This window comes from Nonomuraea longispora, assembly GCF_004348345.1.
Lineage (GTDB): Bacteria > Actinomycetota > Actinomycetes > Streptosporangiales > Streptosporangiaceae > Nonomuraea > Nonomuraea longispora.
In genome coordinates this window covers 1-53,642 of the sequence record NZ_SMJZ01000029.1, presented here as the reverse complement: position 1 = coordinate 53,642, position 53,642 = coordinate 1, and the positions used below count along the sequence as shown (strand labels likewise).

51 protein-coding genes and 1 pseudogene are annotated in these 53,642 nt (G+C 71.3%); 35 read left to right on the top strand and 17 right to left on the bottom strand.

Annotated features, from left to right (window positions below; genetic code table 11):
• Both E1267_RS46250 and E1267_RS44210 read left to right on the top strand, forming a co-directional pair.
• Positions 1 to 807 (top strand): FHA domain-containing protein (locus E1267_RS46250; protein WP_246063714.1); only part of this gene is annotated, 807 nt, incomplete at its 5' end.
• A gap of 381 nt (positions 808 to 1,188) precedes the next feature.
• Entirely contained in the window at positions 1,189 to 1,356 is a 168-nt protein-coding gene (locus tag E1267_RS44210) for a hypothetical protein (protein ID WP_165959551.1), read from the top strand.
• 123 nt (positions 1,357 to 1,479) lie between these two features.
• Here the strand turns inward: E1267_RS44210 and E1267_RS10745 are convergent, their stop codons facing one another.
• A complete protein-coding gene (locus E1267_RS10745; protein WP_132332272.1) occupies positions 1,480 to 2,589 on the bottom strand; it encodes a GNAT family N-acetyltransferase in 1,110 nt (369 codons plus the stop codon).
• A gap of 55 nt (positions 2,590 to 2,644) precedes the next feature.
• Here E1267_RS10745 and E1267_RS10740 point away from each other — a divergent pair, with 55 nt between their 5' ends.
• The 6 genes from E1267_RS10740 (at position 2,645) to E1267_RS10715 (ending at position 10,053) form a co-directional block, all read left to right on the top strand.
• Positions 2,645 to 3,496, top strand: coding sequence for a tRNA (adenine-N1)-methyltransferase (locus E1267_RS10740; protein WP_132332271.1), 852 nt, complete (start codon positions 2,645 to 2,647; stop codon positions 3,494 to 3,496).
• Positions 3,497 to 3,700: 204 nt separating this feature from the next.
• A complete protein-coding gene (gene arc / locus E1267_RS10735; protein WP_132332270.1) occupies positions 3,701 to 5,464 on the top strand; it encodes a proteasome ATPase in 1,764 nt (587 codons plus the stop codon).
• A gap of 140 nt (positions 5,465 to 5,604) precedes the next feature.
• Positions 5,605 to 6,720 (top strand): pyridoxal-phosphate dependent enzyme, encoded by a 1,116-nt coding sequence (locus E1267_RS10730; protein ID WP_220449413.1) that lies wholly within the window; start codon positions 5,605 to 5,607, stop codon positions 6,718 to 6,720.
• A 67-nt stretch (positions 6,721 to 6,787) separates the two neighbouring features.
• The gene (locus E1267_RS10725; RefSeq protein WP_246063712.1) at positions 6,788 to 7,867 is read left to right on the top strand and encodes an acyltransferase family protein; all 1,080 of its coding nucleotides are present in this window, start codon (positions 6,788 to 6,790) and stop codon (positions 7,865 to 7,867) included.
• 86 nt (positions 7,868 to 7,953) lie between these two features.
• On the top strand, positions 7,954 to 9,468 hold the full coding sequence (dop, locus tag E1267_RS10720) for a depupylase/deamidase Dop (RefSeq protein ID WP_132332267.1): 1,515 nt from the start codon (positions 7,954 to 7,956) through the stop codon (positions 9,466 to 9,468).
• A gap of 375 nt (positions 9,469 to 9,843) precedes the next feature.
• Positions 9,844 to 10,053 (top strand): ubiquitin-like protein Pup, encoded by a 210-nt coding sequence (locus tag E1267_RS10715; RefSeq protein ID WP_132332266.1) that lies wholly within the window; start codon positions 9,844 to 9,846, stop codon positions 10,051 to 10,053.
• Between the two features lie 257 nt (positions 10,054 to 10,310).
• Here the strand turns inward: E1267_RS10715 and E1267_RS10710 are convergent, their stop codons facing one another.
• Positions 10,311 to 11,384 carry a DNA polymerase IV gene (locus E1267_RS10710; RefSeq protein WP_132332265.1) on the bottom strand — a complete coding sequence of 358 codons (1,074 nt, stop codon included), beginning with the start codon at positions 11,382 to 11,384 and terminating at the stop codon, positions 10,311 to 10,313.
• Positions 11,385 to 11,586: 202 nt separating this feature from the next.
• Here E1267_RS10710 and prcB point away from each other — a divergent pair, with 202 nt between their 5' ends.
• The 7 genes from prcB (at position 11,587) to E1267_RS10675 (ending at position 18,835) form a co-directional block, all read left to right on the top strand.
• Entirely contained in the window at positions 11,587 to 12,435 is an 849-nt protein-coding gene (gene prcB, locus E1267_RS10705; RefSeq protein WP_132332264.1) for a proteasome subunit beta, read from the top strand.
• A 21-nt stretch (positions 12,436 to 12,456) separates the two neighbouring features.
• Positions 12,457 to 13,245 carry a proteasome subunit alpha gene (prcA, locus tag E1267_RS10700; RefSeq protein WP_132332263.1) on the top strand — a complete coding sequence of 263 codons (789 nt, stop codon included), beginning with the start codon at positions 12,457 to 12,459 and terminating at the stop codon, positions 13,243 to 13,245.
• A 365-nt stretch (positions 13,246 to 13,610) separates the two neighbouring features.
• On the top strand, positions 13,611 to 14,132 hold the full coding sequence (locus E1267_RS10695) for a hypothetical protein (RefSeq protein WP_246063710.1): 522 nt from the start codon (positions 13,611 to 13,613) through the stop codon (positions 14,130 to 14,132).
• A 148-nt stretch (positions 14,133 to 14,280) separates the two neighbouring features.
• Positions 14,281 to 15,639 carry a Pup--protein ligase gene (gene pafA / locus E1267_RS10690; protein WP_103962987.1) on the top strand — a complete coding sequence of 453 codons (1,359 nt, stop codon included), beginning with the start codon at positions 14,281 to 14,283 and terminating at the stop codon, positions 15,637 to 15,639.
• A gap of 92 nt (positions 15,640 to 15,731) precedes the next feature.
• On the top strand, positions 15,732 to 16,688 hold the full coding sequence (locus tag E1267_RS10685) for an FKBP-type peptidyl-prolyl cis-trans isomerase (RefSeq protein ID WP_132332262.1): 957 nt from the start codon (positions 15,732 to 15,734) through the stop codon (positions 16,686 to 16,688).
• 71 nt (positions 16,689 to 16,759) lie between these two features.
• The gene (locus E1267_RS10680) at positions 16,760 to 17,323 is read left to right on the top strand and encodes a hypothetical protein (protein ID WP_132332261.1); all 564 of its coding nucleotides are present in this window, start codon (positions 16,760 to 16,762) and stop codon (positions 17,321 to 17,323) included.
• A 144-nt stretch (positions 17,324 to 17,467) separates the two neighbouring features.
• Complete coding sequence (locus E1267_RS10675) at positions 17,468 to 18,835, top strand: PepSY-associated TM helix domain-containing protein (protein WP_132332260.1); 1,368 nt, start codon at positions 17,468 to 17,470, stop codon at positions 18,833 to 18,835.
• 7 nt (positions 18,836 to 18,842) lie between these two features.
• Here E1267_RS10675 and E1267_RS10670 read toward each other — a convergent pair whose 3' ends face one another.
• Positions 18,843 to 20,309, bottom strand: coding sequence for a sulfatase-like hydrolase/transferase (locus tag E1267_RS10670; protein WP_220449412.1), 1,467 nt, complete (start codon positions 20,307 to 20,309; stop codon positions 18,843 to 18,845).
• 17 nt (positions 20,310 to 20,326) lie between these two features.
• Complete coding sequence (locus E1267_RS10665) at positions 20,327 to 21,232, bottom strand: type 2 periplasmic-binding domain-containing protein (protein WP_132332258.1); 906 nt, start codon at positions 21,230 to 21,232, stop codon at positions 20,327 to 20,329.
• Positions 21,233 to 21,371: 139 nt separating this feature from the next.
• Between E1267_RS10665 and E1267_RS10660 the strand changes: the two genes are divergently transcribed.
• From E1267_RS10660 to E1267_RS10650, 3 genes are all read left to right on the top strand, one after another.
• The gene (locus E1267_RS10660) at positions 21,372 to 22,379 is read left to right on the top strand and encodes a LacI family DNA-binding transcriptional regulator (RefSeq protein WP_220449411.1); all 1,008 of its coding nucleotides are present in this window, start codon (positions 21,372 to 21,374) and stop codon (positions 22,377 to 22,379) included.
• 158 nt (positions 22,380 to 22,537) lie between these two features.
• Positions 22,538 to 22,849, top strand: a complete 312-nt coding sequence (locus E1267_RS10655) for an ABC transporter permease subunit (protein ID WP_281283615.1) — start codon at positions 22,538 to 22,540, stop codon at positions 22,847 to 22,849.
• A gap of 19 nt (positions 22,850 to 22,868) precedes the next feature.
• Complete coding sequence (locus tag E1267_RS10650) at positions 22,869 to 24,695, top strand: glycoside hydrolase family 2 protein (protein WP_246063708.1); 1,827 nt, start codon at positions 22,869 to 22,871, stop codon at positions 24,693 to 24,695.
• Between the two features lie 128 nt (positions 24,696 to 24,823).
• Here E1267_RS10650 and E1267_RS10645 read toward each other — a convergent pair whose 3' ends face one another.
• The gene (locus E1267_RS10645) at positions 24,824 to 25,231 is read right to left on the bottom strand and encodes a DUF6223 family protein (protein ID WP_132332256.1); all 408 of its coding nucleotides are present in this window, start codon (positions 25,229 to 25,231) and stop codon (positions 24,824 to 24,826) included.
• Between the two features lie 278 nt (positions 25,232 to 25,509).
• On the opposite strand from E1267_RS10645, the gene E1267_RS10640 reads away from it, so the two are divergent.
• Together E1267_RS10640 and E1267_RS10635 are read left to right on the top strand one after the other, a co-directional pair.
• On the top strand, positions 25,510 to 26,637 hold the full coding sequence (locus E1267_RS10640) for a sensor histidine kinase (RefSeq protein WP_132332255.1): 1,128 nt from the start codon (positions 25,510 to 25,512) through the stop codon (positions 26,635 to 26,637).
• Positions 26,634 to 27,296: a response regulator gene (locus E1267_RS10635; protein ID WP_132332254.1), complete on the top strand. Its 663-nt coding sequence runs from the start codon at positions 26,634 to 26,636 to the stop codon at positions 27,294 to 27,296. The genes E1267_RS10640 and E1267_RS10635 overlap by 4 nt, the downstream gene beginning before the upstream one ends.
• Before the next feature lie 264 nt (positions 27,297 to 27,560).
• Here the strand turns inward: E1267_RS10635 and E1267_RS10630 are convergent, their stop codons facing one another.
• Positions 27,561 to 28,100, bottom strand: a complete 540-nt coding sequence (locus E1267_RS10630) for a MarR family winged helix-turn-helix transcriptional regulator (protein ID WP_132332253.1) — start codon at positions 28,098 to 28,100, stop codon at positions 27,561 to 27,563.
• A gap of 5 nt (positions 28,101 to 28,105) precedes the next feature.
• On the opposite strand from E1267_RS10630, the pseudogene E1267_RS47855 reads away from it, so the two are divergent.
• The 4 genes and pseudogenes from E1267_RS47855 to E1267_RS10615 form a co-directional block, all read left to right on the top strand.
• Positions 28,106 to 28,429, top strand: a pseudogene (locus tag E1267_RS47855) (FKBP-type peptidyl-prolyl cis-trans isomerase); the annotation flags it as partial.
• A 71-nt stretch (positions 28,430 to 28,500) separates the two neighbouring features.
• The gene (locus E1267_RS10625; protein WP_165959550.1) at positions 28,501 to 28,923 is read left to right on the top strand and encodes an FKBP-type peptidyl-prolyl cis-trans isomerase; all 423 of its coding nucleotides are present in this window, start codon (positions 28,501 to 28,503) and stop codon (positions 28,921 to 28,923) included.
• Positions 28,924 to 29,002: 79 nt separating this feature from the next.
• Positions 29,003 to 29,653, top strand: coding sequence for a helix-turn-helix transcriptional regulator (locus tag E1267_RS10620; protein WP_132332251.1), 651 nt, complete (start codon positions 29,003 to 29,005; stop codon positions 29,651 to 29,653).
• A 20-nt stretch (positions 29,654 to 29,673) separates the two neighbouring features.
• Positions 29,674 to 30,165: a DUF3291 domain-containing protein gene (locus tag E1267_RS10615; protein ID WP_132332250.1), complete on the top strand. Its 492-nt coding sequence runs from the start codon at positions 29,674 to 29,676 to the stop codon at positions 30,163 to 30,165.
• On the opposite strand, the gene E1267_RS10610 is transcribed toward E1267_RS10615, so the two are convergent.
• Positions 30,111 to 31,184 (bottom strand): DUF3866 family protein, encoded by a 1,074-nt coding sequence (locus E1267_RS10610; protein WP_181957778.1) that lies wholly within the window; start codon positions 31,182 to 31,184, stop codon positions 30,111 to 30,113. The two genes, E1267_RS10615 and E1267_RS10610, sit on opposite strands and share 55 nt — an antisense overlap.
• Positions 31,185 to 31,223: 39 nt before the next feature.
• On the opposite strand from E1267_RS10610, the gene E1267_RS10605 reads away from it, so the two are divergent.
• The 7 genes from E1267_RS10605 (at position 31,224) to E1267_RS10580 (ending at position 38,348) form a co-directional block, all read left to right on the top strand.
• On the top strand, positions 31,224 to 32,186 hold the full coding sequence (locus E1267_RS10605) for a helix-turn-helix transcriptional regulator (RefSeq protein WP_132332249.1): 963 nt from the start codon (positions 31,224 to 31,226) through the stop codon (positions 32,184 to 32,186).
• Complete coding sequence (locus tag E1267_RS10600) at positions 32,183 to 33,154, top strand: helix-turn-helix transcriptional regulator (protein ID WP_132332248.1); 972 nt, start codon at positions 32,183 to 32,185, stop codon at positions 33,152 to 33,154. Before E1267_RS10605 ends, E1267_RS10600 begins: the two co-directional genes overlap by 4 nt.
• Positions 33,151 to 33,306 (top strand): hypothetical protein, encoded by a 156-nt coding sequence (locus E1267_RS44205; protein WP_165959549.1) that lies wholly within the window; start codon positions 33,151 to 33,153, stop codon positions 33,304 to 33,306. Before E1267_RS10600 ends, E1267_RS44205 begins: the two co-directional genes overlap by 4 nt.
• Positions 33,307 to 33,373: 67 nt before the next feature.
• Complete coding sequence (gene tatA, locus E1267_RS10595; RefSeq protein ID WP_132332247.1) at positions 33,374 to 33,694, top strand: Sec-independent protein translocase subunit TatA; 321 nt, start codon at positions 33,374 to 33,376, stop codon at positions 33,692 to 33,694.
• Between the two features lie 33 nt (positions 33,695 to 33,727).
• Positions 33,728 to 34,624 carry a twin-arginine translocase subunit TatC gene (gene tatC, locus E1267_RS10590; RefSeq protein ID WP_246063706.1) on the top strand — a complete coding sequence of 299 codons (897 nt, stop codon included), beginning with the start codon at positions 33,728 to 33,730 and terminating at the stop codon, positions 34,622 to 34,624.
• A gap of 16 nt (positions 34,625 to 34,640) precedes the next feature.
• The gene (locus E1267_RS10585) at positions 34,641 to 35,528 is read left to right on the top strand and encodes a diacylglycerol/lipid kinase family protein (protein WP_132332246.1); all 888 of its coding nucleotides are present in this window, start codon (positions 34,641 to 34,643) and stop codon (positions 35,526 to 35,528) included.
• 84 nt (positions 35,529 to 35,612) lie between these two features.
• On the top strand, positions 35,613 to 38,348 hold the full coding sequence (locus E1267_RS10580; protein ID WP_181957777.1) for a DEAD/DEAH box helicase: 2,736 nt from the start codon (positions 35,613 to 35,615) through the stop codon (positions 38,346 to 38,348).
• A gap of 59 nt (positions 38,349 to 38,407) precedes the next feature.
• Here E1267_RS10580 and E1267_RS10575 read toward each other — a convergent pair whose 3' ends face one another.
• Positions 38,408 to 38,593 carry a hypothetical protein gene (locus tag E1267_RS10575; protein ID WP_132332244.1) on the bottom strand — a complete coding sequence of 62 codons (186 nt, stop codon included), beginning with the start codon at positions 38,591 to 38,593 and terminating at the stop codon, positions 38,408 to 38,410.
• Positions 38,594 to 39,107: 514 nt separating this feature from the next.
• Between E1267_RS10575 and E1267_RS10570 the strand changes: the two genes are divergently transcribed.
• Positions 39,108 to 40,775, top strand: coding sequence for an ABC transporter ATP-binding protein (locus E1267_RS10570; protein WP_246063703.1), 1,668 nt, complete (start codon positions 39,108 to 39,110; stop codon positions 40,773 to 40,775).
• A gap of 330 nt (positions 40,776 to 41,105) precedes the next feature.
• Positions 41,106 to 41,684, top strand: coding sequence for a TetR/AcrR family transcriptional regulator (locus E1267_RS10565; protein ID WP_132332242.1), 579 nt, complete (start codon positions 41,106 to 41,108; stop codon positions 41,682 to 41,684).
• Positions 41,685 to 41,732: 48 nt separating this feature from the next.
• On the opposite strand, the gene E1267_RS10560 is transcribed toward E1267_RS10565, so the two are convergent.
• Positions 41,733 to 42,056, bottom strand: a complete 324-nt coding sequence (locus E1267_RS10560; RefSeq protein WP_132332241.1) for an STAS domain-containing protein — start codon at positions 42,054 to 42,056, stop codon at positions 41,733 to 41,735.
• Between the two features lie 400 nt (positions 42,057 to 42,456).
• Between E1267_RS10560 and E1267_RS10555 the strand changes: the two genes are divergently transcribed.
• Positions 42,457 to 43,332: a hypothetical protein gene (locus E1267_RS10555; RefSeq protein WP_132332240.1), complete on the top strand. Its 876-nt coding sequence runs from the start codon at positions 42,457 to 42,459 to the stop codon at positions 43,330 to 43,332.
• Between the two features lie 121 nt (positions 43,333 to 43,453).
• Here the strand turns inward: E1267_RS10555 and E1267_RS10550 are convergent, their stop codons facing one another.
• Positions 43,454 to 44,344 (bottom strand): siderophore-interacting protein, encoded by an 891-nt coding sequence (locus E1267_RS10550; RefSeq protein ID WP_165959548.1) that lies wholly within the window; start codon positions 44,342 to 44,344, stop codon positions 43,454 to 43,456.
• A 154-nt stretch (positions 44,345 to 44,498) separates the two neighbouring features.
• Here E1267_RS10550 and E1267_RS10545 point away from each other — a divergent pair, with 154 nt between their 5' ends.
• Positions 44,499 to 46,571 (top strand): alpha-galactosidase, encoded by a 2,073-nt coding sequence (locus E1267_RS10545; protein WP_132332239.1) that lies wholly within the window; start codon positions 44,499 to 44,501, stop codon positions 46,569 to 46,571.
• A 39-nt stretch (positions 46,572 to 46,610) separates the two neighbouring features.
• Here E1267_RS10545 and E1267_RS10540 read toward each other — a convergent pair whose 3' ends face one another.
• The 7 genes from E1267_RS10540 to E1267_RS10510 form a co-directional block, all read right to left on the bottom strand.
• Complete coding sequence (locus tag E1267_RS10540; protein WP_132332238.1) at positions 46,611 to 47,501, bottom strand: dihydrodipicolinate synthase family protein; 891 nt, start codon at positions 47,499 to 47,501, stop codon at positions 46,611 to 46,613.
• Entirely contained in the window at positions 47,498 to 48,853 is a 1,356-nt protein-coding gene (locus E1267_RS10535) for an aminopeptidase P family protein (protein ID WP_132332237.1), read from the bottom strand. Before E1267_RS10535 ends, E1267_RS10540 begins: the two co-directional genes overlap by 4 nt.
• A complete protein-coding gene (locus tag E1267_RS10530; protein ID WP_246063701.1) occupies positions 48,850 to 50,136 on the bottom strand; it encodes an alpha/beta fold hydrolase in 1,287 nt (428 codons plus the stop codon). Before E1267_RS10530 ends, E1267_RS10535 begins: the two co-directional genes overlap by 4 nt.
• Positions 50,133 to 50,945 carry an ATP-binding cassette domain-containing protein gene (locus tag E1267_RS47640; RefSeq protein WP_132332235.1) on the bottom strand — a complete coding sequence of 271 codons (813 nt, stop codon included), beginning with the start codon at positions 50,943 to 50,945 and terminating at the stop codon, positions 50,133 to 50,135. Before E1267_RS47640 ends, E1267_RS10530 begins: the two co-directional genes overlap by 4 nt.
• Positions 50,942 to 51,751 (bottom strand): ABC transporter ATP-binding protein, encoded by an 810-nt coding sequence (locus tag E1267_RS47635; RefSeq protein ID WP_132332234.1) that lies wholly within the window; start codon positions 51,749 to 51,751, stop codon positions 50,942 to 50,944. The genes E1267_RS47640 and E1267_RS47635 overlap by 4 nt, the downstream gene beginning before the upstream one ends.
• Complete coding sequence (locus tag E1267_RS10515) at positions 51,748 to 52,743, bottom strand: ABC transporter permease (RefSeq protein WP_132332273.1); 996 nt, start codon at positions 52,741 to 52,743, stop codon at positions 51,748 to 51,750. Before E1267_RS10515 ends, E1267_RS47635 begins: the two co-directional genes overlap by 4 nt.
• The coding region (locus E1267_RS10510) for an ABC transporter permease (RefSeq protein WP_132332233.1) at positions 52,743 to 53,642 on the bottom strand (900 nt) is incomplete at its 5' end. The genes E1267_RS10510 and E1267_RS10515, both read right to left, overlap by 1 nt.

Sequence of the window (53,642 nt, the reverse complement as noted above, 5' to 3'; positions counted from 1 at the left end):
CCGCAGGACCAGTCTCCCTACGGCCCGCCCCCGGAGCAGCAGTCGCCCTTCGGTCCGCCGCAGGACCAGCCCCCCTACGGTCATCCCCACGACCAGCAGTCGCCCTTCGGCCCGCCGCAGGACCAGCCGCCGCACCTGCAGGAGCCGCAGCAGCAGTTCCCCTCCTACGACGAGCCCGCGCATCCGGGCAACGGCGCCGAGCAGCAGGCCGGCCAGCACATGGGGCCGCCCGACCACTACGACCAGCCCGGTCCGCCCCCGCCCGGCCCGCAGGAGCACTACGACCAGCCAGGCCCGCCCCAGCAGCAGGAGCAGCAGGGCGACCACGGCGACCGGCCGCTGGTCTACGGGGTCGACTGCAAGAACGACCACTTCAACGACCCCCGCGTGCCCTACTGCGCCGTCTGCGGCATCGCCCTGGTCCAGCGCACCCTGGTTCCCTACAAAGGGCCGCGGCCCTCGCTGGGGGTCCTCGTCCTCGACGACGGCACGGCGCTGCCTCTGGAGAGCGACTACCTCCTCGGCCGCGACCCGGAACGCGCGCCGGAGGTGGCCGGCGGCAACGCCAGGCCGGCCAAGGTCACCAGTCCCGACGGCTCGGTCTCGCGCCGCCATCTGCGGGTGGCGCTGGACGGCTGGGACGTCAACCTGGTGGATCTCGGCTCGGTCAACGGCACGCAGATCCAGCCGCCCGGTGATCCCAACTTCTACGACATCCCGCCCAACGAGCCCGTCACCATCGCGCCGGGAACGACCGTCCGGGTGGGTGTGTCCCGCACGCTCCGCTTCGAGGCCCACCGGGGCTGACGGACGCCTCGATCGCCGGACGCCCGCGCCCTCGCCGAGGGCGCGGGCGTCCGGCGTGTACGGCGGATCGGCGGCCACGCCGGGCATTCCGGCCGCGAAGCACAGGTTTATAGCGCTATATACGGGAAAAGTGTCGCTCTGGCCAAAAGTCGGGAAAAGGCGAAGGATCTTCACGGGTTAGCGGGCCGGAGAAGCCGCCGTGGCACCGTTTCCCGCCCTCATTGGGTCCGGAACCGGTCGTCCGTAACCTCGGGATAGCCCCTGCGCGATAAGAGGGCCGACCGCCGCTGGACCGGCCGGAAAGACCGCACCCGCGCATCATCACGCCCGGGTCCGCGAGCCACCGCGCACGCGCAGCGGATCGCCCGGCGGGGCGTGCACGTGGATCGAGCAGGCGTGCCGGCGCAGCACGTCCACCTGGACAATCGCGCGTTCGCGGTGCCCGCGACGGCCGCGGCCGCACGTGCCAGCCGGCCGGTCAGGTTCGCCGTCTCCAGGCAGGAGAACACGGCGATGAGCTCGCGCATGGCGACGTCGGCGCGGTCGTAAGGGATCGCGGTGCCCCTCGGGGGAGAGGGTCGCGTGATCGCGTACCCCGATCACGCGACCCTCACGTGCGGGTGCCCTGACTATCGCCCTGGACGACCCCCTTGACCAGCCCTCGACAGGAAATCAGGATGTCCCGCCGACGGGCACGGCCGGCCGCAGGCGGGCCCACGCCACGTCGTCGGCCCACGTGCCGTCCGGCTGAGGGAACAGCTGACGGTGCACGCCCTCCCGGCCGAACCCGGCGCGCTCCAGCACCGCCTGCGAGGCCGTGTTGCCCGCCTCGGTGCCCGCCACGATCCGGTGCAGGGGCGTGCTGGCGAACGCCCAGTCCACCAGCAGCCGCACCGCGCGCGTCATGAGCCCCTTCCTCCGGTACTCCGGCGCCAACGAGTAGCCGATCATCGCCTGCCCCAATGCCGGGACCACCTGCGTCAGCTGCACGTGCCCCGCGAACGCCCGCGAGGCCGCGTCCCTGACCGCCAGCTCGACGCGCTGCCCCGACACCCACCAGTAGCCGGTGTAGCGGCAGCGCCGCTGGTTCTCCTCCAGCGTGGCCGGCGGCTCCACGGAGTAGGCCGCCACGCTCGGCTCGGCCATCATCCGGTGGAAGTCCGTGGCGTCCTCGGCGGCCAGCGGCTCCAGCGCCACGACCCCGTCGGTGAGCTTCCCGCCGTCGAAGAGCGGGAGGTACGGCTCCGCCACCATGACGTCGCCGGGCAGCCGGGCGAACGTGACGAAGTCGGCGTACCGGCCGTCGCGCAGCCGCTTGGCGTCGCGCCTGCGCCCCTCCTCACGAAAACCCGCTTTGTACGCCACCCGCAGGCTCGCCACGTTCTCCACCTCGGTCTGCAGCTCCACCCGGCGCACCCCGTGGTCGAACAGCCAGTCGGTGACCGCCCTGGCCGCCGTGGCCGCGACGTTCCTGCCCCGGGCCCACGGCGCCACCAGGTAGCCGATCCCGGTCACGCCCCAGCGGTCCGGCGGCGTGACGCCGATGGAGCCGGCGTAGCGGCCGTTCTCGGTGATCGCGAACTCCGCGCCGCCTTCCCGCCACGTCGCCGCGACCCTGCCGAGGTGGTCGCGCGCGTCCTCGGCTCGGTAAGGGGAGGGCAGCAGCGGCAGGAACCTGGCCGACACCGGGTCGTCGCAGGTCATGACGATCGCCTCGGTGTCCGGCTCCGCGGGCGGCCGCAGGATCAGGGAACCGGTGGAGATCACGTCGGGCGGGAGCATCCCCCATACTTATCGCGCGTCCTGACCCGCTCGAAAGCCCTATAACCTTGCCGCCATGGGTTTCCGCAGGCATGGGCCTTTCCAGGTGGGGGATCAGGTGCAGCTCACCGACCCCAAGAACAAGCGCCACACGATCACGCTCAAGGAGGACGGCGTCTTCCACACCCACAAGGGCGCCATCCCGCACAGCGATCTGATCGGGCAGCCTGAAGGTTCGGTCGTGCGCTCCTCGGGCGGCACCGCCTACCTCGCCTTCCGCCACCTGCTGCAGGACTACACGCTGGCCATGCCGCGCGGCGCGGCCGTCATCTACCCGAAAGACGCCTCCATGATCGTCGGCATGGCCGACGTCTTCCCCGGCGCCCGGGTCGTCGAGGCGGGCGCCGGCTCCGGGGCGCTGACCTGCTTCCTGCTGCGCGCGGTCGGCCCCGAGGGCCACGTGACGTCGTACGAGCGGCGCGAGGAGTTCGCCGACGTGGCGCGCAAGAACGTCGAGAAGTTCTACGGCGGCCCCATGGAGGGCAACTGGCGCCTGGTCACCGGCGACCTGGTGGCCTCCATCGACGAGGTCGACGTCGACCGCGTGATTCTCGACATGCTCGCTCCCTGGGAGTGCGTCGACGCGGCGGCCAAGGCGCTCACGCCGGGCGGCGTGATCTGCTGCTACGTCGCCACGACGACCCAGTTGTCCAAGACGGTCGAGTCCATTCGCGATCATGGGTGTTTCACCGAGCCACATGCGTGGGAGACCCTGGTTCGCGACTGGCACGTCGAAGGGCTCGCGGTGAGGCCGGATCACCGGATGATCGGCCACACCGGGTTCCTCGTCACCGCCCGCCGCATGGCCGACGGCGTGACCCCGCCGCCGCGCCGTCGACGACCGAAGGGAACGACTGAAGAACTATGACAATTTGGCCACGAGGGTGCGTTGGTGCGTGACACGGGAACAGAAGGCCGTGTTCATATGCTGGGAGTATTAAACGCACTATTGGGGATTAATCACCGAATACTGAATGTCACACGACGAACACTGCCCGGCCAGGTTACGGAGGGGCCCGAGATAGGTAAGGTCCTTAGTAGTCGCCCTCGACTGGGAAGGAGGTGACGGGGCGTGGCAGCTCGCGATGATGCTGAGGCTCGAGCCGCGCAGCGCGAACGGGAGGTCGCTGATCTTTCAACACAGGTCTCCTTCCTCCAGGAGGAGATCACCGCGCTGAGGCGGAAGCTGGCCGAGTCACCCCGTCAGGCCAGGGTCCTCGAAGAGCGTCTCCATGAGGCACAGGCCAATCTGGCGGCCGTGACCGGCCAGAACGAACGCCTGGTGGCCACACTCAAGGAGGCCAGGGACCAGATCGTCGCCCTCAAGGAGGAGGTCGACCGGCTGGCGCAGCCGCCATCCGGCTTCGGCACCTTCCTGGAGGCCCGAGAAGACGGCACGATCGAGGTGTTCACCGGAGGTCGCAAGCTCCGGGTGAACGTCAGCCCCGCCGTCGATGTCACTTCGCTGCGGCGTGGCCAGGAGGTCATGCTCAACGAGGCGCTCAACGTGGTCGAAGCCCTCGGCTACGAAGAGGTCGGCGAGATCGTGATGCTCAAAGAACTGCTCGACGAGGGACAGCGGGCCCTGGTCATCTCGCACGCCGACGAAGAGCGCGTCGTGCGACTGGCCGAGTCGCTGGTCGGCCAGCCCATCAGGGCGGGCGACTCGCTCCTGCTCGAACCTCGTTCCGGCTACGTCTACGAGCGCATACCCAAGTCCGAAGTCGAAGAGCTCGTGCTCGAAGAGGTCCCCGACATCTCCTACGAGGAGATCGGCGGCCTCATGCGGCAGATCGAGCAGATCAGGGACGCGATCGAGCTGCCCTACCTGCACGCCGACCTGTTCCGCGAGCACAAACTCCGTCCCCCGAAGGGCGTGCTGCTGTACGGCCCGCCCGGTTGCGGCAAGACGCTCATCGCCAAGGCCGTCGCCAACTCCCTGGCCAAGCAGGTCGCGGAGAAGACCGGCCAGTCCGGCAAGAGCTTCTTCCTCAACATCAAGGGCCCGGAGCTGCTCAACAAGTACGTCGGTGAGACCGAGCGGCACATCCGCCTCGTCTTCCAGCGAGCCCGCGAGAAGGCCTCAGAGGGCACCCCGGTGATCGTGTTCTTCGACGAGATGGACTCGATCTTCCGCACCCGAGGCTCGGGCGTGTCCTCCGACGTCGAGAACACCATCGTCCCTCAACTGCTGTCGGAGATCGACGGCGTCGAGGGCCTGGAGAACGTCATCGTCATCGGCGCCTCCAACCGCGAGGACATGATCGACCCGGCGATCCTGCGGCCCGGCCGCCTGGACGTCAAGATCAAGATCGAGCGGCCGGACGCCGAGGCGGCCAAGGACATCTTCTCGAAATACCTCATCTCTGACCTGCCTCTGCATCCCGATGACCTGGCGGAGCACTCCGGCTCCCGTGGGGCCACCATCCAGGGCATGATCCAGAGCGTCGTCGAGCGCATGTACACCGAGAGCGAGGAGAACCGCTTCCTTGAGGTGACCTACGCCAACGGCGACAAGGAGGTCCTCTACTTCAAGGACTTCAACTCCGGCGCGATGATCCAGAACATCGTCGACCGGGGCAAGAAGATGGCCATCAAGCAGTTCCTCGAATCCGGCCAGAAGGGCCTGCGGGTGCAGCACCTGCTCACGGCCTGCGTGGACGAGTTCTCCGAGAACGAAGACCTGCCCAACACCACCAACCCCGACGACTGGGCCCGCATCTCCGGCAAGAAGGGCGAGCGGATCGTCTACATCCGCACGCTGGTCTCCGGCAAGCAGGGCACCGAAGCCGGCCGGTCCATCGACACCGTCGCCAACACCGGCCAGTACCTGTAACACCCCTTGATCGGGAGGGCCGCGCGGAGGACCGCGCGGCCCTCCCGCATCTGCGGCCGCTCCGGCGAGGGGATCGGCCGGAGCCGTCGAGGCGGGTCTCCTGCCGGTGAAAAGCGCGGGCCCCACCTAGCATGGCGATCGTGGAGTACCTCAACCCCGCACGCGCCCCGTACACCGACCAGGATCGCGCGCTCATCGGAGCCGGGCACGCCCGCCAGGCGCGCGCCCGTTTCGCCGGGCGGAGCGATTACCGGCCGACGCCCGTCCACACCGTCCGCGGGCTCGCGGGTACGGCCGCCGTGCACATCAAGGACGAGAGCCTGCGCATGGGGCTGGGCAGCTTCAAGGCGCTCGGCGGCGCCTACGCCGTGCGCCTGATGGCCGATCGCGAGCCGGAAGGGCCTCCGTTCGTGTGCGCCAGCGCCGGCAACCACGGCATATCGGTGGCCGCCGGAGCGGCGGAGGCCGGGGTGCCGTGCGTGATCTATCTGAGCGAGGACGTACCCTCGGCGTTCGAGCGACGGCTGCGCGCGCTGGGCGCGGAGGTGCGGCGCAGCGGCCGCCACTACGACGACAGCATGGCCGCCGCGCTCCGCGCCGCCGAGGAGCACGGGTGGCGCCTGGTCTCCGACAGTTCGTGGGAGGGCTACACCGCCGTCCCGCTGGACGTCATGCGCGGCTACACGGTCCTGTTCGACGAACTCTCCGACCCCGGCGCGCTGCGGTTCTCTGCGGAACCCGCCGAACCTCAGACGATCGGGGGCTCCGATCACGGCCCCGTGAACGGCCCGGCCGGGGCCCTGGAGGCGCCGACGCACGTGTTCGTGCAGGCGGGGGTGGGCGGGCTGGCCGCCGCTGCGGCGGCGTACGTACGCGACCGCTGGGGCGAGCGGCCCAAGGTCGTGGTCGTCGAGCCAGAGGGGGCGCCCTGCCTGCTGGAGAGCGCCCGCGCGGGCAAGCCCGTCCGTGTCACGGGTGGGCACACCACGCTCGGCCGGCTCGACTGCCTCGAACCCTCCCTCCTGGCCCACCGCCTGCTGTCCCACCTCGCCGACCTCTACATGACGATCACCGACGAGCAGGCGGACGCCGCGGTACGGCTCCTGTCCGGGCACGGGGTGGCCCTGTCGCCGTGCGGCGCCGCCGGGGCCGCCGGGCTGCTCGAACTCGGCGACGCCTCCCGCGACGCGCTCGGCGTCGGCGACCGCTCACACGTGTTGCTCGTGGGAACAGAGGGACCGGTGGAACCGAAATGATCGACACCTACGTCAAAGGGGCGTGCACTCACCCAACCGGCCTAAGCATGTCCGGGGGGACGGCCGGTTGGCCGAACTCGACCTCCTGCGATTCATCGCCGCCCTGGCCGTCGTCGCCTTCCACTATCTCGTCGCGTACGCCTCCGTCTGGGGGGACAGGCCCGCCGAGCTGTTCCCGGCGCTGGCGCCCATCGCGGGGTTAGGCATCCTGGGTGTCGAGCTGTTCTTCATCATCAGCGGTTTCGTCATCCTGATGACCGTCTGGGGCCGTGGGCTCGGCGGCTTCGCGAGGTCCCGGTTCGTCCGGCTCTATCCCGCGTACTGGCTCAGCCTCGGCGCCGTCGCCGCCCTCTACGCGATCACCGGCGCCAAGGCGCTCAACCCAAAACTTTCACCAGGCGAGTACCTGGTGAACGCCACCATGCTCCAGCGGCTGTTCAAGGTCACCGACGCCGGCGGCGTCTACTGGTCGCTCTGGGCCGAACTCCGGTTCTACCTGCTGATGGCCGTCCTCGTGATCATCGGCGTGACGTACCGGCGCGTGCTGGTCTTCGCGGGCGTCTGGCTGGCCGCGGCGCTCGGCGCGGAACTGCTCGGCAACGACCTGCTCGACGAGATCGTGATGCCGCGTTACGCCCCCTACTTCGTGGCCGGCATGTCCCTGTACCTCATTCACAAGCACGGCAGCGCCTGGCTGCCCTGGTTGTACGTGGCCGGCGGGTACGGCCTGTCGATCAACGCCGCGCTCGGGCGGGTGCACAGCCGCGTCGAGGCCGCCGGCTTCAAGAACATGCCCGTCACCGACGTCAGCGTCATCATCACCATCACCCTGATCTTCGCCGTGATGGCCCTGGTCGCCCTCGGCCTGCTCAGGCTCAGGCCGTCGCGGGCGCTCACCGCGCTGGGCGGGGTCACTTACCCGCTTTACCTGTTCCATGGTGTGGTCGCGGTGGCCCTCATCCCCGTGCTCGTCGAGAGCCTGCCCCCCTGGGCCGTCGCCGTGACCGCGACGCTGGTCGCGATTCTCCTGTCCTATCTCGTCCACGCCTTTGCCGAACGTCCTGTCCAGCGACTTCTCAAGCCGCGCAAGGCACCGCATACCGCGTCAGCTCCCGCCGTACAGGTTGAAAAGGCGTCGGTGCCATAACCTTGTGGCCTCGGGGCACTGTGAAGGGCATAGGCTCGGGCATATAAACGGCGGATAGACAGACCCGGACGAACAGAGGGTGTTGCATGACGGTGCGTCGGGTGATGGGCATCGAGACCGAGTACGGCATTTCCGTACCTGGTCAGCCGGGCGCCAACGCGATGGTGACCTCCTCACAGGTCGTGAACGCCTATCTGGCCGCCTCGGCGGCCCGCGCGCGCAGGGCACGGTGGGACTTCGAGGAGGAGAACCCTCTGCGCGACGCGCGCGGGTTCGACCTTGCCCGGGAGGTGGCCGACCCCACCCAGCTCACCGACGAGGACCTCGGCCTGGCCAACGTCATCCTCACCAACGGCGCCCGGCTCTACGTCGACCACGCCCATCCGGAGTACAGCGCACCCGAATGCACCAACCCGCGGGCTGCGGTTATCTGGGATAAAGCGGGCGAGCGGGTCATGTACGACGCGGCGACCAGGGCGTCGGCCATTCCGTCCAACGCCCCGATCCAGCTCTACAAGAACAACACCGACGCCAAAGGCGCCTCCTACGGCTGCCACGAGAACTATCTGATGCGGCGGGCCACTCCCTTCGCCGACATCGTCAGGCACCTCACCCCGTTCTTCGTCTCCCGGCAGGTCGTCGTCGGCGCCGGCAAGGTCGGCATCGGCCAGGACTCCCGCGGCGAAGGCTTCCAGATCAGCCAGCGGGCCGACTTCTTCGAGGTCGAGGTCGGGCTCGAGACCACGCTCAAGCGGCCCATCATCAACACCCGGGACGAACCGCACGCCGACCCCGAGAAATACCGCCGGCTGCACGTGATCATCGGCGATGCCAACATGTCGGAGATCTCGACCTACCTCAAGCTCGGGTCCACCGCGCTCGTCCTCGCCATGATCGAGGACGGCTTCCTCACCCGCGACCTCGCGGTCGACAATCCCGTGCAGGCGCTGCGGGCGGTCTCGCACGACCCCGGCTGCCGCTACGAGATCCCCATGCGTGACGGCCGCAAGCTCACCGCGATCCAGCTCCAGATGGAATACCTGGAGCAGGCCCGCAAATACGTCGAGGAACGCGGCACCGCCCACGACGAGATGAACAAGGACATCCTCGACCGCTGGGAGTCCGTGCTCACCCGCCTGGCCGAGGACCCGATGCAGCTCGCCGGCGAGCTCGACTGGGTCGCCAAGCTCGAACTCCTCGAGGGCTACCGCAGTCGTGACGGCCTCGCCTGGTCCCACCCCAGGCTCCAGCTCGTCGACCTGCAATACTCCGACATCCGTCCCGACCGCGGCCTCTACAACCGCCTCGTGGCCCGCGGGCGCATGCAGCGCCTCGTCACCGAGGAAGAGGTGCAGCGCGCCGTCGAGCACCCGCCCACCGACACCCGGGCCTACTTCCGCGGCCGCTGTCTGAGCCAGTACAGCGAAGCCGTCGCCGCCGCCTCCTGGGACTCCGTCATCTTCGACATCCCGGGCAGGGAGTCGCTGCAGCGAGTGCCGACCCTTGAGCCGCTGCGCGGCACCAAGGCCCACGTCGGTGAGCTCTTCGACCGCTGCCGCACGGCCGCCGACCTCGTCGCCGCGCTCACCGGCGGCGACTGACCACGCATCGTGCCGGCCCGCTCATGGCAGGCCCACGCCGGGCCCCGGGGTGCGCGCGGGCCGTCCTGGTCCACGTACGCCGTCGCCACCGGGGCGAACAGCGCCGGCGCATCCGCCCGCGAACGGCCGGGTAGCCTGGAACGTTCCGTAGCAGAGACTTCCGCTGAAGGCGAGCTGGGAAACTGTGATGAGAAGCACATCGGTCATACTTGAGGACAAAGGGGACATCTCAACCTCCCATGGGAGCGGGCGTCCCGTTTTCGGGTAGCTCTACTATCTGGTCAACCCCGCAAGATCGCTGGATGATCGGCGCGAAATGTCGCCCGGTTCGGGGAAGATATGCAGGAGAGGCAGTCCCCCAGACGGAGGTAGGACATGGCAACCAAGGACACCGGCGGCCAGAAGCAGGCCGGTCGGCGCGAGGCCGAAGTTGAGGAGACCGAGGCCTCGGCGGCGCCGGACGTTCAGGAGCGGCAGGAGAAGCTCACGGACGATGTCGACTCGATCCTGGATGAGATAGACGAAGTTCTCGAAGAGAACGCTGAGGAATTCGTACGCAGCTATGTCCAAAAGGGTGGGGAGTAGGACCAAAGCACGTTAAGGGATGATTCGGGTGGAAGCGCCGGACCGAACGACGACCTGCCCGGACGGTGGTGAGGCATGGCCCTCGCCCGGTCCGGGCTCATCCAGCGCAGCCCCGTCGGGCGCGTGGCACGGTCCTCTTCGGCGGCCACCCGCTTGCCTACCGTCACGGCACCACCAGGACGACTGCGAGCGCGTGCTCGCCCGCCAGGGCGAGCACGGCGCCGCTCTCGCGGGACACGGGGGCTCGGGGCTGTTCTCTAGTCCAGGTGGTCGAGGGTGGGCTGATCGTCCGGCATGGCATAGTCGACCGCGACGCCGAGGAGGCGCACGGGGCGGTCGAGATCGAAGCGGCCGAGCACGGTGAGGGCCGTCCGGGTGATGGCGGCCGGGTCGGTCGTTGCGGCGGGAAGTGTGGCCTGGCGGGTGCGGGTGAGAAAAGGCGCGTAGCGCACCTTGACGGTGACGCGGGTCGCCTGGCGGCCGGAGGCGATGGTGTCCTGCGCGACGCGCCCGGCGAGCGTCGCGACGTGGTGGGCGATGTCGGTCCTGTCGGTGAGGTCGTGCTCGAAGGTGGTTTCGCGGCTGTGGCCGCGGGCGATCCACGGTGTGGTGACGACCTCGGCCTCACCCTTGCCGAGGGCGAGATAGCGCAGCCAGGGGCCGTTGGTGGGGCCGAAATGACGGGCGAGCTCGGCAGGGTCGGCCGCGGCCAGTTCGGCGACGGTGTGCACGCCCTGAGCGGCGAGCTTTCTGGCGGTCTTGGCGCCGATGCCCCACAGCGCGTCGGTGGAGCGGTGATTCATGGTCTCGGCCCAGTTGTCGCTGGTGAGCCGGTGCACCCCCGCCGGCTTGGCGAAGGCCGAGGCGAGCTTGGCCTGGTGTTTGTTGTCGCCGATGCCGACGGAGCAGGTCAGCCTGGTGCGGGCGAGCACGGCGCGCTGGAGGTCCGCCGCGAGCGCCTCGGGATCGTCGGTGGCGGCGCCGACGAAGGCCTCGTCCCAGCCCCAGACCTCCACGCGTACGGGAAACTCGCGCAGCACGGCCATCACCTCCCGCGAGGCGGCCTCGTAGGCCGGCGGGTCGCTGGGCAGGAAGATCGCTTCCGGGCAACGTCTCTGTGCGGTGCGCAGCGGCATGCCGGAGTGGACGCCGTGGGCGCGGGCTTCGTAGGTGGCGGTGGCCGCCACGGTGCGGGGACGGGTGGGGTCGCCGGTGCCGCCCACGACGACGGGCCTGCCGCGCAGCTCGGGGTGGCGCAGCAACTCGACCGCGGCGATGAACTGGTCGAGGTCGACGTGCAGGATCCAGTCCCGGGCGGACCTGGTGGCCATGCTGTCCAGTATGGCCGGTGGGTTCGTGGCGGTCGCCGCGCAGGGCACGACCCGTGGGCGGGTGTCGGGTTTGGGGGGTTCGGCCGGTACGGCAGTGGCGCCCGCGCAAGATGGTTCGCCGTTAGCTGATCGTGGGAAGTGCAGACAGCAACCCAACATGAGTAGGGTCGCCCTAGGAACACTGACGTTTGGAGGGAGTCGCGTGGCATCGCACAGGGATCTGCCCGTCGGCTTGGTGAACCACCTTTTCCGGAACACGGGGAATTCCTCGTTCACGGAGTTTGTCAGCTCATATGCGCCCGAGTTGCTGCCACAGCGAGATGAGGTTCTCGCCACCCCGATCGGCGATCAGGTCCCGCACGCGACCACGATCGTGGCCGCCACCTTCGCCGGCGGCGTGATCATGGCCGGTGACCGGCGGGCGACGTCGGGCAACATCATCTCCCAGCGCGACGTGGAGAAGGTGTTCCGCGCCGACGACTACTCGTGCATGGGCATCGCGGGCACGGCCAGCACGGGCCTCGAGTTCGCGCGCCTCTACCGCGTGGAGCTGGAGCACTACGAGAAGCTCGAGGGCCGCACGATGTCGGTGGCCGGCAAGGCCAACCGGCTGGCGACCATGATCAGGGGCAACCTCGCCATGGCGATGCAGGGGCTGGTGGTGGTGCCGCTGTTCGCCGCCTACGACCCCGACAAGGACGAAGGCCGCATCTTCAGCTACGACGTGGCGGGCGGCCCCTACGAGCGGGAGCGCTTCGACGCGATCGGGTCCGGTTCCATCTTCGCGCGCGGGTCGCTGAAGAAGCTCTACCGCGACGGCGCCTCCTCCGACGACATGGTGATGACGCTCATCCAGGCCCTCTACGACGCGGCCGACGACGACTCGGCCACCGGTGGGCCCGACGTGAGCAGGAAGATCTGGCCGATCGTGACGGTGATCGACGCCGACGGTTTCCGCCGCCTGACCGACGAGCAGGTCTCCTCCTACGTGGAGCAGATGCTCGAAGCCCGCTTGATCTCGCCCGACGGCCCCATCGCCCCGCTGCGCTAGAAAGGACCACCGCACGTGTCCATGCCTTTTGGATATGCGTCCCCTGAGCAGATCATGCGGGACAAGGCCGACTACGCGCGCAAGGGCATCGCGCGGGGCCGGTCCGTCGTCGTGCTGCAGTACGTCGACGGCATCCTGTTCGTGGCGCCCAACCCGTCGCGGGCGCTGCACAAGATCAGCGAGATCTACGACCGCATCGGCTTCGCCGCGGTCGGACGCTACAACGAGTTCGAGGAGCTGCGGCTCGGCGGCATCCGCTACGCCGACATCAACGGCTACACCTACGACCGCTCCGACGTGACCGGGCGCGGCCTGGCCAACCTCTACGCCTCCAACCTGGGCCGCATCTTCACCGAGTCGATCAAGTCGCTCGAGGTGGAGGTCGTCGTCGCCGAGGTGGGCGAGACGAAGGACGGCGACGCCATCTACCGGCTCACGTTCGACGGGTCGGTCTTCGACGAGCACGGCTTCGCGGCCATGGGCGGCCAGGCCGAGGCGGTGTCGTCGCGGCTGAAGGAACACTACCGCGAGTCGATGTCGCTGGCCGACGCGCTGGAGGTGGCGCTGACGGCGCTCACCGAGCCGGGCGGCGAGCGCCCGCCGGTGGCGCAGCTTGAGGTGGCGGTGCTCGACCGCAACCGCGAGCACCGTAAGTTCCTCCGGCTGACGGGGGCGCGGCTGGAGCGCCTGCTCGCCCAGACGACCACCCCACCCGCCTCCGAGCCCACGCCTCCGGCCGGCGAGGGCAAGGACACACCCCCGCCCACGGGTCCGGACGGCGACGTGGACGACGGCTCCTCGCCGCTGTAGCGGCGGTTACCGCGGGGGCCCCACCACGACGGGGTCCCCGCTGCCGGGCGGCCTGTGGCCGTTACGTCGCGGTGAGGGGGCCGGTGGGTTCGGCGGCGTGCTGCGTCCAGGGCCTTTGCCGGTGACCGATGCGGGACGTCAGTGACATGCTGTGCCACCGGTCCGGCTTCGTAAGGCGGTGACCGGCGTCGGGGGCCCAGTGACCGCGCCTCACGTACGCGATCGGCCCTCACCCGGGCCCGGGCTCCCTGCACGAGAGGCCGCTCGCTCGTCCGGAACCCGCGATGGAGGCGGCACAGAGCAGTGTGATGTGTTTCACACTGACTTGGGCGAACTCCGGAGGACAACCAATGATCTTACGTTGCATGAACACTTGCCTGCGCGGCATCCTCGCGGCCGGGGCGGCTGCGGCTGTGGTGCTGACCTCCGGCGGAGCGGCCGACGCGGCCGGCTATCCCAGGTACAAGGCGCCCAAGATCTTCGGCACGACCTTCCAGCCCGACCCGAAGCATGACTTCACCAAGGGAATCCACTCCCGCCGCAACGGCATCCTGCGCGGCTGGATCACCGGCGTGCGCGGGGGCACGGCGGAGTACGTGCCCATCAGGTGGACGAAGGGCAGCCACACCCCGGGGAACTTCGTCGCCCCGCGCGAGGGGCACGTGGGTGCCTACGCCTCGCCCGTCGCGAAGAACGTGGTGTTCCTGTCGGCGTACGGGTGCAAGGCCACGATGTCGAACCTGACGGTCAGCAGGAAGACGGGGCTCGGCGCGAAGAGCTGTTCCAGGGCGGCGCTGATCAAGCGGCACGGCACGAATCCGCACCCTTCGCTGATCACCGTGCACAAGGGGCGGATCGTCAAGGTGCAGGAGATCTACACCCCTTGACCTGCGCCGCGTGATCCGCGCCCCGAGGGGGCGGGCGCGGGACGAACGCCGTAAACGCCCGGTCAACGGGGCACCGGATGAGGCCGGCATGGGAAAACACCTGCGAAGATCTCTCCCGCATGCCGATCCGTGGGCATAGTGTGAGGTGATGGATCGTCGCATCTTCGGGCTGGAGAACGAGTACGGCGTGACCTGCACGTTCAGGGGACAGCGCAGGCTGTCGCCGGACGAGGTCGCGCGCTACTTGTTCCGGCGGGTCGTGTCCTGGGGCCGATCGAGCAACGTCTTCCTCCGCAACGGCGCACGTCTCTACCTCGACGTGGGCAGCCACCCTGAATACGCAACACCTGAGTGTGACAACGTCATCGAGCTCGTCACCCACGACAAGGCGGGCGAGCGCATACTCGAGGGCCTGCTCGTGGACGCTGAGAAGCGGCTGCGCGAAGAGGGCATCGCCGGTGACATCTATCTGTTCAAGAACAACACCGACTCGGCCGGCAACTCCTACGGCTGCCACGAGAACTATCTGGTGGGCAGGCACGGGGAGTTCGGGCGGCTGGCCGACGTGCTGATCCCGTTCCTGGTGACGCGGCAGATCGTGTGCGGGGCCGGCAAGGTGCTGCAGACGCCGCGCGGGGCCGTCTACTGCGTCTCGCAGCGGGCCGAACACATCTGGGAGGGCGTCTCGAGCGCCACCACCCGGTCCAGGCCCATCATCAACACCCGCGACGAACCCCATGCCGACGCCGAGCGGTTCCGCCGGCTGCACGTCATCGTGGGCGACTCCAACATGAGCGAGACCACGATGTTGCTCAAGGTCGGCGCCACCGACCTGGTGCTGCGCATGATCGAGTCGGGCACGGTCATGCGTGACCTGTCGCTGGAGAACCCGATCAGGGCGATCCGCGAGGTCTCTCACGACATGACGGGCAGGCGCAGGGTGCGCCTGGCCAACGGGCGCGAGGCCTCCAGCCTGGAGATCCAGCAGGAATACCTGTCGAAGGCTAAGGACTTCGTCGATCGCCGCGGCGGCGACGCCATCGCCCACCGGGTGCTGGAGTTGTGGGAGCGCACCCTGCACGCGGTCGACACGGGCAACCTCGACCTGGTGTCGCGGGAGATCGACTGGGTGACGAAATACCAGCTGATCGAGCGCTACCGCAAGAAGTACGACCTGCCGCTGTCCTCGCCGCGGGTGGCGCAGCTCGACCTCGCCTACCACGACGTGCACCGCAAGCGCGGCCTGTTCTACCTGCTGCAGAAGCGCGGCTCGGTGGAGCGGGTGGCGTCCGACCTGAAGATCTTCGAGGCCAAGTCGGTGCCGCCGCAGACGACGCGGGCCCGGCTGCGCGGTGAGTTCATCCGCAAGGCTCAGGAGAAGCGGCGCGACTTCACCGTCGACTGGGTGCATCTCAAGCTCAACGACCAGGCGCAGCGCACGGTGTTGTGCAAGGACCCGTTCCGCAGCGTGGACGAGCGGGTCGACAAGCTCATCGCCGGCATGTAGCCCGTGCCAGAGCGTGGCGCCGCGTTTACCCCGGCCCTACCTGAATGTCGGGTAGTGTGACGCGAATCTGACGTCTTTTCCGAGGGAAATCCATGCGCCGCGCTCTGGCCGCTTCGGCCGCCGTGCCTCTGCTCTTTTTCGCCGCCGCGTGCGGCTCCGATGACGGCGCGAACTCCGGCGCCGAGTCCAGCGCCAGCTCCAGTGCCGCGCCGGCCGACGGGGCCAAGGTGTCGGTCGCGGGGAACGTGGGCGCCAAGCCCACGGTGACGTTCCCGGCCGGCTCGCCCGCCACCACGTCGTCGTACAAGGTGATCCATCCCGGCGACGGCGACGCCATCAAGGCGGGCGACCGGGTGGTCGTCAACCTGACCGTCTACAACTGGGACGGCCAGGGCAACGCCGTGCAGGGCTCCTCGTACGACACGAAGGCGCCCGAGGCCATCCCGGTCAACGAGCAGTTGCCGAAGATCCTGCAGGAGGGCTTCACCAAGGTCAAGCAGGGCGGCCGGCTGCTGGCCGTGCTGGCCGGCGACGCCGCTCCCCAGCAGCAGCAGGCCGCGCCCGCCCAGCCCACCAAGGTGTTCGTGTTCGACGTGGTCGGCAAGCAGCCGCCGGCGCTCAAGGTGGCCGACGGCAAGGAGACCGGCGACAGCATCAAGGGCGTCAAGGTCGACAACCCCGGTGGTGAGAAGGCTCCCACGCTGACCACGAAGACCGACGCCAAGCCGCCGGCGAAGCTCGAGGTCAAGACGGTCATCAAGGGCACCGGGGAGAAGGTGAAGGCCAACCAGTCGCTCACCGTCCACTACACGGGCAAGATCTGGGGCACCGACAAGAAGTTCGACTCCAGCTGGGACCGCGGCCAGCCGGCCGAGTTCCCGCTCGGCCAGGTCATCAAGGGGTGGCAGCAGGGATTGGCCGGGGTGCCGGTCGGCAGCCGGGTCGTGATGAGCATCCCGCCGGACCTCGGTTACGGCGACCAGGAGCAGCAGGGCATCCCCGCGAAGAGCACGCTGGTGTTCGTGGTGGACGTCCTGGGCGCCTACTGATCAGCGCCACGGTGCCGGACGGACCCGCGTAAACCGCAGGCGTTCGTCCGGCATTGTGGGACCATGGCCGGGTGCATGTCGCCCGGCCTTTTCTGCGCGCCTTGCGCGCCTCCGCGTTCGCGGCGGTGTGCGTGCTGGTGTCGGCCGCACTGCACGTGCTGGCCGGGGGCACGGTCGTGCGCCTCGGCAGCCTTTGCGTGGCCCTCGCGGCGGCCTGGGCGGGCGCCTACCTGCTCGGCGGGCGCCGGCGCGGCGTGAGCGTGCTGCTGGGGGCCTGTTTCGCCGCCCAGTACGGCATGCATCACCTGTTCGGTGCCACCCTGCCTGACCTGCCGTCCGTGGGCGGGCACGCGCACGGGGGCGGGCTGGGCATGCTGGCCGTCCACGCCGCGGCGGCCTTCGGCTCGGCCTGGTGGCTTGCCCGGGGCGAGGCCGCCCTGGCGACCCTGCTGCGGCTGGCCGTCACGTCCGTCGGCCGTTTCTGGGCCACGCTGCTCGCCCTGGCCGGCGCACCGATCGAGATTTCTCGTCCCGGCCGCACCACGGGCTGGGACGGCCCCGCGGCGCCACCACGAGCACCGTTCACGGCAGCGGTGTCCCGGCGCGGACCGCCGCTCGTTCTCTCCGTTCTCTGACCCGGGCGCTCGCCCGGCCTCAGGCCGTGTGGTTCCGTCCCGCGGCCCTTTCTCGCGTGGCCGCGCGGCCACGCGCCCGAACTGTCTCGCGGAACGCGGCACGTCCGCGGATGTGCGCGTCTCCGCCGAACGGAGAAACGCCTGATGACCTCCTCCGACCTGTCGTCCGCGCCGGCGACGCAGCCGCCCGCGCAGCGTGGCGCGACCTGGGCGGCCCTGCGCCCTCTCGTGCTGCGCCTGCACTTCTACGCCGGTATGCTCGTCGCGCCCTTCCTGCTGATCGCCGCGACCACCGGCTTCCTCTACGCCGCCTCCGTCCAGATCGAGAAGATCGTCTACCGGTACGAGCTGACTGCGCCCGCCGCCCAGACCCGGCTGCCCCTGGCGCAGCAGATCGAGGCGGCCCGCGCCGCACGGCCCGACGGCAAGGTCAGCGCCGTGCAGCCGGCCGCCGAAGCCGGCTCGACCACCAGGGTCCTGCTCGACGTGCCCGGCCTGGCCCCGAGCACCCGGCTGGCCGTCTTCGTCGACCCCCACACCGCCCAGGTGCGCGGCACGCTGGAGAGCTACGGCAGCTCCGGCGCGCTGCCCGTACGCGCCTGGATCTCCAACCTCCACCGCCACCTGCACCTGGGCGAGCCGGGACGGGTCTACAGCGAGCTGGCGGCGAGCTGGCTCTGGGTTGTGGCGCTCGGCGGCCTGCTGATGTGGGCCGGCAGGCGCAGGACCCGGCGGCGGCAGCTGGTCCTGCCCGAGCGGGGCGTCGCGGGCTCGCGACGCCTGCTGTCCTGGCACGGCTCGGTCGGCCTGTGGGTGGTGCTGGGCCTGTTCTTCCTGTCCGCCACCGGCCTGACCTGGTCGACGTACGCGGGCGCGAACGTCGGCGAGCTGCGTGCCGCCCTGGGCTGGACGACCCCGGAGATCTCCACCGCGTCAGGTGGGCACGCCGGGCACGCCCCCGGCGATCACCAGCCCGCGGCCGCCTCCGCGATCAGCGCGGACCAGGTCGCGCAGACGGCGCGGAGTGAAGGGCTGTCCGGCCCGCTGGAGATCGCCTGGCCTGCGGAGACGGGCGGCCCGTACGTGGTCAAGGAGATCGACAACCAGTGGCCGGTACGCCTGGACCAGATCGCCGTCGACCCGGCCACCGGGCAGGTGACCGCGCGGCTGCCCTTCGCCTCCTACTCGCCGGCCGCCAAGCTGGCCACCTGGGGCATCGACGCCCACATGGGGCTGCTGTTCGGCCTGGCCAACCAGCTCCTGCTCATGGGGGTGGCCGCCGGCCTCATCACGCTGATCGTGCTGGGGTACCGGATGTGGTGGCGGCGCCGCCCCACCGGCGGGCCGGCCGCGCCGCCCGCGCGCGGCGCCTGGCGGCAGGTGCCCCGGGCGGCGCTGGCACCGCCGGCCCTGCTCGCCGTGGGCGTCTGCGTCTTCCTGCCCCTGATGGGCATCTCCCTGGCGGTGTTCCTCGTGATCGACATCCTCCTCGGCAGACGCGCCCGGACATGAGCGCCGCCTACGCGTCGTGCCAGTTGTGCGGGGCGCGTTTGAGCGTGTACACCGCCTGGGGCAGGTCGTCCCTGACGCGGATCATCCAGCGCGCGAGATCGGTGGTGAGGCCGGCGCGGATCGCGGCCAGCGCGGGATCGTCGTAGCGGTTGTCCAGCTCCGCGGGGTCGGCGTCCAGGTCGTAGAGCTCGCCGGTCCCGCGCTCGTCCAGGAGCAGCTTCCACTGCTCGCGCCGGAGCATGACCGTCGTGCCCGACTGCGTGACGGTGTTGAGCTCGTCGAAGGTGCGGCCCTCGTAGGGGAAGTGCAGCGAGGGCCGCTCGTCGACGTCGTACGACAGCCCGCCGAACCCGCGCTCGCCGTAGCCGGTCGCGAACTCCCCGGCCGGGTAGGGCTCGCCGGTGAGCATGGGCCACAGGCTGCGGCCCTGGACACCGGGCGGGATCTCGACGTTGATGGCGTCGCAGATCGTCGGGAACAGGTCGGCCAGCGAAACGAAGTCGGTGCGGTTGACCATCGGCCGCACGCCTGGGCCGGCCACGGCGAACGGGATGCGCATCAGGCTCTCGGGCATGCCTGCGCCCTTGCGTTGCAGGCCGTAGTCGCCGGTGTAGTCGCCGTGGTCGGCGACGAAGAACACCAGCGTGTCCGCGTCGTGCCCGGTTGCGCGCAGGTGCGCGAAGAACCGGCGCAGCTGGTCGTCGATGAGCCGGAGCATGCCGCAGTAGTTGGCGCGGTAGCGCCGCCACTCGGCGTCGTAGCCGGGCCGTTTCTCCTCGATCAGGCGGCGCAGCCAGGTGTACGTGCCGCCCTTGCGCTCGGCGCCCTCGGGCCCGGCCAGCCGGTCGGGCACCTCGTCCTCCCCGAACAGGCTGAAGTACGGCTCGGGGACCTGGTACGGGTTGTGCGGCTCCGGGAACGACAGCCAGGTGAAGAACGGCCGGTCGGAGGGCGTCCCGTCGACGGCGCTGATCGCGTCGGTGACGATCCGGTGCGGGAACTGGCACTCCAGCGGGAAGGGCGCCGGTTCGCGGCCGACCGAGTGGTCGAGCGAGACGAGCCACTTCTCGAACGCTTCTTGCTCGGGCGTTGCCGCGCCGGCAGGGCCGCGCTCGTGCCAGTAGGGCGCGGCGAACGTGTCGAAGTCGGCGGGCTTGCGGTGGAAGTGCGTCTTGCCTGCCAGGTGCAGTGCGTAGCCGGACTCACGCAGCACGTCCACCAGGTCGTCGCCGCGCAGCACGTGCCGAGCGGCGCTGTTCTGCCTGACCCGGTGGGCGGACGGGTAGCGCCCGGTGACCAGGCTGATCCGGGCAGGGACGCACAGCGGGGAGGTGGTGTAGGCCCGCCCGAACTGCACGCCGGTGTCCATCAGCCCGTCGAGGAACGGCATGGTGTCCAGGGGGAAACCGCTCGCGGCCGTCCAGCCGGCGCGTTGCTGGTCGGTCATGATCAGCACGATGTTCGGTCGCTTCACAGGAAGGTTCTCCATCGTCAGCGCTTGTCGTACATCGGCTTGGTGTAGTCCTCGCCCGGCTTCCAGTTGGGGAAGGCGTAGTCGTCCGGGCCGACCTTCGCGCCCTTCTTCCTGGCCTCCGCGATCGCGCGGTCACGGTCCTTGGCGGTGTCGCTGGACAGCTTGGTCAGCGCCGCGCGGACGTCGGTGACGTCGCCGGTGAGCGCGCCCTGCACGATGTCGCCGAGGGTGGGGCGCACCGGCTTGGAGGCGATCTGCACCTGCTGGACGTCGGCGTTGCCGGCGACCGGGTCGGGGGCGAGGTGGACGCTCTCCCGGAACCAGCCGATGAGCTTCTTGTAGGCGGGGTGCGCCTTGGACTGCTCGACGACGTCGATGTCGCGCGGGGGCTGCGACATGGTCTCGGCAACCTGGCGGGAGTAGCCGGTGGTGACGAAGTAGTCGCTCAACAGGGTGTTGGCCGCCTGGACGTGCTTGGTCGCCGGTGACAACCAGTAGTCTCCGGGCTGCGGCAGATGGTAACTGGCGACGGCGGCGCCCGCGTCGGGCACCAGCATCGGCCCGACGCCCAGCTTCTCCCCGAACTCCGGCATGTCCTGCAGCGCCACTCCGGGGCACCACGGGCCGTCGAAATAGTACGCCGCCAGCCCCGTGGTCCACCGGGCCCGCGCCACGTCGTCGACCCACGAGTTGGACCCCGGCACCAGCACCTTGTCCTGGCGCAGCGAGACCAGGAACTCGATCACGTTGAGATATTCGTCGGCGTGGAAGGCGTACTCGCCGCTTTTGTACAGCTGTCCTTGGCCGCCGGCGAACCCGGCCGCCTGTGCCAGGTCATGGACCTGTTCGCCGAGCCGGTCCGGCATGCCGATGTTCCATGTGCCCGCCGCGGCGAGGAACCCTCGCCGAGTCATCGCGCTCATCGGTCCTGCCTTCCACCCCGCGGCGGTCAAAAGTCTTGTGAAGCAATCTTGCCGCGTGGCAAAGTCATTCTTGCCACGCGGCATGCCGCGCGGCAAGGCTCTCTTGGAAGTCGGCTCCCGATCTGGAGGTTGGACGGTCGTGGTGACACAACGTGACGTGGCGCGGCTGGCGGGAGTCTCCGCACGGACCGTCTCCAACGTCGTGAACAACTTCGCCTACGTGTCCGAGGAGACCCGAGCCCAGGTGCAGCGGGCTCTGGAGGAGCTCGACTACCGGCCCAATGTCGCGGCCCGCAGCCTGAACCGGGGGCGCTCCAAACTGCTGGCGCTCGTGCTGCCGCTGGACGTGCCCTACTTCACCGAGCTGGCCGCCCACGTGGTGGACCAGGCCGAGGAGCGCGGATACACGGTGCTCCTCGACCGCACCGAGGGCGTGGCGGAACGCGAGCGGCAGATCATGATGCGGCGGGACCGGTCGGCGCTGTTCGACGGGATCATCTTCAGCCCGCTCGGCCTGACCGAGGACGAGCTGCGGCGCTGGGCGGGCAACTGCCCGGCGGTGATGCTGGGTGAGATACGGGTGGAGGGCTTCGACCACGTCGCCATCGACGACACAGCCGCGGCGCGGGCCGCCACGGCGCATCTGGTCTCTCTGGGCCGGACCCGCATCGCCGCCATCGGGCACGTGGAACGTCCGACGGGCAACACGGCGGCGCACCGGACGGCCGGTTACGCGCAGGCGCTGGAGGAGGCCGGGCTGCCCGAGATCCACGCGACCGTGCGCCGCTACCAACGCCAGGACGGCCGGGAGGCGATGGAGCGCCTGCTCGACCTGGACGAGCCGCCGGACGCGGTGTTCTGCTACAACGACCTGCTCGCCATCGGGGCGGTGCGAGCCGTGCTGGCGCGCGGGCTGCGGGTGCCGGAGGACGTCGCCGTCGTCGGGTTCGACGGCATCGAGGAGGGCCGGTTCGTCACGCCACCGCTGACCACCGTCGTGCCCGACAAGAAGAAGATCGCCGAGCTCGCCATGACCCGCCTCCTACTGCGCGTCGAGGGCGGCCAGGAGCCCGCGGCCGAGCTGGAAGCGCCCTGGCGGCTCCTGGTCGACCAGAGCACCACGGGCGTCGCCGGAGCGGGCGCATGACGTTCGCCGTCCCGTCCACCGGTTCGCGAGGCCCCGACCGTGCTGGCTGTACGGCGCGTTCACCGTCTACCCGATCGCCGGCAGCTACCTCTATTCGCTCACCGACCGGAACGGCTTCGACGACAGCCCGTCCTTCATCGGCGTGACCAACAGCGCTCATCGACGGCGCCGGGTTCGCGACCGTCTTCTTCCGCATCATGTTGCCGCGGGCCAAGCCATTGACGGCCACGGTCACCGTCCTCACCTTCCTGAACACCTGGAACGCGTTCTTCCTGCCGTTGGTCTTCGCCTTCTCCCGGCCCGACCTGCGCACCGTGAGCGTCGGCATGCTCGCGTTCGTCGGCGAGAACGCCACCGACTGGCCGGGCACGGCCGCCGCGGCGACGATCTCGCTGCTGCCGGTCCTCGCGCTGTTCATCGCCCTGCAGCGCTACTTCGTCGAAGGTATCGCCGGCGCAGTCAAGTCCTGAGCACGTCCCCATCGAGAAAGTGAGCATCGTGCCTGACAACCCCGTGGTCCCCCGCCCGGAGTATCCCCGTCCGCAGTTCGTCCGCGCCGCATGGCAGTGCCTGAACGGGACCTGGCAGTTCGAGAGGGACCCCGGCGACTCCGGGCTGGAGCGCGGCCTGCTCGACCGTGACCTGACCGGCGAGATCGTCGTGCCGTTCTGCCCGGAGGCGCCGCTGTCCGGCATCGGCGACCCCGACTTCCACCCGGCCGTCTGGTACCGCCGCACCGTCCAGGTGCCGGACGAGTGGGCGGGGCAGCGGGTGCTGCTGCACTTCCAGGCGGTCGACCACGACGCCACGGTGTGGGTCGACGGCGTCGAAGCCGGCCGGCACCGGGGCGGGTTCACCCCGTTCACCTGCGACCTGGCCGCCGCGGCCGACCCGGCGCACACGTACACCGTGGTCGTGCGCGCCCGGGATCCCCGCACCGGGCCGCAGGCGCGCGGCAAGCAGGCCACCACCTACGAGGGGCGCGGAGCGCGGTACGGACGCACCACCGGCATCTGGCAGACGGTGTGGTGCGAGCCCGTGCCGAGCACGCACCTCCGCCGGCCGCGGATCACGCCGAACGTCGCCGCGTCCGCGTTCCGCGTCACGGTGCCGGTGCCGGGCGGCCGAGCCGGGCACGAGGTCCGCGTGACGGTGTCGGACCAGGCCGGGGAGGTCGCGCGGGCACGATCGCGCGCCGGCCTCGACCTGTCCGCCGAGCTGTGGCTGCCGCTGCCGGACGACCGGGTACGGCTGTGGAGCCCCGAAGACCCGCACCTGTACGACCTGCGCATCGACCTGCTCGACGGCGACGGCGCCGTGAGCGACACGGCCACGAGCTACGCCGGTCTCCGCTCGGTCACCCTCGACGGGCACGCCGTCCTGCTCAACGGCGAGGTGCGCTTCCAGCGGCTCGTGCTCGACCAGGGCTACTATCCCGACGGCCTCATGACCGCGCCCACGGACGAGGCCCTGCGCCGTGACATCGAGCTGGCCGTGGCCGCGGGGTTCAACGGCGCCCGGCTGCACCAGAAGGTGTTCGAGGAGCGTTACCTCTACCACGCCGACCGGGCCGGGTTCCTGGTCTGGGGCGAGTTCGGCGACTGGGGCGCCAACACCGGCGGCCCTCCCGGCGACAACCAGCAGCCGACCGCGTCGTTCGTGACCCAGTGGCTGGAGGCGGTCGAACGCGACTACTCGCACCCGAGCATCGTCGGCTGGTGCCCGCTCAACGAGACGTGGCAGCGGCTGCACGACCGGATCACCGTGCTCGACGACGTCACCCGGGGCATGTACCTGGCCACCAAGGCGGCCGACCCCACCCGCCCGGTGCTCGACGCGTCCGGCTACGCGCACCGGGTCGCCGGCGCCGACATCTACGACTCGCACTGCTACGAGCAGGATCCCGAGGTGTTCGGCCGGCTGATGGCCGGGCTGGCCGAGGGCAAGCCGTTCGTCAACGCCGACCGCGACGGCACGGCCTGGTCGGTGCCGTACGCGGGGCAGCCGTACTTCTGCAGCGAGTTCGGGGGCATCTGGTGGAACCCGGGCGCGCGTCCCGGGGAGAGCTCCTGGGGGTACGGCGAGCGGCCCACGAGCGAGGACGAGATGCAGGAGCGCTTCGCCGGGCTGGTCGCCGTGCTGCTGGACGACCCCCGGATGTTCGGCTACTGCTACACCCAGCTCACCGACGTCTTCCAGGAACAGAACGGCGTCTACCGCTTCGACCGCACGAGCAAGCTGGACGTCTCCCGCATCCGCGCGGCGCAACAACGTCCGGCCGCCATCGAACGGGCCGCCACCCCCTCGGGCTCGTAGATCGGCGGAATCGATGTCCGGTCCACCGCCCCCTGGAGCCGGGCGCCGGGGGCGCGCCCCCGGCGCCCGGAGCGTGCGTCGCCGGGGTTCGTGCGACGTCGCTGAATTCGTGGCGCCCGCTACGGCGATCAGCCCGCGCGGCGCGAGCGGGCCAGGGCCAGCCCGCCCATCACCGCGCCTGCCAACCCCACCACCAGCGCCACGACGCCGCCACCCAGCCCGTTGCCGGTGCCGAGGCCGCCCTCGGCGGTGGCCACCACCAGCCCGCCGAGCCCCATGCCGGCCAGTCCCGCCACCAGGGCCACCACGGCCCTTCCCGGCCTGCCGGGGCCGGAGGCACGCCTCAGGGCCCACCCGCCGACGACCGCGCCGGCCAGCCCCGACAGCGCGGCCACGATGGCTCCGAGCCGTCCGGCGCTCAGGGCGTACAGACCGGCTTCCGGCTGGACCAGGACGTGAGCGGCCGCCGGGGTCGCCGACCACAACCCTCCGGCCAGAGCGTTTCCGGCAGCGGCGAACACCTGTCGAACGGGCATGAGGTTCTCCTTCTCTGCGGCAGGGCGTCCCCCGCCTGCGGAGGGACGCCTTTCATCGGTGCGGGAGGAGCGTCCTCCCCGCGGGAGGACGCAGTCCGATCATCTCCGCCGGCCCCGCCGCCCGTCGTCGGGCGGGCGCGGACATTACGCCCTGCCGCCGACAGGGCAGCCGGCTACCGCTGACGCCGCAGTGGCCGCGGAAGTACCGCGTACGCGGTAGCCGGCCGGTCATCCGTGGGCGGGACCCGCCCGCGGCGGCGCTCGGTTAAGGTGCGCGCATGAGCACTGCACGGTCCGGTCCGCGGGCACCCGTCACGGACGGGGCCATCGCCGTGGGCGTGGCGGCCACGCTGCTGGTCACCGGGCTGTCGGACCAGCACTCAGGCACGTCGCTCGACGTGCTCGGCTACTCGCTGCTGACGGCCGGCGGCCTGGCGCTGGCCGCGCGCCGCCGGGCCCCGCTCGTCGTCCTGGCCGTCACCGGGCTGTGCGCGCTGGGCCATCAGGCGGCCGGCTTCGACGTGCCCGCCATCGCGTACCTGTTCGCGGTGTACGCGGCCGTACGCGCGGGGCACCGCACGGTCACGGTGGTGGTGAGCGTGGGCATGCTGGCCTCCCTGCCGTTCGCGGCCATGGTCTCGGGCCTGCACGACACAGGCGAGGCGTTCGCGCAGGCCAGGGGCGCCCTCGAACTGGCCTGGCTGATCGCGGCCGGCGCCGCGGGCGAAGCGCTGCGGCAGGCCGAGCGGCGTGCGGACGAAGCCGAGCGCACCCGGGAGGAGGCCGCGCGGCGCCGCGCCGACGAGGAGCGGCTGCACATCGCGCGGGAACTGCACGACTCGCTCACCCACCAGATCTCGATCATCAAGGTGCAGGCGGAAGTCGCCGTCCACGTGGCACGCAAGCGCGGCGAACACGTGCCGGATGCCCTGCTGGCGATCCGGGAGGCCGGCCGTGAGGCGGCCAGGGAGCTGCGGGCGACCTTGGAGACGCTGCGCGACGACGACACGAGCCCGCCGCACGGGCTCGCCCACCTCCCCGAACTGGTCGAGCGGGCCCGGACGGCCGGCCTGGACGCCACGCTCACCATCGAAGGGCGGCGCCAGGGCGTGCCGGCGGCGGTGGACAGGACCGCTTACCGGATCGTCCAGGAGTCGCTGACCAACATCGCCCGGCACGCCGCCGCCGCGACGGCGACGGTCCTCATCGACTACCGTCCCGGCGCCCTCCTCATCCAGGTGGACGACGACGGCAGGGCCACCCCGGACCTCGCGCCGGTGCCCGGTGTCGGGCTGCTCGGCATGCGCGAACGTGTCACCGCGCTCGGCGGTCACCTGCTGGCGGCGCCGCGCGGCGAGGGCGGCTTCTCCGTACGGGCCGAACTCCCCGTGGAGCCGGCGTCGTGATCCGGGTCCTGCTGGCCGACGACCAGCCGCTCATCCGCAGCGGGTTCCGCGCCCTGCTCGACCTGGAGGACGACATCGACGTGGTGGCCGAGGCCGGCGACGGCGACCGGGCCGTGGCCCTGGCCAGGGAGCACCTGCCCGACATCGCTCTCGTCGACATCCAGATGCCGGTCGCCGACGGCATCGAGGCCACCCGGCGCATCGCCGCCGACCCGGCCCTGGCCGGGGTGCACGTCGTCATCCTCACGAACTACGGCCTCGACGAGTACGTCTTCGACGCGCTGCGCGCCGGCGCCGCCGGATTCCTCGTCAAGGACATCGTGCCCGAGGACCTGCTGCACGCCGTACGCGTCGCCGCGCGCGGCGACGCCCTGCTCGCACCGTCGATCACCCGCAAACTGATCGACCGGTACGTGACCCAGCCGCTCCACACCGGCGCGGCCACGGCATTGGACGAGCTGACCAACCGCGAGCGCGAGGCGGTCGTCCTCGTGGCGCAGGGCCTGTCCAACGACGAGATCGCCGGCCGCATGGTGATCAGCCCGATGACCGCGAAAACCCATGTCAACCGGGCCATGACCAAGCTCCGCGCCCGCGACCGCGCCCAGCTCGTCGTGTTCGCCTACGAGTCCGGCCTGGTGGCCCCGCGCCGCTGGTGACAGTCCCGCCGCACGCCGGGCAGGGGCCGCGGTGGTGTTCCTCGACCGGACGCGGATCACCCGTCGCCGTGCCGTGCCGTGCCGTGCCGTGCACGCGCGGGCCGGCGTCCTGAGCCCTTGCGCCCGAGCAAGGCGGGAACCCCCTCGGGCGGGGCGCCGTACCGCGGTGCCCGCGGCCCGCTGGACCCGCCGTGGACGGTCCATAGGGTCGATCGGCAGGAGGAGGCCGTCAGGGGTGCCACCGCGTGGTGGCCACGGGTGCGCTCAGCCCGGCTGTCGCTGCTCCCGGCGTTCGGCCTCACCGACCGGGCAGGGCGCATGTCCCGCGACACACGCGCCCCGGTCGCAGAGCCGGCAGATGTACTGCGCGTTCCCGTTGTCCTGGTACAGCTGTGTGAGGATCTTGACGAGCAGGCCGGACAGGGTCTGCTGCTCTCCTTCGTCCAGGCAGTCGAGCACGCCGCTGAGCGGGGTCGCCCGTGCTCCGAGGATGTGCTGGGTCGTGGCACGGCCCGTCTCCGTGAGCGAGAGGGTCACCCAGTGACGGTTGAAGGGGTGCGGCTCGCGCGTGAGCAGGCCGTCGGCTTCGAGTCCGTCGACCATCCGGGCGGCCGCGGACTGGGTCAGCCCTACTCGCCTGCCGAGTTCGGACACGCTGAGGCCGGGACTGGCGGACAGCGTGACCATGGCCGTGGCCTCCCGGGCGCTCACCCCGGCGGCGCGGGTCACCTGGCCCAGCGTCACGTCGGTCAGGGCGAGCGCGGTGGCGCCCAGCAAGTTCGCCGTCGTCGCTGAATCATGCATACTTCATGTTAACATGCACGACTCATGAAAGCTGGGCGGAGGCGGAAGCACCGACAAGGCCTCCGTGCAGCGGCTCGAACCCCGCGCCGGGACGGTTTCCGGCTCCTCCGGCGTGGCGGCTCGGTAGCATCGCCTCGCCCCGGCAGCCCCCGCCGGGCCACGCGGGCCGCGGACGGCACGGAGCTGACGGTTCCAGCTTCACCCGGGGCACTCCCGCCGCCTTCCCTCTGGGGCGGCTGCTGCCGGGCCTGGAGCGGGCCCTGCGGGGGCGCAGGGTGGGCAGCAGGGTGATCGCCGCCATCCCGCCGGGAGACGGCTTCGGCGCCAACCCGCCGCGGGGATCGGCGCGGACGAGGAGCTGTTCTACGTCGTCGACATCCTCGGCGCCCACCCCAAGGGCGTGTCGGTCAAGGCCCGCGGCGGCTCACTGGCGGGCGTGCGCGTCCCGGGCGGCGCCCGGCCGGCGTTGGCGGTGCGGGCCGGCGCCCCGCCCGCCCGCTTCGCCGCCAGGGTGTTGCACCGCGGCGAGGGGCCAAGGACGCAGGCGGGACAGCTCGTCGTCACCCAGTACGAAGGCGCGATCTGGAGCCGGCGCCGCGTCTTCGACACCATCTGGACGACCGGCGGGCCCAAGGCGTTCAAGATCGGCGACGGCGGCGTGACCAAGGCATGGGACAGCGCGCTCGCCGGCGTCCCGGCCGGGAGCCGGGTCGTGATGATCGTCCCACCTTCCTACGGGTACGGCCCCTCCGGCAACCCGGCGTACGGCATCAAAGGCTCCGACACGCTCGTCTTCGTCGTCGACGTCATCGCGTCCTACTGAGCGTCCTACTGATCGGCCTACTGAGCGGCCCCGGGCGGGACCGGTTCGTGCCGGGCGGGGGCTTTCGTAGACTCCGGCTGTGAGTAGCGACGACCTCGACGCGCTGGCCCTGCTGCACGATCCCGTACGCCGCAGCCTCTACGACGTGGTGGCGGCCAGGGGCGGAGACGTCGGCAGGGGAGAGGCGGCCGAGGCCGCCGGCGTGTCCAGGACCCTCGCCGGTCACCACCTCGACCGGCTGGTCGAGGCCGGTCTGCTGGAGAGCGGCTTTCGCCGGCCGGAGAAGAGAGGGCCCGGCAGCGGTCGGCCCGCCAAGGTCTACCGCAGGGCGAGGGGTGAGCGGTCGGTGAGCCTGCCACCGCGCGACTACGCCATCCTCGCCTCGGTCCTCGCCGGCGTGGTCGAGCTGCTCGGCGCCGACGAGCAGGCCGAGCGCGCGGCGCGCGACGTGGGCGTCAGGATGGCCGGGGGGCGCCGGGGCGAGCCGGTCGAGAGGGTGCTGCGGGAGCGCGGCTACGAGCCCTACGAGGAGGGCGGCCGGGTGCGGCTTCGCAACTGCCCGTTCCACGTGCTGGCCGAGGAGCAGCCGGTGCTGGTCTGCTCGGTCAACCTGGCCCTGTGCGAGGGGCTGCTGGAAGGGTTGGGCGACGACCCCGGCAGGGCACGTCTGGACCCGCGGCCGGGGGAGTGCTGCGTGGCGTTCCGCGTTTCTAAAACAAATGAAGATTGACATAGAAGGGGAGGGGTGATGTGCTGAGTGTCATGCACCTGGCCCAGCTCAACATCGCGCACATGCGCGCGCCCGTCGACAGCCCCGAGCTCGCCGAGTTCGTCGCCCTGCTCGAACCCGTCAACGCGCTCGCCGACGCGGCGCCCGGATTCGTGTGGCGGCTCAAGGAGAGCGAGACCGACCCCACGGCCACCGTCGTGCACGACTACGGCGACCACCTGCTCGTCAACTTCTCGGTGTGGAAGTCGCTCGACACGCTGTGGAACTACGTCTACCGCAGCCCTCACCTGGGCGTGCTGCGCCGGCGCAGGGAATGGTTCCTGCGCGTGGCGGAGCCGTACACCGTCATGTGGTGGATCCCCGAAGGGCACATCCCGCCGCTGGCGGAGGGCATGCGGCGGCTGGAACGCCTCAAGACCGAGGGGCCGAGCCCCGAGGCGTTCACCTTCAAGGACTCCTACTCCAGCAGCGAGGCCGCCAGCCTGCCGGCCGCCGCCGAGGCCAGGAAGTAGGCCAGATCCTCCTCCAGGCCCCTGCCCATCGTCGACAGCCGCACAGGACAGGCGCGCAGCGCCTCGTGCAGGCCGTCCACCGGCACGGGGACGAGGCGGTGGCGCACCGCCAGCAGCTCCGCCTGGTCCCTCACCCGCTCGCCGAACTCGCCCGGCAGCTCGGGCACCGGCACGTCGGCGGGGGACAGCGCGACCCTGCCGTAGGCGGTCAGCGAGTGGTGGGAGACGCCGTAGTGGCGCTCCCTCCTGTCGCCCTCGCTGACCCGCAGCGCGGCCACCGGACGCCCCAGCAGCACGCCCGCCGCGTTCACCGCCTCACCCGCCGACACCCCGGAAAAGCCCCATCGGGTGCCCGTGCCCAGGTTGCCCGGCCCCTGCGTGACGATCGCCAGGTCGGCCTCCAGCACGTGCCTGGCCGCCAGCAGCCCGGTGTGCACGGTGACCGCCTCCACGTCGCCGCCGAACGACTGCCCGACCGTCACCACGCCCTTCAGCCAGCCGGCCTCACGCAGCCGCGCCGCCGCCATCGAGAACCACGCCGGCAGCGCGCCGCCGTCCAGCATCACGTACGCGACACGGACGTCCGGCCGCGGCGCCGAGGCGTACAGGCCGCACAGGATCGGCGGCAGCGCCGAGTGCAGGTCCGCCACGATCACCGGCATGCCGTCCAGCGAGTCGGCCTCGCGCAGCAGCTCGTGATGAGGGGAGTCCTGCTCGTCGGCGCCCAGCACCGTGGCCTGCAACGGTGTGTACCGGGCCTTCACCAGGTGCCCGGGGCCGTCAGGATCCTGCGGCAAACGGTTAGGGACGGCCACCACCATGGCGTAACCTCCCGTACCGAGACCCATCGCGAGCGCGGTCGTGTTGAGCAGCACCTCGTCGCCGGGTTCCGGGCGCCCGACCAGCGGCGGATACGCCAGCGCCCGGCACTCTCCCTCGGGGACGGCGACATCCAGCTCCACCGCTCCCGGCCACTCGCGTCGGATCCGGACAACTTCGCCCCTGCGCCATCTGATCACGGGGGCAGGGTAGCGTCGATCGAAGGAGGAGTGAGGCAGATGTCGCGCCGGAAGACAGAACGGCTGCTCAATCTCGTGATCTGCCTGCTCGCCACCCGGCGCCCGCTGTCGGCCGAGCAGATCCGTCACGCCGTCCCGGGTTACGACCGCGACGGCGACGAGGCGTTCCAGCGCATGTTCGAGCGCGACAAGAACGAGCTGCGCGAGCTCGGCATCCCCATCGACGTGGTGCGCGACCCGTGGGAGGACGAGCCGGGCTACCGGATCGAGCGGCAGTCGTACGAGCTGCCCGAGATCACCCTGGAACCCGACGAGGCCGCCGTCCTGGGGCTGGCCGCCCAGGTGTGGCAGCGCGCCAGCCTGGCCGAGGCCGCCTCGGGAGCGCTGCTGAAGCTGCGCGCCGGCGGCGTGGCCACCGACCAGCCCGTCGGCGCGGCGATGGGCGGGGGAGCGCTGGAGCTGCGCGTCGACACCCGCGACCCCGCGTTCCCCGCGCTGTGGAACGCCGTACGCGACCGGCGGGTGGTGCGCTTCGACTACCGCGGCGCCGGCAGCGAGGACGTCCGCACCCGCACCGTGGAGCCGTGGGGCGTGGTCAGCAGACGCGGCCGCTGGTACCTCGCCGGGTTCGACCGCGGCAGGGACGCGCCGCGCGCCTTCCGGCTCAGCCGCATCACCGGGCAGGTCACGACGGTCGGCAAGCCGGGGGTTGTCGAGGTCCCCGAAGGCGTCGACGTACGCGCCATGGTCGGCTACCCCGACGAGGTGACGGACGAGCGGATCGCGGTGGTCCGCGTGCGCCAGGGGACGTGTGAAGGGGTTCGCCAGCTGGCCAGGGCCGTACGCACCGGCAGGGACGGGTGGGACGAGGCCGAGCTGGCCTTCTCCGACCCCGAGCGGCTGGCCGCCTGGATGGCCAGCCTCGGCGCCGACGTCGAGGTCGTCGACCCGCCCGACGCCCGTGAGGCCGTCATCCGCCGACTGAAAGGGGCGCTCGCATGAGCGGATCCGCCGACCGGCTGCCCCGGCTGCTGTCGCTGGTGCCGTACCTGATGTCCCACCCCGGGGCGCAGGTCGGCGAGGTGGCCGCGGTGTTCGGGCTGAGCGAGAAGCAGCTCATCGACGACCTGCAACTCGTGTGGATGTGCGGGCTGCCCGGTCACACGCCCGGCGACCTCATCGACGTGTCCTGGGACGGCGGCGAGATCCTCATCGACAACGCCGACACCATCGCCAGGCCGCTGCGGCTGGGCATCGACGAGGCCAGCGCGCTGCTGGTCGCGCTGCGCATGCTGGCCGCCACGCCGCAGCTGGCCGAGGTGCAGGGCACGGACGACGCGCTGCCGCGCGTGATGGCCAAGCTGGAGCAGGCGGCCGGGGAGGGCGCCGCCACCGTCAGCAGCCAGGTCGCCGTCGACGTCGACGCGGCACCCGACGCCCTGCCGCGCGTGCGCGAGGGACTCACCAAGGGGCGCAGGCTGTCGCTGCGTTACTACGTGCCGGGCCGCGACGAGGTGACGCCGCGCGAGGTCGACCCGACGCGCATCGTGGTCGTCGACGGCCGCGCCTACCTGGAGGGCTGGTGCTACCGCGCCGAGGCGATGCGGTTGTTCCGGCTCGACCGGATGCTCGGCGTCGACGTGCTCGACGTGCCCGCCGACCCGCCGGCCGAGGCCGAGCCCATCGACGTCGCCCAGGGGGTCTTCCGGCCCTCGCCCACCGACGAGCTGATCGAGCTGGAGGTCAGCGCCGCCGGCCGGTGGGTCGCCGAGTACTACCCGTGCGAGCAGGTCACCGAGCTCGGCGAAGGACGGCTGCGGGTGACGCTGCGCGCCCGCGACCAGGACTGGATTCTCAAGCTGGCGCTGCGCCTCGGCGACACCGGCAGGGTCGTCGCGCCGCCCGCGATGGCCGAGGCCGTGCGCCAGGAGGCCGAGCGGGCCCTGGCCCTGTACGCTCACCGGTCATGACGTGGATTCTCCTGGCCTGCGGGTTGTGCCTGGCGGGGCTGGCCGTGCTCGGGGTCGCGTTCGCCCGGGTGGTGGCCGCCGCACGTGACCTGAGCAGGGAAGTCGCCCAGGTTCACGAGCAATTCGGGGATAAACAGGACGCCAAGGGATGAGGCAGCGGCCCCGGCAGCGTACGATCGGTCGTGAAGGACAGCACTCATAAACCATGAAGGACGTCACATGAACTTGGGAGCTCCGGAGATCATCCTGATCTTGGTGGCCTTGGTCCTGCTCTTCGGCGCCAAGAAGCTGCCGGACCTCGCGCGTGGCGTTGGACGGTCCCTGCGCATCTTCAAGGCCGAGACCAGCAAGATGAACGATGACGACGACAAGCCGACCGTCGTCCAGACACAGCCCGAGGCCCAGCAGCAGCCCGCCACGCCCCAGCAGCTCCAGGCCGCGGCCCCGTCGCCGGAACCGTCGCCGGAGGAGCAGGCCCGCCGGCTCGAGGAGCAGGCCGCCAAGTTGCGTGCGAGTGCCCAGGCCGACAAGCGCCCCTGATTTTTCCTCTCCTCCTCACTCCCTGGACTGGTGATGGCGCTGCTGAAACGGTCGGGGCCCAAGCGCAAGCCTGAGCCCGATGCCGAAGGCCGGATGCCGCTCATGGAGCACCTGCGCGAACTGCGCAACCGGCTGCTCATCGCGTTCGCCGCCGCCGTGGTGGGTTTGATCATCGGGTGGATCGTCTTCGACCCGGTGTGGGCGGTGCTCAAGGATCCCTACTGCTCGACCGCCCAGTCGCGTCAGCTCACGGGCGAGTGCAGCCTGACCTACACCGGCATCTTCTCGTCGTTCTTCATCACGTTGAAGGTCTCGCTGATGGTCGGCCTGGTGCTGTCGTCGCCGGCCTGGCTCTACCAGATCTGGGCGTTCGTCACCCCGGCCCTCTACCGCACCGAGAAGCGCTACACGGTGTTGTTCCTGACGCTGGCCATCCCGCTGTTCGCGCTGGGGGCCGGGCTGTCCTACTTCATCATGGACACCGCGCTGGGCTTCCTGCTGGGCTTCTCGGTCGACGGCTCGGTCGCCACCATCTCGATCGACGACTACCTCGACTACGTCCTGATCATGCTGCTGATCTTCGGGGTGTCGTTCGAGCTGCCGCTGCTGCTGGTCTTCCTCAACATCGTCGGGGTGCTGTCCCACGCGACGGTGGCCAAGCACCGGCGGCTGGTCATCTTCCTGATGTTCGTCTTCGGCGCCGTCGTCACGCCCGGCGGCGACCCCATCACCATGATGGCACTGGCCGCGCCGATGATCGTGCTGTTCTCGGCGGCCGAGCTGGTCATGTACCTGAGGGAGAAGCGCAACCCGGTGAGTGAGTTCGGTCACCTGGACGACGACGAGGCCTCGCCGCTGCCCGAGGACGCCCCGCTCGACGACGATGCCGACGCTCCCCGCGCCGGGGAGGATTCCGGTTCCGGGCGATAGGCGATAAGTTCCGGGCGTGTCCCCTCAACTCGCCCTGCTCGTCAACCCCGCCGCGCGCGGCGGCCGCACTCTGCGCCTGCTGGAGCCGGTGGCGCGCCGCCTGCGCGCCGGCGGGGTCGAGCTGTCGGTGATCGTCGGCGACGACGCCGGCGACGCCCTCGACCGAGCCTGCACCGCCGTCGCCGAGCGCCCCGACGCGCTCGTGGCCTTCGGCGGTGACGGGCTCGTGCACCTCGCCGTGCAGGCCGTGGCCGGCACGGACGTGCCGCTCGGCATCATCCCCGCCGGCACCGGCAACGACATCGCGGCGGCGCTCGGGGTGCCGTGCGGCGACCCCATCGCCGCCGCGAGGACCGTGCTTCGGATGCGGCCGCGGAGCGTCGACGCCGCCCGCGTCGTCGCGGGTGCCGCGGACGAGCTGTTCGCCGGGGTCATGTGCTGCGGGTTCGACTCGCGGGTGAACGAGCGCGCCAACCGGCTTACCTGGCCGCCGGGGATGGCGCGCTACGTCGTGGCGATGGTGGACGAGCTGCGCTCGTTCCGGCCGATCCCGTTCCGCGTCACGCTCGACGAGGACGAGGTGATCGAGCGGGAGGCCATGCTGGTGGCTGTCGCCAACACGCGTTCGTACGGCGCGGGGATGCGGGTGTCGCCGGACGCCAGCCCGGACGACGGGCTGCTGGACGTGGTGATGCTGGAGGCCGTGTCCAAGGCCGAGTTCCTGCGGGTGTTCCCGAGCGTCTACCGGGGCACGCACGTGGGCCATCGGGCCGTGTCGGTCAGGCGGGTGCGCAGCGTGCGGCTGGAGGCGGCCGATGTCGTCGCCTACGCCGACGGCGAACGGGTGGGGCCGGTGCCGGCGCACTGCGAGGTCCGGCCTGGCGCGTTCCGCGTCCTCGTATGAATCTACAAAGTAAAGGCGCCTGCGCGGAGGCCGTACAAGCCCGGCGGGACGGACCGGAATGGCGATTTCGGTAGGCTGACGGGTATGACAACGCCAGCGGAACGCTATGCGGCCTTCCGTCAGAAACACGGGAACGACGGGGCCGCTCTCAAATCGTTCCGAGGCCTCTACGACTTCGCTCTCGACGACTTCCAACTGGACGCCTGCCGTGCCCTGGAGGCCGGTGACGGCGTCCTGGTGGCGGCGCCCACGGGGTCGGGCAAGACGGTCGTCGGCGAGTTCGCCGTCCATCTGGCGCTGGAGCAGGGGCTCAAGTGCTTCTACACCACCCCCATCAAGGCGCTGTCCAACCAGAAGTACAACGACCTGGTCAAGCGCTACGGCACCGCCAAGGTGGGCCTGCTGACCGGCGACAACAGCGTCAACGGCGAGGCCCCCATCGTGGTCATGACCACCGAGGTGCTGCGCAACATGCTCTACGCCGGCTCGGCCACGCTGGCCGGGCTGGGATTCGCCGTGATGGACGAGGTCCACTACCTCGCCGACCGCTTCCGCGGCGCGGTGTGGGAAGAGGTCATCATCCACCTGCCCGAGTCGGTCCGGCTGGTGGCGCTGTCGGCGACCGTCAGCAACGCCGAGGAGTTCGGCGAGTGGCTGGGCGAGGTGCGCGGCGACACCACGGTGATCGTCGACGAGCACCGCCCGGTGCCGCTGTGGCAGCACATGATGGTCGGCAACCGCGTCTACGACATGTTCGTCAGCGACGACCTGACGCCGCGCATCAATCCCACGCTGATGCGGGTGACGCGCGACGCCGAGCGGCTGACCGCCGGGCGGGGCAGGCGCGGCTACGGCAGGCCGCAGCGCTCGCGCGCGCCCGACCGGGTGCAGGTGATCGAGAAGCTCGACGCCGAGGGGCTGCTGCCGGCGATCACGTTCATCTTCTCCCGCGCCGGCTGCGACGCGGCCGTGCAGCAGTGCCTGTACGCCGGCATCCGGCTCACCACCGAGCGCGAGCGGCACGAGATCAGGCAGCTCGTCGACGAGCGGACCGCCCACCTGCCCGACGAGGACCTGGCGGTGCTGGGCTACCTCGAATGGCGCGACTGCCTGGAGCGGGGCCTGGCCGCGCACCACGCGGGCATGCTGCCGGCCTTCAAGGAGGTCGTGGAGGAGCTGTTCACGCGCGGGCTGGTCAAGGCCGTGTTCGCCACCGAGACGCTGGCCCTGGGCATCAACATGCCGGCCCGCAGCGTGGTGATCGAGAAGCTCGACAAGTGGAACGGCGAGACCCACGCCGACCTCACCCCCGGCGAATACACCCAGCTGACCGGGCGGGCCGGGCGGCGCGGCATCGACGTCGAGGGCCACGCCGTGGTGCTGTGGCAGCCCGGCATGGACCCGCTGTCGGTCGCGGGCCTGGCCGGCACCCGCACCTATCCCCTGCGCTCCAGCTTCCAGCCCTCCTACAACATGGCGGTCAACCTCGTCGGCCAGTTCGGCAGAGAGCGTGCCCGCACGCTCCTGGAGGAGTCGTTCGCGCAGTTCCAGGCCGACCGGGCGGTCGTGGGGCTGGCCAAGCAGCTGCGCAAGCACGAGGAGGCGCTGGAGGGCTACCAGGAGGCCATGACGTGCCACCTGGGCGACTTCCCCGGATACGCGGCGCTGCGCCGCCGCCTGTCCGACCGTGAGGCCGAGCTGTCCCGGCAGCGCGGCGCCGCCCGCAGGGCCGCCGCCGTACGGTCGCTGGAGGCGCTGCAGCCGGGCGACGTGATCCGGGTGCCCGGTGGGCGCAGGGCGGGCCTGGCGATCGTGCTCGACCCGGGCCGCAACCCGCGCGGCCGCGCCGCCGGCGCCGGGCCGAGCCCGCTGGTGCTGACGATCGGCAAACAGGTCAAGAAGCTCGACCCGGCCGACTTCCCCGTGCCGGTCGAGCCACTGGAGAAGCTGCGCATCCCGAAGAACTTCAACGGCCGCTCGCCCAAGGAGCGCGCCAACCTGGTCTCCACGCTGCTGGCCAAGATCGGCGACCGAGACCTGGGCAAGCCGGCCAGGGCCCGCGACCACGCGGTGGAGGACGACGAGGTCAACGAGCTGCGCCGGCGCATCCGGCAGCACCCCTGCCACGGCTGCGACGAGCGGGAAGACCATGCCCGCTGGGCCGAGCGCTATCACAAGCTGCTGCGCGAGACCGAGGGGCTGCGCCGCCGGGTCGAGGGCCGCTCCCACGTCATCTCCCGCACGTTCGACCGCATCTGCGCGGTGCTGGAGCAGCTGGGTTACCTCGACGGCGAGTCCGTCACCGACGAGGGCCGGCGGCTGGGCCGCATCTACACCGAGCTCGACCTGCTCACCGCCGAGTGCCTGCGGATGGGCTTGTGGGAGGAGCTCGACCCGGGCGAGCTGGCGGCGTGCGTGTCGGCGCTGGTGTTCGAGTCGCGGGCGGCCGACGACGCCCGCAGGCCAAAGATCCCGGCGGGGCGGGCGCAGGACGCCCTGACGTCGATGACGCGGCTGTGGGGCGAGCTGGAGGCCATCGAGTCAGACCACGGGCTGTCCACGATCAGGGAGCCCGACATGGGCTTCGCGTGGGCCGCGTTCCGCTGGGCCAGGGGGCACAGCCTCGACGCGGTGCTCCTGGAAGGCGTCAACGGCAACGAGCTGGCGGCCGGTGACTTCGTACGGTGGATCAAGCAGCTGATGGACCTGCTGGGCCAGCTGGGGAACGCGGCGCCGCAGGGCAGCAAGATCAAGCAGACGTCGGTGAAGGCGATGGACGCCATGCGGCGCGGCGTGGTGGCCTACTCCTCGCTCACCTGAGCGTCCGGCCGCGCGGGGCTCCCACCGGGCCGCGCGCGGATGCCGCGAGCCATGCCCGGCTACTTCTCGGCGCGGGCACCGACCATGGTGAGCGCGAGGCCCAGCAGGCCCGCGACGATGCTGGCGGCCGTCAGCGCCCCGCCGTCGAGCACCAGGTGCAGCAGGCCGAAGTCGCGGTCGAAGAAGAAACCGGCGATGAGGCCGCCGAAGCCCTGGATCATGAGGAGAACGCCGAGGAATGCCATGCCTCGACGATCCCAGCCCGGGGCGGCCGGATCATCGAACCAAAGTATCGGCCCGTATGCACCTTGGAACCAGTTCTCAGAAGCATCTTTGACTTTCGTCTGACGTCTGCTAGGCCATTATCTCGTTTGCACGAGATTTAACGGCGTTGCGAAGTGCCGTTCTCGGCGGGATTCTCCGGTCAAGTCTCTTTTAAATGGTGAATATGCCGTGCTATATCGCAATTCGGGTGCTAGTGTCCGTTTTGTGCAAGTTAGCCAACGGGGGAGGAATCATGGCTAGCACGCAGTTCACACAGGTCGGCCACCAGCTCGGATGGGGATGCCGTAGGCGTCGTCGTCGCCGCTGGTGCGGCGGATGCCGTCGTCGCCGCTGGTGGGGCTGGGGGTGGTAAACCGCCCCGCTGAGAGCCGGCGGCACAGCCGCCGGCTCTCATTCTCTGTCTCCGGCCGCGAGCTCGCTCCGGCGATTTCCATTCGCCGCACATTCCGCGAGTTCTGGCCGGACACTCGCGGGTTGCGCCGCCTATTCGCGGCCGGTGTCGTCCTCGCCGTCGTCGCCGCGCTGTGCGAGGTCGCCGCGATCCGCCTGTTCGGCCACATCACCGACGAAGTGCTCACCACCAAGGAGCTCGGCGCCTTCTGGACCCCCGCGTTCAGCTGGCTCGGGCTCGCCGCGGTCGCCGGGGCGGCGTCCTTCGGCGGGACGTACATCACCGCGCTCGGGGCGGAACGATTTCTGCTGAAGCTGCGCGACCGGATCTACGCCCACCTGCAGACGCTCGCGCCGGAGTTCTCGGAGAAGCGGCGGCTGGGCGACCTGATGGCGCGGCTCACCGACGACGTCGAGGCCATCGAGGAACTCGTCGGATCCGGTGTGGTCAAAGCCGTCACCACGGTCGCCAGCGTGATCTTCTTCGCGGGAGCCGCCTTCTTCATCCGGTGGGACCTCGCGTTGATCACGATGGCCCTGATCCCGGCGTTCCTGGTGGTCTCCAAGGTGTTCGCCGGCAGGTTCAGGGGCGCCGCGGCGCGTGAGCGCCACAGCAACGGCGTCATGAACAGCGTCCTGGAGGAGGGGCTGGCCAACCAGCCGCTCGTGCAGGCGTACAACAGGCAGGGCGACGAGTCGCGGCGCCTGCACGGAGAGGGCCGCAACTGGCTGCGCGCCAACATGGCGCAGGCCTGGCTGTCCGGCCTGTACGGCCCCGCCGTGCAGGTCATCGAGACCATCTGCCTGATCGTCATCCTCGGGTTCGGGGCGTGGGAGATCGCCGCGGGCCGGCTGACGATCGGCGGGCTGCTCGCCTTCGCCGCCTACCTGGCCATGTTGTACCCGGCCGTGCAGAGTCTGGGGGAACTGGCCCTGACGGTGTCCGAGGCGGCGGCCGGGTCCGACCGGGTCATCGAGATCCTGCGGACGGAAGCCACCGTCACCGACGATCCCGGCGCCGTGCCCGCGGGCAGGAGCCGCGGGCGGATCGCGTTCGAGCGGGTGAGCTTCGCCTACCCGGGACGCGCGCGGCCGGTGCTGCGGAACCTGTCGTTCACCGCCGATCCCGGCGACGTCGTCGTCATCGCGGGGCCCAGCGGAGCGGGCAAGTCGACGGTGGCCAAGCTGCTGCTGCGCTTCTACGACCCCGACGCCGGGCGCATCCTGCTGGACGGCGCCGACATGCGGGGCCTGACGCGCGAGTCGCTGCGCGAGAACATCACGATCCTGCACCAGGAGACGCTGATGTTCTCGGGGTCGGTCCGCGACAACATCGCCTACGGCCGGCCCGGCGCCCCGCTCGACGAGGTCATCAGGGCCGCGGAGGCGGCGGGCGTGCACGACTTCGTCAAGGCGCTGCCTCAGGGCTACGACACGCCGGTCGGGCAACGGGGCCGGCTGCTGTCCGGCGGGCAGCGGCAGCGGATCGCGATCGCCCGGGCCATCCTGCGCGACGCGCCGGTGCTGGTGCTCGACGAGCCCATGACCGGGCTGGACGCCGCCACGGCGGCGCAGGTCATGAAGCCGTTGCGGCGGCTCATGGCAGGGCGTACGACGCTGATGATCACGCATGACCCGCGGCACGTGCCCGAAGGCGCGCGCACGGTGGAACTGGAGCCGGTGCCAGGACCGGAGCGCATCCGGCTCAAGCGCGTCGGCGTCCGCGGCAGGCGCTCCCCGGCGCGATGCTGAGCCCCTCCTTGACCCGCCGGATGGTTGCCCCGGCCCGCGACACCCGCCCTACGGGGCGGGTGTCGTGGTTCCGGGCCCGGCTCGCCGCCGCAGCGGGCGGCCGATAGAATCACCGGGCTCTCCCCGCGTCGCGCCCGGCAGCGCGGAGGCACTCCCCCCGCGTCGAAGACAGGTTCAGCCCGTGACTCCTGCACCGCCTGACGGGAGCGGCTTCCCGCTCTCCCCGGCCGAGGCCGGTGACGGGCGAGCCCTGCCCGCCGCGGGCGCGGGAGCCGCACCGGCGCACCAGCGACCCTGCCGGGGCGTGCGGCAGCCCACCCGACGGATCTGATGGGCGACGACCACAGCTCGGCCCGGCCGCTGCGCGCCGACGCCCGGCGCCACCGGGAGCGGGTGCTGCAGATCGCGCAGGAGGCCTTGGCCGGTGACGGTCTGACGATCTCCTTCGACGAGATCGCCCGGCGGGCCGGGTTCGGGGTCGGCACCGTCTACCGGCACTTCCCCACCAAGGAGGCGCTGTTCGACGCGGTGCTGCTGGGGCGGATCGAGCGATTCGTGGCCGACGCCCGCGCCCTGGCCACCGCCGAGGACCCGGGCAGGGCGTTCTTCGGCTGGTTCACGAAGGTCGTCGACGAAGCCGCCGCCAACCAGGCGCTCTGCGCCATGCTGGAGAGCGGTTCCTGGGTGGCCTTACGGCCGGGCTCCACGCTGGAGGACGACTTCGCCGCCGCCGTCGACCGGCTGCTCGCCCGGGCGCAGCGGGCGGGTGCGGTACGCCCGGGACTGACCGGCCGGGACGTGGCCGACCTGCTTCGCGGTTGCCTGGTCGCCGAGCGGAGAGCACGGTCCAGGAACGGGCGGGTGCGGATGGCGGACGTGGTCTGCGACGGCATGCGGGCCATCGGCTGATCAGCCGCCGGCGCGGAGGGGGCGTTCCTCGCCGCGGCGGCCGGGCGTTCACGTGAGGTGCGCGTCCAGGCCGGTGATGCGCAGCAGCCGCCTCATGGAGGGTGGTGCGCCTGTGACGCGCAGCGGGGTGTCCTGGCTGATGGCCTGGTTGCGGGCGGAGACGAGGGCGCCGAGGCCGGCCGCGTCGATGAAGGACAGCCCGCTGACCTCGACGACCAGGCTGAGCGTGCCGCGGCGCACACCACCGGCCTCCTGTAGCAGCCGGGTCAACCGCCCGCGGAGCGCCTCGGCGGTGGCGATGTCGAGCTCACCGGAGACGCTGACGGTCACCGTGCCGTTGTGGCGGCTGGTGATGAGACGCAGTGGGTCCATCCGTGCTCTTCCCAGAGCTGTCCCCGCCGGTGGCGCGGACCCGCCCTTGCCGTACACGCGGATGTCGTATTTGCATTACACGCAGTTTCGTGTGCGTTTCGGATGGAGTGTACAGGTCCGGCGTCGCTCGTTCGGGGTCTTGTGGTGTTTCGGGGGAAAAGAGAAACCCCAAGGAAAACAATTCCGATTACCAGATCGAAGATTCCCCACCCCAGGGGAGCGGCTTCGGGCGGCCGGGTCCCCGCTGGGTACTTGGGCAGCTCAGGGCGAGGCCACGACCCGGGGCGCGGCAGGGCTCGCGGCGGGTACGAACAGCCGCATTTTGCGGAAATTAGGTGATTTGTCGGGCGTGATCACACTACGCTGCTACCCGATAAGGTACGAGGGAAAGCAAGCAACAGTGTGGATCGCAGTCGCAGTGCCCGCCGCCATCGTCGTGGGCATGGTGGTCTGGTGGCTCCGCCGCGACATCGCGGCTGTCGAGGCCGCCGGTCAGTTCGAGGTGGAGCGGAAGTGGGGCTGGGAGCTCCGGCTCGCGCCGGAGGCCGAGGCAGCGTTCATGGAGGGCCTGCGCGCCTACAACGACGGAGGCAACCGCCTGGCCGTCGACGGCGAGCGGGCGGTGCTCACGACGTACGACCCGCCGCGGCTGATCTCGCTGCACCTGCTCGCCGACGGGTTCGCGGCACGGGGTGACGCCGCGCTGCACGACCCGCAGGACACGGTGGCGGCGCTGATCGACCGGCTGGCGGGGGACGAGCGGCCGGGGGTGCTGCACCTGCGCCCCGGCCGGCTGAGCGGAGAGGGTGGGGACATCGACCCGGCGCGCTTCACCGAGGCGGTGCGTGAGATCGTGTGCGCCGGTCAGGCCGAGGGCGTCGTGAGCCGGTCGGTCGACGAGAGCCTCGGCGCGGTGCAGGTGACCGTGCTCGGCGAGCCTTCCGTGGCGCGAGGTGAGGGCCCGGCGCACGTCAACGGCAGGCAGGCGCCCGAGGTGGCGGGGCCGGCCACGGCGGCGCTCAAGGACCGTACGGCTGGGCCGGACGGCGCGCCTGGCGGGCGCGTCAACACGATGATGCTGGATCTGGCCCGGGTGCTCGACCGCTGCGAGAAGGCCCTGGCCGAGCAGCCGGACGCCACCCCGGAGGCGCTGATGCGCGAGGTCGCCCCGCGCCTGATCGCCTCCGGCGGGCCCGGGCTGACCTGGACCAGGCCGCCCTCCCAGGACGACCTGCGCATCGTGCTCGCCGCCATGGGCTCCCGAGAACTCCACTGACCGGCGCCCGGCCTCCGGTGACGGCTCTTCACCGCGTGACCGGAGGGCCCGCCGGCCCACGGGTGGACGGCACGGGTGGACGGCACGGGTGGTCGGCACGGGTGGACGGCACGGGTGGTCGTCAGTTCTCGGCGCGGCCCTCGCGCCAGTAGCCCATGAAGGCCACCGTGCGCCGGTCCATGCCGCGTTCGGCGACCAGGTGCCGCCGCAGGGTCCGGATGACGGAGGCCTCTCCGGCCAGCCACGCGTACAGCGGCCCGTACGACGGCGGCTCCTCCTGCGGCACCTCCCACAGCTCCTCGGCGTCCACGTCAACGTCGTCGAAGGTGTCGGGCACGGGCAGCGGGGGCAGCAGGCGGCCGGCGGCGGCCCGTACGGCGGGGACGAGGTCCGCGCCGCGCTTGCCTCCGTTCCTGGCCAGCCAGGTCACCTTGACCGGGGCGGCGGTGTCCACCGGCAGGAAGTCGTCCTCGCCCGGCACCTCCATCAGCACCTCGCCCGCCAGCTGCGCGGGCAGCCGCTCCAGCACGCCGCAGATCGCCGGCACCGCGGTCTCGTCCCCGGCCAGCAGCACGCAGCCGGTGCCGGCGGGCGGGCGGAACTCCAGGCCGCCGTGTGTGCCCTCGTAGCGCGCGTCGGGGCCGAAGAGCGCCGCGACGTCGCCGGGGCGGACCTGCTCCGCCCACCGCGCGACCGGGCCGCCGTCGGGGTGCATGACCACGTCCACATCGACCTCGCCCGCCTCGGGACGCACCAGCCTGGCGGTGTAGGTGCGCATCGGGTTGCGCTTGTCGTCGTCGAGCTCCCGCCAGCGCGTGTACCAGTCGGGACCGGCCGGCAGGTACGCCAGCCCGTGCTCCGGCACCGGCAGGATCAGCTTGAGTCGCTGGTCGTAGCCGTTGTCGGCGAACACGCGCAGGTCGTCGCCCTGGAAGGTGACCCGCAGGAAGGACGGGCTCAACCGCTCAAGCCGGTCCACCCGTACGTTGAACATGCGATACGGCTCGATCATCCCCGTGCACTCTCCGATCTTTATTAGGTGAGCCTAACCTAATCGATCAGGGCCGGTATGGCCAGCCGCGGCCGCTCCGATAGCGTCGTACCGCTGAAGGTCGCCAGGTGCCGGCCCGCACCTGCCCGCGCCTGCCCGAGTCGAGGAGGCCGACGTGTCCCCCCACATCCTTTCCGCCGCGGGTGTCGCCCTGGTGCTCGACGGCTCAGGCCCAGGTCTTCCGCGCGTGCTGCACTTCGGCGCCGGCCTGGGGCCGGCCGACGGGCCGGAGCTGGAGCCCGTGCTGGCGTCCCTGGCCCCCGCTCCGCCGCTGCTGCCCGCCCAGGCAGACGGCTGGTACGGCAGGCCGGGCCTGTCGGGTGGCAGGGACGGCGAGCACTGGCCGGTCCGGTGGAGCCTCGGCCGCCTCGACGTGACGGCAACCCCCGGCGCGGGGGGCACGGTGACCGTCGAGGCCTCCGACGCCAGGGCCGGGCTCGCGCTGGTGAGCGAGCTGGCCATGGACGCCCGCGGCCTGGTGACGATGCGGCACACGGTGACCAACACCGCTGCCTCCCCCTACCGGCTGGAAGGGCTGACCTGCTCGCTGCCGGTGCCGCCGCGGGCGGGCGAGCTGCTCGACTTCACCGGCCGGTGGGCGATGGAGAAGACGCCGCAGCGCCGGGCGTTCGGGTTCGGCGTGTGGTCGAGGGAGAGCCGGCGGGGCCGTACCGGGCACGACGGCACCGGGCTGCTGGTGGCCGGGACCGCGGGGTTCGGCTTCCGCTCCGGCGAGGTGTGGGGGGTGCACGCGGGCTGGAGCGGCAACCACCTGCACCACGCCGAGCGCCTGCCCGAGGGACCGGCGCTGCTGGCCGCGGGCGAGCTGCTCGAACCCGGGGAGATCGTGCTGGCGCAGGGGGAGAGCTACCGTACACCGCGGGTGTTCTTCACCTGGTCGGGCGGCGGGCTCGACGATGCCGGCGGCCGGCTGCACGACCACCTGCGCGCGGAGGGCCCGCTGCCGGTGCGGCCCGTCACCCTCAACAACTGGGAGGCCACCTACTTCGACCACGGCCTCGGCCGGCTGCTCGAACTGGCCGAGCGGGCCGCGGCGGCCGGGATCGAACGGTTCGTGCTCGACGACGGCTGGTTCCGGCACCGCCGCGACGACCGGGCCGGGCTCGGCGACTGGTACGTCGACGAGGGCGTGTGGCCGGACGGCCTGCACCCGCTGGCCGACCGCGTGCGCGAGCTCGGCATGCAGTTCGGGCTCTGGTTCGAGCCCGAGATGGTCAACCCCGACTCCGACCTGGCCCGCGAGCATCCCGACTGGATCCTCGGCCACGCCGAGCGCATGCCGCCGCCGCAGCGCAACCAGCAGGTGCTCGACGTGGCCAGGCCGCAGGCGTACGCGTACCTGCTGGAGCGGCTGGACACCCTGATCGGCGAGTACGCGCTCGACTACATCAAGTGGGACCACAACCGCGACATCGCCGAGCCGGTGCACGCCGGCGTGCCGGGCGTGCACGCGCAGACGGAGGCCGCCTACCGGCTGATCGACGAGTTGCGCCGCCGCCATCCGGGGCTGGAGATCGAGTCGTGCTCGTCCGGCGGCGCGCGCGTCGACTACGGCATCCTGGCCCGCACCGACCGGGTGTGGACCTCCGACAGCAACGACGCGCTCGACCGGCAGGCCATCCAGCGCTGGACGGGGCTGCTGGTGCCGCCCGAGCGGCTGGGCTGCCACGTGGGCGCGCCGAAGGACCACGGCTCCATGCGGCGGCTGCCGCTGGCCTTCCGCGCCGCCACCGCGCTGTTCGGGCACATGGGCGTCGAGTGGGACCTGACCTCGGCGAGCGAGGCCGAACTGCGGGAGCTGGCCACGTGGATCGCCCTGCACAAGCGGCTGCGCCCGGTGCTGCACGGTGGCCGGGTGGTGCGCGCCGACCACCCCGACCCGTCGGCACTGCTGCACGGCGTGGTGACGCCCGAGCGTGGCGTGTTCGCGTTCGCGCAGCTCACCACCCGGCTCACCACCGGGCCCGCCCCGCTGCGGCTGCCCGGTCTCGACCCGGCGGCCTCCTACGACGTACGGGTGGCGGGGCCGCTGCCCGAAAGGGCCGGGCTGCCCGGGTGGACGGCCGCCCCGGTGCGGCTGCCGGGCCCGGTGCTCGGCGAGGTCGGGCTGCCCGCGCCGGCACTGCGGCCGGCCTCGGCGCTGATCATCGAGGTCGAGCGGGCCTAGCGCAGGGAGCCCTCCCACGGCCGAGGGGCGGGTGAAGGGTCATCGGTAGCCCTTCGCCAGCACCTCCCGCGTGTCGTGGGCGATCCGGGCCGCCAGCTCGGAGGGGAGCGGCGTGCGCGGCGGGCGGCAGGGGCCGCCCTTGCGCCCCGCCAGGTCCATCGACAGCTTGATGGACTGCACGAACTCCGTCTTGGAGTCCCACCGCAGCAGCGGGTGCAGGTCGCGGTAGACGGGCAGCGCCTTGTCCAGGTCGCCGGCGGTGGCCAGGCGGTAGAGCTCGACCGTGGAGCGCGGGATCATGTTCGGGTAGCCGGCGATCCAGCCGACCGCCCCGGCGATGCCCAGCTCCAGCAGCACGTCGTCCGACCCGATGAGCAGGTCGAGCCCGGGCGCCCGCTCGGCCAGCTCGTACGCCCTGCGCACGTCCCCCGTGAACTCCTTGACGGCGACGATCAGCCCTTCCTCGTGCAGCTCGGCCAGCAGCTCGGGGGTGAGGTCCACCTTGGTGTCCAGCGGGTTGTTGTAGGCCACGACGGGCAGCCCCACTCTGGCGACCTCCCGGTAGTGGCCGACCACGGCCTCCCGGTCGGCGCGGTAGGCGTTCGGCGGCAGCAGCAGCACGGACGCGGCGCCCGCCTCGGCCGCCTGCTCGGCCCAGCGCCGCGCCTCGGCCGCGCCGTAGGCGGCCACGCCCGGCATGACGTGGAAACCGCCGGGTGCGGCCTCGATGGCGGTGCGGACCACGCGCGCGCGCTCGTCGTCCGTGAGCGTCTGGTACTCGCCGAGCGAGCCGTTGGGGCAGACGCCGTCGCAGCCGCCCTCGGCCAGGAACCGCACGTGCTCGGCGTAACCGTCGTAGTCGACGGACAGGTCGTCGTTGAAGGGCAGCGCGGTCGCGACGTGCACGCCGTGCCAGACGGAAGCGATCATGACTTCTCCTTGTTCCAGTTCTCCAGCCCGCTCGCGTCGATGGGCAGGGCGGCGGAGAGGTTCTCCGCGCCGCCCGCCGTGACCAGCAGGTCGTCCTCGATCCGCACGCCGATCCCGCGCAGCTCCGGTGGGAGCGTGCGGTCGTGGGCGTGGAAGTACAGTCCGGGTTCGACGGTGAGCGCCATGCCGGGCGCCAGCCGCGCGCCGTGGTACGCCTCGGGGCGGGACCGCGCGCAGTCGTGCACGTCCAGGCCCAGGTGGTGGCCGATGCCGCACACCAGGTAGCGCCGGTGGTGCTGGCCGCGCTCCGACAGGGCCTCGTCCACCGAGACCGGCAGCAGCCCCCAGTCGTGCAGCCCGTGCGCGATGACCTCCATGGCCGCGTGGTGGAAGTCGGTGAAGCGGCGGCCCGGCGCCACCTGCGCCAGCCCGGCCCGGTGCGCCCGCTCGACCAGGTCGTGCACCTGCCGCTGGGCGGGGGAGTAGGAGCCGGACACGGGGAAGGTGCGGGTGACGTCGGCGGTGTAGTGGCTGCGCACCTCCACGCCCATGTCTAGCAGCAGCAGCTCGCCTGGCCTGACCGGGCCGTCGCAGCGCACCCAGTGCAGCGTGGGGGCGTGCGCGCCGCCGCCGACGATGGTGGCGTAGCCGGGGCCGTTGCCGTGCGTCCTGGCATACCGGTCGAAGGTGCCCTGCAGCCAGCGCTCGCCGCCGCCCGCGACCGCGGCCGGAAGTTCGGCGAGCACCGCGGCGAAGCCCTCCACGGTACGGTCGACGGCCTCGCGCAGCCGGGCGGTCTCCCAGTCGTCCTTGATCATGCGCAGCTCGGCCAGCACCCGGCCGAGCTCCCTGGACGGGTGCGCCCAGCCCGGTCCCGCGAGCAGCGCGCCGTCCGGCGGCCCGGCGAACCCCGGCAGCGCACGCACCTCGACCCCGAGCGCCCTGGCCCACTCGTCCAGGGACGGTGAGGGACCGACCCACAGCTCGCCGTAGGCGCTGTCGGCGTAGAAGCCTTGCTCGCCGGGGCGCGCGGGCGCAGGCAGGTAGAGCGTGGCCTCGCCGCCCGAGACGACGGCCACCGCGTTCTCCACGGCGCAGCCGGTCAGCCAGTAGAAGTCGCTGCCCACCCGGAAGTCGTAGGCGGTGTCGTTGCTGCGCACCGGCGCCCGGCCGGCCGCCACGACGGCGGTCGTGCCGGGGAACGCGGCGGCGAGCCTGGCCCGGTGGGCCGCGGCGGCCTCGGCCGCGCCCGGCTCCAGCGCGGGCGTCCGGGCGGGGGAGTCCCAGCCCTCGGCGATGTACGCGGCGAACGCGGGGATCTCCGTCAGCTTGGGCAACCGGCCGTCGGTCATGGGGTGGTTCCTCCTCCTAGGTCGCGGACGAGCCCTGTCAGCCGGGCGAAGACCCGGTCGTCGCCGATGCCGTCGTGCTCGTACTCGTTGGTGACCCACGCCTGGGTGTTGCCGACCCGGGCGGCGGTGTCCAGTTGCAGGCCGGCGTCGACGTACATGTCGTCGAAATAGACGGCGGCGGCCACCGGCACCTCGTTGGCGGCCAGCCGGTCCAGGTCGTACAGCGGCGGCCACGCGGCACGTTCGGCGAGCAGTTCGACGGCCGGGCCGAAGGGGCGCAGCGCGCGGATCTCCCTGAACATCCAGGGGTAGATCATCTCGCCGGTGAACAGCAGCGGCCGGGCGCCCTCGGCGAAGGCGAGATGCCGGGCGCGTTCCCGCTCGGCCGCCCACGCCGTCGCGCCGGGGCCCGAGCCGTAGATGCTCTCCTGCAACGCCGCGAACAGCGGGTTGTCGGCGTAGGAGGAGCGCGCCAGCACCTGGTGCAGGAACGTCTCGGTCAGCTCGCCCGGCCCGTCGGATCGGGCCTCGTCGAGCAGCCAGTGCATGCGCTCGAAGCCCGGTTTCATGCCGAAGTCGACGCCCAGCGACTGCAGCCGCCGCACGGTGAGGGTGTCGCCGTCGGGCAGCCGCACGTCTCCGGTGGCCAGGTGGTCGGCCAGCCGGCCGGTGGTCTCCACGTGGTGCGGGTAGCGGCGGTAGAACGCCGCGTTCTTGGCGGCCACCCGGGGATAGGTGCGCCGGTAGACCTCGGCGGCGTCGGGGTCGAGCGAGGGCAGCCCGCCCGCCACGTAGCAGGCGCTCAGCCCGCCGGGCGCGCGGGAGAGGTACGTCAGCGTGAGGAAGCCGCCGTAGCTCTGTCCCAGCGTCGACCAGCGCCGCCCGCCGAACACGGTCGTGCGCAGGTGCTCGGCGTCGGCCACGATCGAGTCCGCGCGGAAAAGGGCCAGGCGGCCGGCCCCCTCCCGGGGGCTGAGCGCGCTCATCACCCGGCCGTCGACGCGCGAGCTGCGGCCCGTGCCCCGCTGGTCGAGCAGGATCACCCGGTACGTCTCCAGCGCCTGCCCGAGCCAGCCCGACGTGCCGGTGGGGCGCGGCCCCTTGCCGCCGGGCCCGCCCTGAAGGTAGAGCAGGCACGGCAGGTCCTCCGCGTCGCGGGCCGGGTCCACCACCTCGCGGGCGAACACGCTGATCGCCGGCCCCGGGTCCGACCAGTCGAGCGGCACCTCGACCACGTGGTCGCGCATCCGCATCCCGGGGATCGTGTACGTCGCGGTGATCAAGCCCTCTCCCTCCTGCGGCGTTCCCATTCCGGATCGATGCGCGGGATGGCCGCCAGCAGCGTGCGCGTGTACTCGTCCCGGGGGTCGCCGAACACCTGTGCGGTCGTCCCCAGCTCGACGATCCGGCCCTTGCTCATCACGGCGACGCGCTGCGCGATCTGCCGCACCACGGCCAGGTCGTGGGCGATGAACACGTAGCTGAAGCCGCTCTCGTGCTGCAACCGCCGCAGCAGCTCGATCACCTGCGCCTGCACGGACACGTCGAGCGCGGAGACGGCCTCGTCGCAGATCACCAGCTTGGGGTTGACGGCCAGCGCGCGGGCGATGCCGATGCGCTGCGCCTGCCCGCCGGAGAACTGCGCGGGGTAGCGCAGCGAGTGGTCGGGGTCGAGCCCGACGCGTTCCATCAGCTCCTTGGCGTGGGCGCGGCGGCTGCCGTGGGGCGCGATGCCCTGGTAGACCAGCGGCGCCATGAGGATGCGCTCCACCGTGTGCCGCGGGTTGAGCGAGGAGAACGGGTCCTGGAAGACGACCTGGACGTTGCCGCGGAAACGGGCCAGCGCCGCCCCCTTCGCGCGGGTGACGTCCTCGCCCTCGAACTCCAGCGTGCCCTCGCTCGGCTCCAGGAGTTTGGCGATCATCCTGGCGGTCGTCGACTTGCCGCTGCCCGACTCGCCCACCACGGCCAGCGTCTCGCCCAGCCGCACGTCGAAGCTCACCCGGTCGACGGCCGTGAAGGCGGCCTTCGCGCCGAGCGGGCCGCGGGAGACGAAGCGTTTGGTCAGGTCCTTCGCGCGCAGCAGCGTCATGCGCTCACCTCGTCGAGGGGGTCGTCGATGCGGGGGATGCTGTCGAGCAACATCCGGGTGTAGTCGTGGCGGGGCTCGGCGAAGACCTGCTCGGCGGTGCCGTACTCGACCTGCTCGCCGCGCCGCATCACCAGCACGCGGGTGGCGATCGAGCTGATCACGGCCAGGTCGTGCGTGATGAACACCATGCCCATGCCGCTCTGTTCGCGCAGGTCGGCCAGCAGGCGCAGGATCTGTGCCTGCACGGTCACGTCGAGGGCCGTGGTCGGCTCGTCGGCGATCAGCAGCGAGGGCGAGCACACCAGCGCCATCGCGATCATGATGCGCTGACGCTGTCCGCCGGAGAACTGGTGCGGGTAGTGGCCCGCCCGCCGTTCCGGATCCGGCAGCCCCACCTGGCGCAGCGCGCCGACGACGACCTCACGGGCCGCCGCGCGGGAGCCGCCGCGGTGCGCGCGATAGAGCTCCTCGATCTGCAGTCCGACCGTGTAGTAGGGGTTCAGCGACGACAGCGGGTCCTGGAAGATCATCGACATCCGGTCGCCGCGCAGCTGCCGCAGCTCCCTGGGGGAGGCGCCGAGCACGTCGGTGCCGTCCAGCCGGATGGTGCCCCGGGCCGCCGCGCCCTTGGGCAGCAGGCCCATGATCGCCAGGCTGGTCATCGACTTGCCGGAGCCCGACTCGCCGACGATGCCGACGGTCTCGTCCCTGCCGACGGTGAAGGAGACGTCCTTGACCACGTCGACGGGGCCGCGCGCGGTGGAGAAGGTGACGGTGAGGTCCTCTACGACCAGCAGATCGCTCATCTCGCCGTGATCCTCACTCTCGGGTCCAGCCTCGTGTAGACGAGGTCCACCACCACGTTGCCGATCACCACGAAGAACGCCGCCAGCAGCGTCACCGCCATGATCACCGGCTGGTCGTTCTTGGCGATCGAGTCGGCGGCCATCTTGCCGACCCCGTTCAGCCCGAACACCGTCTCGGTGATCAGCGCGCCGCCCAGCAGCGCCGCGAAATCCATGCCGAAGATCGTGGTGATCGGCGTCAGCGCCGGCCGCAGGGCGTGCCTGCGCAGGGTCAGCGCCGGGCTGAGCCCCTTCGACCGGGCCGTGCGCATGAAGTTCTCCGCCAGGGTGTCGATCACGTTCGCGCGGGTGAGCCGGGCGTACAGGCAGGCGTAGCCGGTGGCCAGGACCAACCACGGCATCAGGTACGACTGGAACCACAGCGCCGGGTCGTCGGAGAACGGCACCGCCTGCGGGAACGGCAGCACCTGCAGCTGCACCACCAGCACGTACTGCAGGGCCAGCGCCAGCACGTAGTTGGGGATGCTGGAGCCGCCGAGCGCGAGGCCCATGGCGGCGCGGTCCCACCAGGTGCCCTCCTTGACCGCGCTGAGCAGGCCCGCGACGATCCCGATGAACAACCACAACACCGCCGCGCCGATCGCGACGGTCGCGCTGACGGGCAGGCGCTCCACGACCATGTCCCACACGGACTGGTTGGTCTGGAAGCTGTAGCCCAGGCAGGGCGCGGCGCAGTGCACGAGGTTCGCGCCCTCGCCGTAGTCGCGCCCGGCGAAGATGCCTGCGAAGAAGCCGAGGAACTGGGCGGGGAACGGCTCGTCGAGGCCGAGGACGCCGCGGATCTGGTCGATGCGCTCGGGCGTGCACGTCTTCCCGCAGATCATCACCGCCGGGTCGGGGGAGAGCGTGAAGAAGATGATGAACGTGAACAGGCACACCAGGAAGAGGATCAGCACCACCCCGGCGGCCCGCCCGGCCAGATAGCGCGCCATCACGCGGCCTCCCCGGAGTCGAACGCGGCCCGCAGCCGGTCGCCGAGCACGGTCAGCGACAGCACGGTGAGGAACAGGAACGTGCCGGGGATCGCGAAGTACATCGGGTCGACGGCGTACCACCCGACCGAAGAGGCGATCATCTGCCCCCACGACGGCGTGGGCGGCGTGACGCCGACGCCGAGGAACGACAGCCCCGCCTCGGTCCCGACGTAGCCGGGCACCGCCAGCGTCGTCATGACGATCAGCGAGCTGCGCAGGTTCGGCAGGATCTCCTTGAACACCAGCGCCCCCGTGGAGGCTCCCGAGGCCCGCGCGGCCTCCACGAACTCCCGGTTCACCAACGTCATCGTCTGCCCGCGCACCACCCGCGCCAGATACGGCCAGCCGAACACGCTGATCACCACGACCAGCAGCACCGGCCGGTCGCCCTGCGGCAGCGACGACAGGATGGCGATCATGAAGATGAGCGCGGGGAAGGCCATCAGGAAGTCCATGACCCGGCAGATCACCTGGTCCGCCCAGCCCTGGTAGAACCCGGCGAGCATGCCCAGCACCACGCCGAGCAGCGTCGTCAGCGCGGTCGCGGCGAGCGCGATCAGCAGCGACACGCGGGCGCCGTACGCGATGCGGGCCAGGATGTCGCGGCCGTTCTGCGGTTCGACGCCGAGCGGGTGCTCGGCGCTGATCCCGCCCAGCGTCCCGTGCGGCACCCCGCCCAGGTCGGTGTCGACCGCGGCCGTGTCGAAGTCGTTGGGGCTGTGCCCGGTGATCAGGCTGATCAGCGGCGCGCAGATCGCCATCAGCACGATCAGCGCCAGGAACGCGCTGCTGAGCACGGCGGCCTTGTCGTGCAGCAGCGCGCCCGCGACCCGCCGGCCCGAGGTGGCGGGCGAGGT

Bases quoted from the DNA above. Each gene is read 5' to 3' on its own strand.
- E1267_RS10685 (WP_132332262.1), top strand. From the start codon at position 15,732: ATGCGCCGCGCTCTGGCCGCTTCGGCCGCCGTGCCTCTGCTCTTTTTC.
- E1267_RS10675 (WP_132332260.1), top strand. From the start codon at position 17,468: ATGACCTCCTCCGACCTGTCGTCCGCGCCGGCGACGCAGCCGCCCGCG.
- tatA (WP_132332247.1), top strand. From the start codon at position 33,374: ATGAACTTGGGAGCTCCGGAGATCATCCTGATCTTGGTGGCCTTGGTC.
- E1267_RS10645 (WP_132332256.1), bottom strand. From the start codon at position 25,231: ATGCCCGTTCGACAGGTGTTCGCCGCTGCCGGAAACGCTCTGGCCGGA.
- E1267_RS10535 (WP_132332237.1), bottom strand. From the start codon at position 48,853: ATGACCGACGGCCGGTTGCCCAAGCTGACGGAGATCCCCGCGTTCGCC.
- E1267_RS10640 (WP_132332255.1), top strand. From the start codon at position 25,510: ATGAGCACTGCACGGTCCGGTCCGCGGGCACCCGTCACGGACGGGGCC.
- E1267_RS10745 (WP_132332272.1), bottom strand. From the start codon at position 2,589: ATGCTCCCGCCCGACGTGATCTCCACCGGTTCCCTGATCCTGCGGCCG.
- E1267_RS10560 (WP_132332241.1), bottom strand. From the start codon at position 42,056: ATGGACCCACTGCGTCTCATCACCAGCCGCCACAACGGCACGGTGACC.
- E1267_RS10550 (WP_165959548.1), bottom strand. From the start codon at position 44,344: ATGATCGAGCCGTATCGCATGTTCAACGTACGGGTGGACCGGCTTGAG.
- E1267_RS10695 (WP_246063710.1), top strand. From the start codon at position 13,611: ATGAACACTTGCCTGCGCGGCATCCTCGCGGCCGGGGCGGCTGCGGCT.
- E1267_RS47640 (WP_132332235.1), bottom strand. From the start codon at position 50,945: ATGACGCTGCTGCGCGCGAAGGACCTGACCAAACGCTTCGTCTCCCGC.
- E1267_RS44205 (WP_165959549.1), top strand. From the start codon at position 33,151: ATGACGTGGATTCTCCTGGCCTGCGGGTTGTGCCTGGCGGGGCTGGCC.
- E1267_RS10630 (WP_132332253.1), bottom strand. From the start codon at position 28,100: ATGCATGATTCAGCGACGACGGCGAACTTGCTGGGCGCCACCGCGCTC.
- tatC (WP_246063706.1), top strand. From the start codon at position 33,728: ATGGCGCTGCTGAAACGGTCGGGGCCCAAGCGCAAGCCTGAGCCCGAT.
- E1267_RS10740 (WP_132332271.1), top strand. From the start codon at position 2,645: ATGGGTTTCCGCAGGCATGGGCCTTTCCAGGTGGGGGATCAGGTGCAG.
- E1267_RS10710 (WP_132332265.1), bottom strand. From the start codon at position 11,384: ATGGCCACCAGGTCCGCCCGGGACTGGATCCTGCACGTCGACCTCGAC.
- prcA (WP_132332263.1), top strand. From the start codon at position 12,457: ATGCCTTTTGGATATGCGTCCCCTGAGCAGATCATGCGGGACAAGGCC.
- E1267_RS10715 (WP_132332266.1), top strand. From the start codon at position 9,844: ATGGCAACCAAGGACACCGGCGGCCAGAAGCAGGCCGGTCGGCGCGAG.
- E1267_RS10580 (WP_181957777.1), top strand. From the start codon at position 35,613: ATGACAACGCCAGCGGAACGCTATGCGGCCTTCCGTCAGAAACACGGG.
- E1267_RS10575 (WP_132332244.1), bottom strand. From the start codon at position 38,593: ATGGCATTCCTCGGCGTTCTCCTCATGATCCAGGGCTTCGGCGGCCTC.
- E1267_RS47635 (WP_132332234.1), bottom strand. From the start codon at position 51,751: ATGAGCGATCTGCTGGTCGTAGAGGACCTCACCGTCACCTTCTCCACC.
- dop (WP_132332267.1), top strand. From the start codon at position 7,954: ATGACGGTGCGTCGGGTGATGGGCATCGAGACCGAGTACGGCATTTCC.
- E1267_RS10565 (WP_132332242.1), top strand. From the start codon at position 41,106: ATGGGCGACGACCACAGCTCGGCCCGGCCGCTGCGCGCCGACGCCCGG.
- E1267_RS10605 (WP_132332249.1), top strand. From the start codon at position 31,224: ATGTCGCGCCGGAAGACAGAACGGCTGCTCAATCTCGTGATCTGCCTG.
- E1267_RS10665 (WP_132332258.1), bottom strand. From the start codon at position 21,232: ATGAGCGCGATGACTCGGCGAGGGTTCCTCGCCGCGGCGGGCACATGG.
- pafA (WP_103962987.1), top strand. From the start codon at position 14,281: ATGGATCGTCGCATCTTCGGGCTGGAGAACGAGTACGGCGTGACCTGC.
- E1267_RS10540 (WP_132332238.1), bottom strand. From the start codon at position 47,501: ATGATCGCTTCCGTCTGGCACGGCGTGCACGTCGCGACCGCGCTGCCC.
- E1267_RS10515 (WP_132332273.1), bottom strand. From the start codon at position 52,743: ATGGCGCGCTATCTGGCCGGGCGGGCCGCCGGGGTGGTGCTGATCCTC.
- E1267_RS10600 (WP_132332248.1), top strand. From the start codon at position 32,183: ATGAGCGGATCCGCCGACCGGCTGCCCCGGCTGCTGTCGCTGGTGCCG.